We start from the raw sequence: 55777 nt of genomic DNA on the forward strand, positions 1-55777 counted from the left end.
AGAGCCGCGGCGTCGCCCGCCAGCTCAACGACGCGATCGGTGCCGCCCGCGCCCTGCTGAAGGTGTCGCTGACCGACTCGCGCCTACCGCTCGAACTGCCCCTCGCCCGCCACGCCATCAGCTCGGTGGGGGCGCTCAGCTTCCGCATCGGCGACGTGTCCAACCCCAAGCCGGCGCAGTCGGCGGGCAGCGAGGTCGACCTGTCCAGCTTCGCCGCCCTGACCACCCAGGTCGACGCCCCCGCGATGTCCGACATGATCAACGGCGCCCTCGCCGAGGGCCCCGTGTCGCTGCCCGACGCGGTGCAGATGCTCGACTCGGCCTACCTCGGCCACGTCATCGTGCTGTGGTCCTGGGCCTTGAAGCAGCCCGACGCAGCGCCAGCCCCCGAGTCGGCCACGGTGCGTTTCCAGTCCCTCGATGGGCGCGACCGAGAGATGGAGATCCCGTACTTGATGTTCACCGAACCGATTTCGAGCCTGCTGGGAGCAGCGCCGTGACCGAGCATGGGACCGACGAGCGCTCGCGCGAGGAGCATGGGACCGACTACGCCGGGTTCTCCGCGCTTCCGCAGGTCGACCAGGTCGCTCGAATCCCGCACCAGCGGCGACCCCGGTTCGACGGCGACGTCAGCGAGCTGCCCGACCGTGCCTGCTGGGCACTGCAACAGCTTCTGACCCGGCGCTACGTCAGCGCCGAGTCCGATCGCGATCTGTACAGCTGGGTCCTGGAGTACCGGACGCAGTTAACCGTGCGGTTGTCCGAACTCGACCTGCTCCTGCGCATCGTGGAGGACGTCTTCAATGATGGCGGGGTCGCCTTCGTCGAGCAGGCCCGCTACGACTCCGCCCGCGGGGCCAAGCTGTTGCGCCGTGAACCTCTGGGAACCTACGACTCGATCCTGGCGCTGCACCTGGCGCAGATAATGCGTGCCTCCGGCAACCACACCGTCCTCATCAGCCGCGACGAAGTGCACGCACTGTTCGCTGGGGTGCTCAACGAGATCGACCGCGACACCGTCACCTTCAGCGCCCGCATCGACGCCGCCATCGCGCGATTGACCGGGTTGGAGATTCTGCGCAAGAGCCGTGATGACGACGACAGCTATACGGTGAGCCCCGTCATCAATGCCGTCATGACGGCCTCGGTGATCACCGAGCTGCAAGGTCAGTTCGAGCTGCTGCTGAGCGGCGGCAGCGCGGGCCAGGACCTCGAAGAGGGGGAGCTCGATGCCTGAGCAGTTCCATCTGTCCCGCCTGCAGGTCATCAACTGGGGTGTGTTCGACGGTTACCACACCATCCCGTTCGGTCCTGGCGGCGCACTGATCGCCGGCGCGTCAGGCAGTGGTAAATCCTCACTGCTGGATGCCATTTCACTTGGATTCCTGCCGTTCAACCGGCGCAACTTCAATGCTTCCGGCGACCATTCGGCCGCCGGTTCCAGCGCGGGCCGGCGCACCGTCGACAAGTACGTCCGCGGCGCCTGGGGCCAGCGCAGTGACGGCAGCGCCAGCAAGGTGATGTACCTGCGTGGTGATGGCACCGCATGGTCTGCGATCGCGGTCACCTACCGAAGCAACACCGGACGTACCGTCACGGGCCTGGTGCTCAAATGGCTCACCGGCGATTCGCGATCGGACTCCTCGAGCAGGTTCGTCCTCGCCGACGGCGATCGCGACATCGAGGGCATCTGCAATCGGTGGGCAGGGGGCCGCTTCGACGCGGGAGTGTTCAAGGACGACGACTGGCGGTTCTCCACCAAGGTCGAATCGCAATACCTCGCCCAGCTGTACGCGACCATCGGCATCCGCGCCTCCGATGCCGCCCAGCAGTTGCTCGGCAAGGCGAAGTCTCTGAAGAGCGTTGGCGGACTGGAGCAGTTCGTCCGCGAGTTCATGCTCGACGAGCCCGGCAGCCTGGTGCGACTGCCCGAGGCGCTCAAGCAGATCGACCCGTTGGTCGAGGCCCGCGAATTGCTCGCCGTCGCCCAGCGCAAGCGCAAGATCCTCGGCGACATCGAAGACGTCCAGCATCGCTACGCCTCGGAATCCTCCGACCTGGGCATCATCGACCTCGTCGACCAGCCGATGGTGCGGGCGTACACCGATCATCTCCGATCGGCGCAATGCCCCGGCCACATCGCGTCACTCGACATCGCCATCGATCAACTGGGCAACGAGTACGAGGACGTCACCCGACAGCTCAATCTGGCCAGGGCAGAAGGTGATTCGCTCAACGCACAGATCAACGGCTCGAGTGCGAGCGTCGGGCCGTTGCAGTCCCAGGTGGCCGGAGCCGAGGCCCACGCCGAGGAAGTCTCGCGGCGGCGCGCGGCCTACGAGACACTCATCCGCGCGCAGGGCCTCGACGTCCCGGACACCGCCGACGAATTCTGGGTACTGCGCGACGAACTCACCACCGCGGCCACCGAGTCATTGGCCAAACTCGACCGTGGCCGGGAGGCGTCCACGGATGCCGAGTACGCCCAGAAGGTCGCGCGGATCGCCCGCGACGAAGCCGCCAACGAGCTGCGCCGCGTCGAACACGTCGGGTCGGCGCTGCCGGAGTTCGCCATCACGATGCGCGAAAACATCTGCAGCGCACTGCGCATCGACCAGCGGGACTTGCCCTACATCGCCGAACTGATGGATCTGCGGCCCGAGCAAGGCCGCTGGCGCGTCGCCGTGGAGAAGGTCCTGCGCGGCGTCGGACTGCGGCTGATGGTGCCCGACGCCCACTACGCCGCCGTGCTGCGCTTCGTCAACGACACGAACGTGGGTGGACGAATACAGCTGCACCACGTCCGGGCGAAGTTCGTCGGCGCCAATCCCGTCGAGGCCGAGCCGAACACGTTGGCGGGCAAGCTATTCGTCGTGGACCCGGCCCACCTCTGCGCCGCCGAGGCGGCCGACGTCATCACCGCGGCGGGCGATCACCTCTGCGTGGACACGCCCGAGGTCTTCCCCCGCTTCCGCCGCGCGGTCACCGACACCGGCCTCTACAAGGACTCCGACCGGTTGGCCATCAAGGACGACCGTCGTCCGCTCAAACAGGCGGATTACATCTATCAGGGTGACGTCGCCGCCAAGATCGACGCGCTGACCGTCGACCTGGCCACCGCCGACGCCGATCACGATCGGGCCCGGCGCGCCGCCGACGACATTGCTGCCGAACGTCAGCAGTGGCGGGACCGGGCCGCAGCGTGCAGGGCGATCTGCGAGCAGTTCCCGCAGTGGAACCAGATCGACGCCGAGACGGCCGACGGGCATGCCGACCGCCTGCGGGAGCAATACGAACTGCTGCTGGCCGACCATCCCGACATCGAGGCGCTCAACGCGCGCGCCGACGACTGCTGGGAGCAGATCCAGACCCTGATGACCCGTCGCGGCGCCATCCAGACCCGTCGCGACGACCTCGACGGCAGGCGGACCCGACTGCTGGAACTCCACGAACGACTGGCTCCTGCGTTCGTCTCGGAACCGTTGACCGAACTGCTCGACAGGTATGCCGGCCAGGTGCCGGTGACGTTGGAGCTCCTCGATCCCGAACCGCACCGGGAGGCGGTGTTCACCGCGATCCGCCGCGAGCGTGAGCAACTCCGCGAGAGCCGCAGACGTTCCTACGACGAACTGGCCCGCATCCTCAACACCTTCGATACCGCGTTCCCGGATGCCATCCCCAACGACAGCGACGTATTCGACGAACGCGTGCACGATTACGTGGCGTTGTGCCGGCACATCGACGAGCGTGAGCTGCCCGAGGCCTACGAGCGGATGATGCGGCTGGTCACCGAGCAGGCGCCGGACGCCATCCTGACCCTGCATCGCGTCGCCGAGCAGGAGGCCCGTCGGATCACTGAGCAGATCGAGCGGGTCAACACCGGTCTGGGTTCGGTCGAGTTCAACCGCGGCACCCGCCTGACGCTGCGGGCCACCCCGCGCAGTCTTACGGCGGTCACCGAGCTCACCGAGATCGTCAGGGCCATCTCGCGGCGCATCGCCGAGGTGGGGTTGGGCGACAAGCAGGCCATCCTGGACCAGTACGCCGACATCCTGCGGCTGCGCAACCGGCTGGCGTCCACCGCTCCGGAGGACAAGGCGTGGACCCGAGACGCACTCGACGTGCGCAACCGGTTCACCTTCGACTGCGCCGAATGGGACGTCGAGAGCGACGACCTCATTCGCACCCACAGCAACGCCGGCGACAACTCCGGCGGCGAGCAGGAGAAGTTGATGGCGTTCTGCCTGGCGGGTGCCCTCAGCTTCAACCTGGCGAGCCCCAACAGCCCGGACAACCAGCCGGTCTTCGCGCAGCTGATGCTCGACGAGGCGTTCTCGAAGTCCGACCCGCAGTTCGCCCAACAGGCACTTCAGGCGTTTCAGAAGTTCGGTTTCCAGCTCGTCATCGTCGCCACGGTGCAGAACGCCACCACCATTCAGCCCTACATCGACAGTGTGGTGATGGTCTCCAAGAAGGAGGCCACAGGTCGTGATGCCCGTCCGGTCGCGACGGTGGCGACCAAGACGATCTCGGACTTCACCGCTCTGCGCCAGGACATGTTGGCGTCGGCTGCCGCGGCTCGGATCCCGGCGACGGTGTGACAAGCGTCATGAGTTCGCCTGCACCAGGCATCAAAAGCGTTGCGAGGCTTGGTCTTCCTGCAGGGCGGGAGCTCAAGTTTTCGGGCGGCCGGTTTTACTCCGACACAGGCGGGGTAGCAGGAAGGCAGGCGGACGCGGCGGCCGGCCACCACGTCCGTCAAGGTCTCGGCGGTTCAGAACGGAGCCGCCGAGGCCGCTGGCCGTTCGCTGTCATCGTCGCCGGAGGTTTGGCATCTCCGTTGTGGGGAACGCTCTTCGCGTGTTGGAAACATCGAAGTTCGAGCTTGGCGAGCGCATGGCGGACCTGGCCCGCACAATGCGACGCGATCGCTCCCTGGAGTCGGTCCTCGACGAAGTGACGGCAGCGGCGGTGGAGCTGATCCCTGGAGTCGACACGGCCGGCATCTTGCTGATCAAGCGTGGGGGGTTCGAATCCCTCTCGACCACCTCGGATTTGCCACATCAGCTGGACATCCTCCAAATGACCTTCGACGAGGGGCCGTGCGTCCAAGCCGCGCTAGCGGACACCGTCGTCCGGACCAACGACTTCCGTGCCGAGGAACGGTGGCCGAAGTACTCACCCGCCGTCGTAGAGATCGGCGTCCTGAGCGGTCTGTCCTTCAAGCTGTATACCGCTGACCGAACGGCGGGCGCGCTCAATCTCTTCGGCTTTCAGCCGAACGACTGGGACGTCGACGCCGAATCGATCGGCAGCATCCTCGCCGCACATGCCGCAGCGGCAATCGTCGCGACCCAGGAAGAACGTCAACTCAACGCCGCCTTGTTGAGTCGCGACCAGATCGGACAGGCGAAGGGCATCGTGATGTCGCGCTTCGGCGTGGACAGCGTGCGGGCGTTCGAGATGCTGCGCCAGTTGAGTCAGGAATCGAACGTCAAGCTCGTCGACATCGCGCAGCGCGTGATCGACACGGTGTAGGTCGAGGATCGGGCCCGCCTCAACCTTCGAGACGGGCCCGCGATCGCCTGCTGATTCGAGTACGTCTACTCCGAGGGCGGCTCGAACAGCTGCAAGGCATTGCCCTCGGAATCCTTGAACGACGCGATCCGGCCCCATGGGTTGTCGCTGACCTCGCCGATGAACTCGACGCCCGCGTCCGTCAGCCGGACGATCTCGTCGTACAGGGTGATGTCGGGCTGCAACGTGAGCATCGCACCCCCGCCGCCGACGCCGTGGGTGGCTTCGCGCGCGTTCAGCCCGATGGACACCCCATTGGCGTTCAACTCAGACCAGTCGTCACCCTCGGTCTTCACCGACAGCCCCAGGGTCTCCCCGTAGAACTTGAGCGCGCGCTGCATGTCTTCGACCGGCATCCATACCGCCGCTACACCACTAGCCATTGTTTCCTCCGTAGATCGCCTGGTTCCCCTGCGATCCCTTACCCGGTGCCGGAGGCGTTACACCCGTTGAGCGGCACGGGTTTTAGGCGGGCGCCTTGGCCAGGAAGGTGTGCACGACGTTGCGCTGCCAGCCTGGCATGGTCTCGGCGGTGACCGCCGTGAAGCCGTTGGCGCCGAGCCGGTCGCGGAAGGCCGCGACACCGTCGAAGGAGTTGACGCTACTGCGCAGGTGGCGATACAGCCCAGCGTCGCCAGTGCGGACCCTCCCCATCGGGATGATCACCGCGAAGCACACGAAGTTCCACACCGCCCGCGCCACGGCCGAGTCCCGCACCGAGTACTCGTGGATCGCCAGCGTCCCACCGGGACGCAGCAGGGTGCCGAACTCGCGAAGCGTCGCATCGGGATCGGCGAGGTTGCGGAGCAGATACGCGGCGAAGATGCCGTCGAAGGGTCCGGTCACCCCCGCCTCGGCCAGATCCTCCACTCGGCTGTGCACGAACCGAACCGACGACGGCCAGTCCTTCGCCTTCGCTTGGGCGAGCATGCCCGCGGACGCGTCGAGCGCGACGATCTCCGCTTCGGGGGCGGCTGCGAGCAGGGCAGCCGTCGAGGCTCCGGTGCCGCAACCGGCGTCGAGCAGCCGCAACCCACGCCCCTGGTTCGGCAACCCCATGCGACGGGCCGAGATCCGGAGATGCTCGTGATAGCCGGGGTTCGCCCCGACGAGACCGTCGTAGGCCGACGCGCCGACGTCGAAGGCCGCAGGCACCTCGCGGCGCGGCAGCCCGGTGGGTCCGATCGTCATGAGGTTCGACCCGCACTTTCCTGCACGGCCTCGCGTCTACACACCAACTCGACCACGTACGGTCCTCCGTCTCCGTCTGACGTCTGATTCTGTTCGACTCTAGAGGGCGGTCCAGCCGCGACCGCGGTAGCCAGCCTAAGCTCGTCGAATGTCGCTTCTGCTCGGCCCCGTTCTGCGCCACGTCGGCGAAACCACCGCAACCATCTGGGTACAAACGGTTGCCGCCGCCACCGTGGAGGTGCTCGGCTGCACCGCCAAGACGTTCGAGGTACAGGGCTGCCACTACGCGCTGGTCCTGGTCGAGGGCCTGGAGAAGGGATCCACCACCGAGTACCGCGTGCGGGTCGACGACGCAGACGTGTGGCCGGAGCCGGAGACCGAGTTCCCGCCGAGTGTGATCAGGACGCGAGGGCGAGCCACGGTCGACGAACTGCGCATCATCTTTGGGTCGTGTCGCTACCCGAAGACCGGTGACCAGAAGCTCGACGACAAGATCGGCCTCGACGCGTTGGATTGTTATGCGTCGCGACTGCCCGACCTGCCGCACGATGAGTGGCCGGACGCCCTCATCCTGCTCGGTGACCAGGTCTACGCCGATGAGCTCACCCCCGAGGCCCGTCGGCATCTGGCCGGGCGGCGCTCGTCGGGCCAACGTCCACCGGACGAAGTCGTGTCCTTCACCGAATACGAAGGGCTGTACCGGCATACGTGGGGCGACCCCGAGATTCGATGGGTCCTGTCGACCATTCCCACCGCGATGATCTTCGACGACCACGACATCAGGGATGACTGGAACACCTCGGGAGCGTGGCGCAAGGAGGTCAACGAGAAGCCATGGTGGCGCGACCGCATCCGAGCCGGACTCGCGTCGTACTGGGTGTACCAGCATCTGGGCAATCTCAGTCCCGCCGAACTGGACGCCGACGAGGACTATCAGAAAGTGCTCGCAGCGCAGGGAGACGTATGGCCGCACCTGGTCGAGTTGGCCGACCGCGCCGACACCGAGGTCGATGACGACAAGGGACTTCGCTTTAGTTACCGATGGGACCTCGGCCGCAGCCGCCTCATCATGGTCGATTCGAGGAACGCCAGGATCCTGGACTCCGGCGACCGAAAGATGTTGGGCAACCGTGAGTTCGCGTGGTTGGCGGAGCAGGTCAACGACGGGCTCGGCGACGTCGACCATCTCATTCTCGGCTCGTCGCTGCCGTGGCTGCTGCCGCCGGTGATCGGTGACATGCAGATGGTCAACGAGATCGCCGCCAACCGCGGGGGGCTCCGCGGCCAGCTCGCCGAGAAGGTTCGTCAGACAGCAGATTTCGAGCACTGGGCGGCATTCGAGGACTCCTTCCTGAAGCTGAGCCAACTCATCGCCGACGTGGCGTCCCACGGAGAGGACGGGCCGGCGACCGTGTCCGTGCTCTCGGGGGACGTGCACCACAGCTATGTCGCCAGGGCCGACCTGCCCGGTGCGACGGCCCGCGTCCACCAACTGGTCTGCTCGCCGGTGCACAACTACGTACCGGCCTTCGTCAAGCCCGTCTTCAAGATGGGCTGGTCAAGCCGGGTGGCGAAGGTCACGCGACGGTGGGCGGCCAGGCGCGGGGCGGCTTCGTTGCCGCTGACGTGGAAGAACCTGAACGGTCCGATCTTCGGCAACACCATCGCCACGCTGCATACGACCGGCCGCACGGCCGAGACCTCGTTCGAACAGCCAAGGAGTGCCACCGAACTGGTCGAAGTGTCCCGCATCTCGCTGACCGGCTAGCCGAGCGGAGAGCACTCGGCACCGAACCGAGGACCATCGACCCTGGTCTCGGATTGCAGGACGATCGACGATGGGCGTCGTGACCACACCTCAGCCCCCAGCGTTCATCATCGAGTCGATGATGCCCGAGTACGACGTGGTGCTCAGTGAGCACTTCGTGGTCGCCGCCGATCCGACCACGACGTTCGCGGCGGCACGTGCGCTCGATCTCCTCACGGTGCACTCGCCGATACTCGACCTGTCCATGTGGCTGCGTGGCCTGCCTGCTCGGTTATCCGGTAAGACGCCGCCGCCGCCGCCCAAACTCGTCATGGACGCCGACATGGCGCTGCCCGGGTGGACGTTCCTCGGAGAACACCAGGACCGCGAAATAGCCTTCGGCGCAGTGGGAAGATTCTGGCAACCCAACATCGAATGGCGCGATGTCGCGGTCGACCAGTTCAAGGAATTCGACGAACCCGGCTGGGGCAAGATCGCCGCCAACTACTCATTCCTGCCCTACGGCCGGTCCGCGACCCTGGTCACCTACGAATGCCGCACGATGACGACCGATCCCGTGTCGAGGCGTCGATTCCTGCGTTACTGGTCCTTGATCCGCCCCTTCGTCGGTCACATCATGCGAGCCACGCTGCGACGGATTGGGGCCGACGCCACGGCGGCCTCGGCCGTCGGCGTCACCGAGGTGACCACGATCTAATGGGTTGTTGCTTGCCCTTCGACCAGGCCCAGGCCGCGATCCGCCACCCCCCGGACGTCTTGCGAAGTGCCACGGTGAAGCCTTGAAGGAATTGCGCCGCATCGTATTCGGGTGTCTCGTACGCGCGCCAACTCTCCCGCAACTACTCTGCCCACTACTGGTTACGCGCTCGACGGGCGAGGACCTCCACGGTAGAGGGGGAGCAGTTCCAATGAGACAGAGATATCTGAATGTGGGATTCGCCATCGCGGTGACGACTGCCAGCGTTCTCACTGCGTCACCCGCAGCCGCGGACTGCGCCGGCGCCGGCTACGCAACCGTGTGCGCACAGGGCGACGTCCGCGGCGGCGGTCCCACCCCCCCATCGGCTGCCTACCCTTCGTACTGCGCCGACCCCTGGTATTGCGACGACGACTGGGGCATGGACGTCATCTGGAACCCAGGAGTTGGGATCGGTGGACCCGGTGTCGGCTTGCCAGGCCGGCCCGGCGCTATCGGTCCCCGTCGCTGAGACTTTCCCCAGTGCCCTCACACTCATTCGATCAAGGAGCCTCGAACATGTTCATTCGTCACCTGATTGGCGCTGGCGTGATCGCCGGTGCGATGCTCACCGGAACATCCGCAATTGCCGCCGCCGATCCGCCGAACTGCACGGCGGCCGACCTTGCCGGCACCATGTCCGGCGTGAACGCGGCGACCGCGTCCTACCTGTTCACCCACCCGGAGGTGAACGACTTCTTCACCAGCCTCAAGGGCAAGCCCAAAGACGTCATGAACACCGATGTCGAGGCGTACTTCACGGCAAACCCCCAGATCAGCGATGAACTCAAGGCGGTCAGGCAACCCGCAGCCGACTTCCGGGACCGCTGCAACGCCCCCATGCCCGACGGGCCCATGGGTTAGGACGCCCATCCAACGGGCAAGACCGCTCGCGTGGGGAAGGAATCAGCCGCGGTCGATGGTGACCTCGAAGCCATCGGACTGATCGCCGATGAAATCGGTGTGGGCGCCATCGAATCGACCGATCCTCACGATGCCGCTGTAGTAACCGACGTCGCCGTAGTAGAGGACGAGGTCTTGCGACGGGGCGTAATAGCCGAGGTCGCCCACCTGGGGGTCGGCGTCCTCGGGCACGCCGTCGGTGGTGAGGGGCTGCGGAAGCTTGGAGATCTTCTCGAGCTGGTTGAGATCGGTGAAGCTCAAGGTGATCGGCAACTGACCTGCCAGGTCGAGCGCAGTGGGATTGTCCGACAGCTGCGCCGTGATGGTCTGTCCCGCGATGGTGATTCGGATCGGCGTCATGCCGGCCTCCTGGGTCGGCCCGGTAGCAGCCGGGAGGATGGCGCTCGCAGCGGGTGACTCGACTGCGGCCGAGGTGGACGCGGTGTCGGGTCTCGAACACGCAGTGGCGACGACCAGAAGTGTCAACACGGTGGTGAGGCAAGGGTTGCGCATGGTGCTCGCCTTCGTCGACGCAGCCGGCTAGGTCGTGACGCGTGGGGTGGTGGCGCCATCCCACGACCCGAGCAGGGCGAGGGCGTGCGCCGTCGGGGACGAAGGCTCGGCGACGTAGATCGTCATCGTCAGACCCGGGTCGGAGATCATGTCGACACTCTCGTAAGCGAGTTCGAGGTTGCCGACGACGCTGTGATGGAAGTGCTTCGTACCCGCCCCGTGCAGCCGGACGTCGTGTGAACTCCAGCGGCGACGGAACTCCGTGCTGCGCGTCGACAGTTCGCCGACCAGATCGTGCAGGGCCTTGTCGTGGGGGTCGCGGCCGGCCTCGGTGCGAATGATCGACACGCAGGTGTCCGCGGCGGTGTCCCAGTCGGGGTAGAACCGCCGGGAGTCCTCGTCGAGGAATGTGTAGTGGGCGAAGTTGGGAGGATCGGCAGCAAATCGGCTGTCGTACACGGAGGCGTGCATGGCCCGGCCGAGCTGATTGCACGCCAGGAGATCCATTCGCGCGTTGCGAATGATTGCTGGCGGTTGAATGCCCTCGAGCACCCATTGCAACGCCGGCCGCGGCGTCCATCGTGCGCTGGGGCGCCGACGGGGACGCATGCCCGCGCTGGTGCCGTCTGCGGCATGCGCGAGGTGGAACAGGTGGGCTCGTTCGGCGTCGTCGAGTTGCAGCGCACGCGCGAGCGAATCGAGATCCGATGCCGAAACCCCGCCGATGGTGCCGCGTTCCAGCTTGGCGTAGTACTCCACGCTGACCTCAGCCAACGCAGCCACCTCGCTGCGACGCAATCCGGGAACGCGCCGCGTACCAGTGACGGGAAGGCCGGCCTCCTGAGGGGTGATCTTGGCTCGCCGCGATGTCAGGAACTCGCGGACTTCGGCACGGTTGTCCACGAACCCAACGGTACGACCACTTGGCCTGTCCAGGGATGCCCTATCAGTACACGTCACTTCAGTGCATCACTTCTCACACTGAAGGACGACTTACCTGGAGGCCGACTGACCGATCGTGTACTCGCCATGGGTGTACCGACAGTGACTCCCTGACGACGGTCGCCGCCGCTTGACTGTGTACATCAACCGCTGCGCGGCAACACAGTTCGCGCCACGAAGATGGAGACGACAGATGACGGATGTACGGACGTGCGAATCCGGCACGACGAGGCGGCGCGGGATGAGGCCCTTCCTTGGAGCGGCACTCGTGGCAGTTGGCGCATTGACCCTCAGCGGTTGTGCCTCCTCCGCGGGCGAGGGAACGCAGAGCGGTGCACAAGCCGCTGCCACCAACGAGGCGTGGGACAAGACATTCCCGCAGAGCGCTCTGGTGGACGTCGAACGGGTGAACTTCGGCAACCGTCTCGGCATCAACGTGGTCGGAGATCTCTACGTGCCCAAGGACATCGACAGGTCGGTGCGGCATCCGGCGATCACCGTGGGCCATCCGTCCGGGGGTGTGAAGGAGCAGTCCTCTGGCCTGTACGCCCAGCAGATGGCCGAGCGTGGTTTCGTCGCACTGGCCTACGACGCCTCCTACGGCGGAGAGAGTGGCGGATCACCGCGCAACATCGCCTCGCCCGAAGCGTTCACCGAAGACTTCAGCGCCGCCGTCGATCACCTCGGAACCAATCCGCTGGTCGATCGCGACCGAATCGGCGTGATCGGGGTGTGCGGAAGCGGCAGTTTCTCGCTGAGTGCCGCCGCCGTCGATCCGCGCATCCGTGCACTGGCCACGGTCAGCATGTACGACATGGGCCGTGCGATGCGCGAGGGTTTGAACAACGCCGTCCCCGAGGATCAGCGCAAGCAGGGTCTGCAACAGGTCGGCCAGGAACGGTGGGCCGAGCTCGACGGCGGCGAGCGGCGCATGGTGCCGGGTACTCCGTACGAACTGACCGCAGACTCAACCGCGGTGGAACGCGAGTTCTTCGACTACTACCGCACTCCTCGCGGTCAGCACCCGCGCTCGACGACGGAATTCAGCTTCACCAGCAACGCCGCGATGCAGGCCTACTACCCGCTCGCGCAGATCGCGGCGATCTCACCACGACCGCTGCTGTTCATTGCGGGCGAGAATGCCCACTCGCGGTACTTCAGTGAGGACGCCTTCAACCGTGCGGCCGAGCCCAAGGAGCTCGTCATCGTTCCGGGGGCCGGCCACGTGGACCTCTACGACCGGGTCGAGATGATTCCCTTCGACCAGCTGAACGAATTCTTCACGAAGAACCTCGCGTAGGGGTTCGCGTCGGACGGCAGGAGCGGGGTCAATCCCCCTCCTGCCGTTCGACATTCGACGGTCAGGCCAGGCCAGGCCATGCTAGCTCAGCGGAGCCGCGTCCTCTGGGCGCTCGGGGGTGCCCGACCCATGGCGGGTTCGCAGACGCCGATGCTCGACGAACTGCCAGGTCACCCCGGCAACGAGCGCCACCGCCGCGACCACGGCGCCAATGGTGGCCAATGGATCACGGCCGACCGCGAATCCGGCCAGGCTCAACGCCATGGCCACGAGGCCGATCGCGATGAGCCCGTAGCCCGGCCATCGAGCGGCGTCCTTCAGAGCCTCCCCGGCAACGGGTCCTGGTGTGGCCTTCGCGTCTCGCGCCACGTCGCTGTTTCCCATGATGGCTATTCGTCGCCGAACTGCCGTGGCGGCGTGCCAGGAGGGTGTGTTCTGCGCCACACGTGTACTGGCGGTACGCGTCACGGTGGGCACTCCCCCGGCCCGTCGAGGTCGACTTGACTGAGTGACAGCACCTTTTGCGACAACGACCCGAGACGGCATCGCAGCCCGTCGTCGCGCCCGCTCTCCGCCTCCTATGGGCGGACCACCGATTCAGGAGTCCCATGAGAACCTCGACGGCGCACGACCCCGCCCCATCCGTACGAACCGACCACGACCGCCTGCCGACGGCCGCATTGCTGGTAATGGCGCTGATGGGGTTCGTCCTCATCGCATCGGAAACCATGCCCGCGGGGTTGCTTCCGCAGATTGCGTCCGGCATGGGCGTCTCCGAAGCCACGGCGGGTCAGTTCGTCAGCGCCTACGCGCTGGGCACCGTGCTCGCGGCCATTCCGGCGACCGCTTTCACCAGGGGCCTTCGGCGCAAACCCGTTGCGCTCGTTGGCCTTCTCGGCATCCTGGCAGCCAATGCGATCACCACCGTCTCCTCCGACATCGTCCTGACCCTCGGGGTGCGCATGCTCGCGGGCGCATGCTCCGGTCTGCTCTGGGGCCTGCTCGCGGGCTACGCGCGACGCATCAGTCCACCCCAGCACGCCGGACGGGCGCTGGCCGTGGCGTCGATCGGCGTGCCGGCCGGTCTGGCGCTCGGGACGCCGTTCGGGTCATGGCTCGGATCCACGTTGGGATGGAGATACGCCTTCGTGGGACTGGCGATTCTGACGACCGTCACCATCCTGCTCACGCTCGTCGTCGTACCCGATGCACCCGGACAACGCGCCGCGTCACGGATCCCCGTGCTGAAGGTGTTCGCGATACCCGGCGTCGGCCTGATCCTGATCGTGATCCTCACGTGGATGTTGGCCCACAACACCTTCTACACCTACATCGCGTACTACCTGAGGTTCGCCGACGTCGGACTGTCGACACAAGCCGCGCTGGTCACCTTCGGCGTCGCCGCAATCGTCGGGGTCTGGATCACCGGCGCCCTGATCGACCGCGCGCTCCGCATCCTGGTGCTTGTCAGCATTGGGTCGTTCATCCTGGCCGGCGTCGTCTTCATCGTGGCGCATCAATCCCTCGCGGCGGTCATCGTCGCCATCGTGGTCTGGGGAGTGGCCTTCGGTGGGGCGGCCACGCAATTGCAGACGGCGATGGCCATCGCCAGCGGTGAAAACGCCGACGTCGCAAACTCATTGATCGGCGTGTCCTTCAACCTCGCCATCTTCGCCGGCGGCGTCTCGGGCGGCCTGCTGGTCACCCACTTCAGCGGAATCAGCCTGCCAGCGGTCATGGTCGCGCTCGCGTTCGGCGCCCTGATCTTCGCGCTCTGCGCGCGCCGGTCGGCGTTCCCGGCACGGACGGCCTGACGCAGCGACCCGCCGTGTCAGCCGAAGTACTGCTCGTCGGTGACGTGCTCCATCCAGTTGACCGGATCGTCGTCGCGCGCCGACACCGGCCTCACACTGACCGCTTCCGGGTGCGCTCAGCGACGTCGACGACCACTGATCCGCCAGCCGCGCAACGCAATACCGGTGACCGCAAACGGTCACGTGAGCTCGAACGTGTGGCCGGGCGTGTGAGCAGCGGCCGAATTGCTTGACTCGAGAACCGCCTTTGAGATGCGGCCTTCCTGGTGGTCACGGCTGGCGATCGCGCCCGTGGACGTCACAACTCGGAGTATCGCCCGATGACTACAATGGTCAGCATGGCGAACAGGACGAGGTTCACCCCGAATACCTGTTTGAACTCGCGCAGACTCCAGTGCGAGACAGCGGCACCCACCATGACGAGGGCCAAGCCCGTCGCTGCCAGCGGAGTGAGGACACGAGCGTTTTCAGTGAGCCAGGGCAGAATCAGACCGAGCGCGCCGACGATTTCCAGCACAGCCACAATTCTGATGATCCACAACGGAAATGGCGCGACGCCCGTTTGTCCGGTCTGCAGCATGCGCTGCTTTGTCATGAACGACTTCGCCGTTCCCGACATGACGAAAATTGCGGCCAGTATTGCCTGAAGCACCCACAGCGTGGTGTTCATCGTGTCTCCTCATCAAGGTCGGACATACTCGTGCCGTCGTGATCTGTCACGGATAGGACGGAGTAGGCCCGAGAAACGTGACAAACACGCGCTGGCCCGTACGCCGCGTGTCGTTTGCCATGAGCATGGGACCACTGTGACCTGATTTTGCCAGTGGGATGGGACCACCTGGATTGCCAGTTATGGGACCACCGGCGCGCCGCGTCGGTGGTCTCTTCGTTTGCCCGTTCGATCGCCGTGACAGTTCAAGTCACGGAGGCACGGGCATGGCTTTTCGGGAGGTCAGTGTGAACGAGATCAGGGAAGTGCTGCGGGTGTGGCTCGGGGTGGTGGGGTTACCGGCGCCGGGGTACCGCAGGATCGCCGCGCATTGCGGTGTGGACCGCAAAACGGTGCGCCGCTACGTGGAGGCCGCCCAGGCAGCGGGGCTGCGCCGAGACGACGATGTCAGCGCGCTCGATGACGGGTTGATCGGTGCGGTCGCCGAAGCGGTCCGCCCGGTGCGCCCCGATGGTCACGGCGCGGCCTGGGATCGGCTGCTCGAATTCGAGGAGCAGATCACCGCGTGGGTGGCCGGCGAGGGCGAGGCGCGGCCGTTGACGATCACCAAGATCGCGACGCTGTTGGACCGCCGAGGGTGTGTGGTTCCGTATCGGACGTTGAACCGATTCGCCAGTGAACGTTGCGGTTTCGGACGTAAGGACACCACGGTGCGAGTCGCCGACGGCGACCCGGGGGTGGAATGCCAGATCGATTTCGGCTACCTGGGGATGCTCACCGACACCGGTGATGGTCGTCGCCGCAAGGTGCACGCGTTGATCTTCACCGCCGTCTACAGCCGGCACATGTTCGTGTGGTTGTCGTATTCGCAGACCTTGGCGGCGGTGATCGCTGGCGCTCAGGCGGCGTGGGAGTTCTTCGGCGGCGTCTTCGCGGTGCTGATCCCGGATAACTTGAAACCGGTGATCGCCGCTGCCGATGCGGTCAACCCCCGGTTCACCGCGGGCTGGCTCGATTACGCCGGTCATGGCGGGTTCCTCACCGACCCGGCCCGGGTGCGCTCGCCCAAGGACAAGCCGCGGGTCGAACGCACGGTGCAGTATGTGCGTGGAAACTTCTGGGACGGTGAAACATTCACCAGTCTCGAGCAGGCGCAGCAGGCGGCGACCGCGTGGTGTGAGCGGACGGCCGGTATGCGCATCCACGGCACCACCTGCGCACGGCCGGTGGAGGTGTTCACCGCCGAAGAACAGCGACTCCTGCTGCCGGTGCCGGGGGCCTACGACGTGCCGGTGTTCAAGGCGGTCAAGGTGCACCGCGACTTCCACGCCGAGGTCGGCAAAGCCCTGTACTCGTTGCCCGAGCAGTGGATCGGCACCACGGTGGACGTGCGCGCCGATAGCGAGCTGGTGAAGTTCTATCACCGCGGCACGCTGGTGAAGGTCCATCCCCGCCAACCGGCAGGTGGGCGCAGCACCGACCGCAATGATCTGCCTGAGCACAAGGCCAGCTATGCGCTGCGGGACTTGGCGGCGTTGATCGCGGCGTGTGCCAGCCACGGGCCGAATGTCGGGATCTACGCCGAACGCATCCTCGATGACCCGCTGCCCTGGACCCGGATGCGGACCGTCTACCGGCTCCAGGGTCTGGTGCGCCGTTACGGCGCTGAGCGCGTCGATCGAGCATGTTCACTCGCGTTGGACCTCGACGTCGTCTCGGTCAACAAGATCGCTTCCATGCTGGAACGCGCCACCGAAACCACCACTCCGGCATTGCCCCGGGCGGTCGGGCAGTCAGCTACCCGGTTCTCGCGTGATCCATCCGAATTCACCAACACCCCAGCATCATTGACCGTCGTGGCCGATGCGCAACCCGAGGAGACCCGCTGACATGACCACGACCAACCGCGCAGCCGCCGACCCGGTCGGCGCTGATCTGCTCCGACTGCTCAAAGCACTCAAACTCGGCGCGTTGGCCGACACCCTGCCCGAACGTGCCGCCCTGGCCCGCCAACACAAACTCAGCCACATCGGGTTCCTCGAAACTCTGCTGGCTGATGAGGTATCCCGACGCGAATCCCGCTCAGCCGCCTTACGGGCGACCAAAGCCGGACTCGACCCGAGCATGCGTTTCGACACCTGGACCGCACAAGAGGACCTCCGCTATGACCGCACCCTGCTCGGGGATCTGACCTCGCTGCGGTTCCTCGACGCCGGCCAGTCCGCGATCGTCCTCGGGCCCGTCGGAGTAGGCAAGACGCATTTGGCAACAGCGTTGGGGCACATGGCTATTCGCCGACGGCACACCGTCATATTCGGTCGCGCCGACAAACTGTTCACCCGGCTACGCGCAGCCCGACTCGACCACACCGTCGACACCGAGATCCGCCGCCTGGCCGCGATTGACGTCCTCATCATCGACGACTTCGCGCTGCGCTCGCTCGATGCCACCGAAACCAGCGACTTCTACGAAATCGTCGTCGAACGTCACCGCACCAAGACCACCATCGTGACCTCCAACCGGGAACCCGCCGAATGGCTGACCATGACCGCCGACACGCTATTGGCTCAATCAGCCATCGACCGACTGACCGCGGCGGCCCACACCCTGGTCATCGAAGGACCGTCCTACCGCCAACGCGCCCGGCCCGGCCAGCTTGACCCAGACCACCCCGCCGAGCATCCTCAATAACGCGCCACGGTGGTCCCATCCTCCTGGCAATCAGGTGGTCCCATCACCCTGGCAAGCGACAGCCGCGATCGATGGTTCGGTCGGCACTACGAGGTGGACACCATGGCTGAGTGATTTCGTAACGGGCAACGGCGTCGTAAGCACGGCGATCGGCCTCTTGACTTCTGCGGCGGTATCGCCTAAGAACCGGGAAAATCGCACACCAACACAACCGCCGACAACTGAGAACGACTCCGCAGCAATCTATTTCGGGTATGGGCTGCAATGGCTCTAGGCCGCTCCGCAGTCACCATTCGCAGTGACTATGGCCCAGTGGCTGAGCGGCTCTACCTCCTTGGCGCCCTCGGCCGTCCCATGTCGATGGTCGTTTCAAAGTCGACCACACGAATTCCGGGTCGTGCTGACCTCGTGGTCTTGGTGCTATCGAGATCCTGCTCTGGAATGCCGCGCATACCAAAGCAACTGCTCGCCCAGCACCCCCAATGCCGTCGAGGATGTTCAGCCGTGAGCGGTCCGCATGTGGACCATCAAGTCATCGTCGACACCGGTGTGCGTGACCAGAGCGCCGAGAAGACCGGCAGAAGAAGGAAGCCCACGCCCACTGACCGGACCACCGCCTGCATCAGAACGGTGTTATACCCCCCAGAACGACTCCACCTCGGCCACCGAGTGCAGGTCCGGGATCCGGCGGAGCACAATGGCCATCGGCGCCCAGAACAGCGTGAGCAAGATGCCGCTCGGCGAGCCCAATCGCTGGGGGTGGATATTCACGACTGCGCCCTTTCGGTTGTGGTGGCGTCAGGATGCGCGTCGGCAAGGAACTGGGCAACCGCAGCGGAGTCGGCGTGAAACATCTGCGATCGCACCACCTTCCCGCCGTAGACCTGATAGATGCTCACCTCCGGGGCATCCAGACGCGTCCCTCTTCTGGGGTTCACAGCGCGGTGGCGGAATAGCACGCACACCCGGCCGGAGTCGTCACCCCAGAACTGGGGATCCAGCTTGATCTCGGCCGAGCCCTGGAAGGGGTCCCACGCGGCAAGAAACGCTTGCGCGTGCGCCAGAGCACCGTCGTGGCCGCGCCAGGTGCCCCCGTAGGGCAGCACCGCCGCCTCACATATTTCGACGTCCGCGGCGTAACAGGCCAACACTGCCTCTGCATCACGTCGCTCGACGGCATCAAACAGCCGGCGAACCACCTTCACCGCACCGGTCACGAGAGGCCTCCTATGTGGGTTTGGGTCAGGACGCTTCGCAGCGCGGCGGGGATCGCCGATTCGAGCTGGGATCGCACCGACGTGGGGACGGGGCGACCCATGATCAGATGTCGGCGCATGGCGCCCATCGGCAAGTCCACGACCGCACACGTCGTCCACTCAACGGTCGTTCGGGTGGCCCGTCCGTAGAGGCGGCATGCCAGCGCGCCGAGCCCCGCTTTCAGCGGCTTGTTGATCTCGTTCAACTCTGTGACCATTTTTGCGTCGGCCGTCGTTGCGACGAGGTCCTCACCGCGTAATGACGCCAACAATCGCGCGTCGGGACGATTCCGGCGGGCGAAATCAAAGAGAGCAAAGCCAGCAGCGACCGCATCCTGCACAGGGTCTTCTTCGGCGCGCAACGCTTCGAGAAACTCGGCCTGCGAACGCCGCACGGCCCGTACCCACATCGCGGCTAACAGATCATCCACCGTGGGAAATCGATGATAGATCGATCCCTTTGGCGCGCCGCTGGCCGAAACGATTCGATCAATCCTGACCGACCGCGCACCGCCGGTCAGCACCATCTCCCGCGCGACGTCGAGTAGACCATCGGTGGAGTGAAGCGCAGGCCTCGGCATGGGATAGATAATAGACGAAACGGTCTAATATGACCATGGGCGGAGTAGTCGAACACCGAGAACGTCACGCCACCCGTCACATTCGGCCGGGGTAGACCAGTCCGACTACCAGCGCGGCGACCGCCAGAGAAAAGAATGTGAACCAGTTGATCCAGCTCGGGAGTCGGGTGTCGCGTGCCCGGATGTGCGCGCCTGCTGCGCACAGAAAGTACAAGACAAGGCCGCATGCTGCGGCGGTCCCGAGCGCTGGCACGGCGAAGCCGGTGATCAGCCCGAGTGAGCCTGCGGCCAGCAGAAAGCCCAGCGGGACCTGCCATGTCACGGGCACGCCAAGCCGCTCGGCGGTCTCAGTTACCGATTTGTTGTGGGTGAAGTTCAAGACGGACGCGGCAGCGAAGGCAATCGCGGCCACGCCAGTGACTGCAATGTAGGCAGCGAACATGGGAGTCCTATCGGGCAGGCTGGTTTGGCTACATTGCTGACAAATATCGCTTGACATCAAGTAACTTAACGCCACGCTACCGAGTGGTTCCTTGATGTCAAGCTAAACTTCTGGACGTGGACAGTGACTCAGTCGACCGCATCGTGCAGGCTTGGCAGAGTGCTGACCCGCGGCTGGATTCCAGCTCGATTGAGGTCACTGGCCGCCTCCTTCTGTGCGCGAGCTACTACGAACGTGCCGTCATCGCGGCCCTCGAGCCGTTCGTGAGTGTGGTCACCTGACTTGGCCCCACTTCGGTCGTCGTTCTTCACGAATTTTGGCCCCGGCGGGGTGGTGAGCATTCCGGCTGGGTGGGGCGCGGTGTGTCGTCACCAATGTTGGCCCCACCCTCGTTCAGATCGTTCTTGTCGCCCGTCTTTCCTGACGGTCGTCAGGGAGGTCGGTCAGGATGCGGTCACGCGTGGAACTGTTCGAGCAGATCAGAAGAGACCGGCGGCTCGAGGACTTGTCGGTCCGTGAGTTGGCGAATCGTCATGGCACACATCGCCGGACGGTCCGTCAAGCTCTTGAGGATGCGGTTCCGCCGCCGCGCAAGGTCTATCCGGCGCGGCCCCGCCCGGCGGTCGAGGAGTGGGTCGCGGTGATCGACGCCTGGCTGCTGGCCGATGTCGATGCTCCGCGCAAGCAACGGCACACCGCGCGGCGGATCTGGCAGCGCTTGGTCGCCGAGCATCAGGCCACCTGCTCGGAGGTCACGGTGTCGCGTCATGTCGCAAGACGGCGTGTCGAGCTCGGGTTGGAGACCCGGGAGGTGTCGATCCCGCAGGCGCATCTGGCTGGCGCTGAGGCCGAGGTCGACTTCGGCGAGTTCTACGCCACCGTCGCCGGGCTGGTGGTGAAGTGTTGGATGTTCGTGATGCGACTGTCGCACTCGGGCAAAGCGTTTCACGTCGCGTTCGCCACCCAAGCTCAGGAAGCGTTCCTGGAGGGTCACGTGCTGGCCTTCGAGTACTTCGGTGGTGTGCCGGGGCGGATCCGGTATGACAACCTCAAACCCGCGGTGATCCGGGTCCTCAAGGGGCGCGACCGCACTGAGTCCGAACGGTTTACCGCACTACGCAGCCATTATGGGTTCGACTCGTTCTTCTGCCGCCCCGGGATCGACGGGGCGCATGAGAAGGGCGGCGTGGAGGGTGAGATTGGCCGTTTCCGGCGGCGTCACCTCGTCCCGGTCCCCAGGGTCGGCTCCCTGGCCGAGCTCAACGAGCTGATCGGCGCCGCCGACCTGGTCGACGACGACCGGGTGATCACCGGCCGCCCGGTTACCATCGGGGGCGCGTTCGTCATCGAGGCGCCCACGTTGATGGGATTGCCTGCTGAGGCGTTCGACTGCGCCCGGTTACTGCAGGCGCGGGTCGACAATAGGGCCAGAGTGTCTGTGCGGCAATGTTTTTACTCCGTCCCGGCCCGTTACGCCGGGCGACGCCTCCCGGTGCGGTTGGCGGCCCGGACCGTCGAGGTCTACGACGGGCCCCGACTGGTGGCCTCTCATGAACGTGCGGTCGGACGTTACGTCGAGGTGCTGTGCCTGGATCATTACCTCGAGGTCCTGAAGACCAAACCCGGGGCGCTACCCGGCGCGACGGCACTGGCCCAGGCCAAGGCCCGCGGGGTGTTCACGCAATCGCATCAAAGGTACTGGGATGCAGCCCGATCCGCTCGCGGCGACGCCAAGGGAACTCGCGCCCTGATCGCTGTCCTGCTGGCGCATCGCACCATGTCAGCCGCCGCACTCATCGCCGCGATGGATCGGGCGGTCACCTCGGGATGCCTGGACCCCGAGACGGTGATCATCGATGCCCGCCGCGACATGGCCCCGATGGCACCGGTCGCCGCGATCGGCGCGCTGGCCCGCTACGACCGACCGCCACCCTCGCTGGCCGATTACGACGATCTGCTCACCGGAAGCGACTCATGACCACCACGGCCACCAAGACGACGACCGTCGATGCCGCCGCCCAAGCCTCCATCGGAGCCGCCGCCCGGGAGTTGCACCTGCCGACAGTGCGCACCGAAGCGACCCGCCTCGCTGAGATCGCCGACCGGGAACGCCACACCCACCTGCGCTACCTTTCCGAAGTGTTGGCCGCCGAGGTCGACGACCGCGCTGAGCGGCGCCGTGCCCGACGCATCAACGAGGCGAAGTTCCCGAGGCTGAAACGGTTGGCGGAGTTCAACATCGACGCCGTACCCGGCATCGCGCCCGCGACCCTCGGACACCTGGCCGCCGGGCACTACCTGGACGCCGGCGAACCGGTCGTCCTGCTCGGTGACTCCGGCACCGGCAAGTCCCACCTGCTCATCGGGTTGGGGTTGGCGGCGTGCGAACAAGGCCGCCGGGTCCGCTACGTCACCACCGCGCAGTTGGTCAACGAGCTCGTCGAGGCCGCCGACGAACGCGTTCTGTCTCGTGTCGTGGCCCGCTACGGCCGCCTCGATCTGCTCTGCCTCGACGAACTCGGATACGTCCAAATCGACCCTCGCGGAGCGGAATTGCTGTTTCAGATCATCACCGAACGAGAAGAACGGGCCTCGGTCGCGATCGCGACCAACCTCCCCTTCAGCGAGTGGGGCACCGTGTTTCCCGACCCGCGCTTAGTCGCCGCCATCGTCGACCGCGTCACCTTCAACGCCCACATCATCGAGACCGGCACCAAGTCCTACCGACTTCGCACCAGCAAGACGACCACCCGCGCCAAACGAACCACCTAAACGAGGTGGGGCCAAAATCCGTGACGACGATGGGGCCAAATCACTTGACGAAACGCACGTTCGGGCTGAGCGTCGCCGACTTCGACGTCTTGAACACGTTGCGCCGCGTCGGTGACCAGCACGGCAGCAAGCCCACGGAGATGGCCCGCGCTTCCCTAATCACCACCGGCGCGATGACCTCGCGACTCGACCGCCTCGAACGATCCGGGCTAATCCGCCGCTTGCCCGATCCGGCCGACCGGCGGGGGGTCCTCGTCCGCCTCACCCCGCAGGGCACCAGGGTCGCTAGGAAGGCGCTTCAGGAGCTGATAGCCGCTAACGACGTATTCCTGAAGCCTCTCAACGGAGCGCATCGGGAGTCGATCGCCTCAGCGCTGAAAGTGCTGCTCCTGCACCACGAACCTCAATGAACGCCCGCGCGCCACATGCCGATGCGTTCATCCGAGCCAGCTCCCATCCGCACTAACTGACGGGCAATCGACCTGCCGATCATGGCTCTGGAGGATGAGACGAACACGGCGCCGGACCGGCCCATCAACCAGAAGGGCACCGCATGACCAACTTCGACGATCTGGCGCAGCACTACATCGGCGCCTGGAACGAAACCGACGCTGCCGCCCGCCCGGGCCGCTGTAGACGCGCTGTACAGCGCGGACGCCCGCTATAGCGACCCGATGGCCGTCACCGAGGGCAGGGAGGCGATCGCCTCCGCCATTGAGGCGGTACAGGGCCAGTTCCCCGGATTCGTGTTTTGCCTAGCTGGCCCGGTCGACGGACACCACGACCAGGCGCGATTCAGCTGGGTACTTGTTCCGGCCGGCCAGGAAGCGCCCATCGTAGGGTTCGACGTCGCCGTCACCGACACAGCTGGCCAGATCCACACCGTGCTCGGGTTCCTGGACAAGGTTCCCGCCGACGCCTGACCCTGCGCCGTCACCGTCCGGTGCGAGGCCGGCTGAGTAAGCACTGTCCTGCCTCGCACCGGCGCGTTTCCCGTCTCTTCCCAAAGGAGTGCAGATCATCGCTACCCCCGAAGAGGCAGCCAGCAGGTGGACCGAACAACCCGGCTTCCGGCCCGGAGTGGTTGGCTCTAGCGCCCTACGCGGTTGCAAGGGGCCTCACGGTCGACACGGCAAGCCCGCAAGCCCGTAGCAGACCCAGAGTTGTTGTCATGACCTGTGGATCGAGGCGGGTGATGAACCTACATGCCGAAGTGCGTGCGACGCACCGCCGCAACGGCCTCGGGAAGTCCGCTCACTTCGACTCGCGCGGCTGACTGACGCCCAAAGATGTACAGGAGGGTTTCGCCCGGCGGACCGCTGAGCATAGCCATCGGCTCGACCGGTCGAACCGTCACCCGCTCGTCGGTTCCGGCCCACTCGATCTCGAGCCCAGAAGCGCGGAGCCGCCGACTCAGGTAGTGGCTCCCGCGGCGCACATTTCGCCACAAGGCAGCATCCATTGCCGGCGTGAGGCTGCGGGGCCCATGCCCATTCGCTCTGCGAACGTCCTCGTGGTGAACGAAGAACTCATTCAGATTCGGGTATGAGCGGACCCATCCAATGCGGAAAAACCCGACGGGCGGGCCCTCCCGGATCCGCGCGACGAGCCACGCGAAGTCCTTCCTGTCGGCCAGCCTGACCCTGCGCCCCTCGGCGAATCGTTGGAAGGCACGAGGTAGAGCGATGCAAGGGCCGGCAACGAGATCGCGTTCTCGCAGCACGATGTGGGCGGCGAGATCGCGAGCAGTCCAGCCATCGAGCAGTGTGGGAGCGGAAGGACCGAGCGCGTCGAGGAGATCGCAAAGTTCAAGGCGCTCTCGGTTGTCCAGCGAAACATCAGCCATGAGATCGGCCCCCCAGCAGCCGAGCAAGGTTGTCACGGATGACGATACTGCCTCGGGATCGGGGTACCAGCAGCATTGCCGATGCGGTGAAGCCACGCTGCCGTCTCTTCACCAGTACGCGGTGGCGCTGTTCGTAGCGGGCCACTGCGGAGGGCAGGTCGGCGGGCGCGCGGGCGAGCTCCTCGGCGAGGGTGTGGGCTCCAGCGATGGCTAGGGTAGATCCGTCGCCGAACAGCGACAGGCTCGAAGCCGCGTCGCCGAGCAATGTCACGTGACCGGTCGACCAGTGCGGCAATCGAACTCGGCTGACCGAGTCGAAGTACAGGTCGTCCGCCGCCTGCAACTGGTCGAGGTATCTGCTGAAACAGCCGAGCCGTCCGGCGAACGCTTGGGTGACCATTCGGGTGTGCGAGGCAAGGTCGGAACGATCGAGTCCAGGCACGGCGGGATGCCGGAACATGAACGCGGCCCCTGGGGTTCCAGATGCCGGATGGACGACGAACGCACGGCCTGGGGTATTGACCATCACCACCTGGTGTTCGTCGCGGATCGGCCGGTCCACCTCTACGGTCGCCACGTACATGCCCATGTGCCGGATGAAGTCCGCCTCGGGTCCGAAGGTAAGTCGGCGCACCGTCGAATGCAGCCCGTCGGCGCCGACCACCAGGTCGAACCGCTCGGGCTCGGCGTGCTGGAAGCCGACCTGAACCCCGTCGCCGGTCTGCGTCAGCTCGGTGATCGTGTCGCCCCAGCGGATTTCGGTGTTAGCGCCAGCGGCCGACAGCAGAATCGCGGCCAGGTCGGCGCGCGCGATCTCCACCTCGCGATCCCCGGCAGAACCCTGAAAGGTCCTCATGTTGAACCCGCCTCGCTCGCGCCCGTCGGCATCGACGAAAGCGAGCCGGTTCACCTGCGTAGCCGCGGCACGTAGCTCCGGCATGATCCCCATTTGCTCGACCACGTCGGCTGCTGGTCCTTTGACGTCGACCGGATGACCACTCGAACGCTGCCCGGCGGCGTGCTCGACCAACGTGACCGTGAACGCTTTCCGTGCAAGCCAATACGCCAGAGTGGATCCCGCTATGCCGGCACCCGAGATCAACACGCTGGCACCCACGGCTGCATCCCTCCGATCGAGTGGACGAATTTCGTCCGCTTAGTTACGTTACGGTAAGCGGAAGAAATTCGTCCACCTATCCCGGAAAGGTGCGGGCGTTGACCAGTCCGTTGCGATCCGACGCGCGCAGCAACCGCGATCAGATCTTGGCCGCGGCCGAGATCGTGTTTCGCGAGCAGGGCGTCGACGTGCCGATGAAGATGATCGCTGATCGCGCGGGCGTCGGTGTCGGCACCCTGTACCGTCGGTTCCCGAATCGCACCGCGCTGATCGGCGCTGCGGGGCACGAGTATCTCAGGGGCCTGGCGAATCTGGCCGAGACAACCCGCGACGAGGCAGGCGGTGCCTGGCCCGGCCTGTGCCGCTTGCTGCGGGAATGCGCCGAATTGCGTTTGGGTGCACTGGCATCCGCGCTAGAACCAACCCTACATGCAGGCACCCTTAGCCACCCGAACCTCACCGGAGTCCGGACCACGGTGGCCGACCGGGTTGTCGCCCTGACCGCGCAGGCCCAGGCTGACGGCGACCTGCGCCCAGACGTCACCCCGCAGGACGTGGCCAACCTGATGACACTGCAGATCTACGTGCGTCCGGGCGAGTCCTATGCCGAGGCCGCCCGGCGCACGATGGACATCGTGCTGGACGGTCTGAGCCCCCGCCGGAGATCGCCTTAAGCAATTCCTGCCCGTGCCCAACGCACCACCGGGACCAAGCGCTCACTGTGGCTCAGGTTGGCGTGGCCCGAATACCGTTCGTCTGGCTAGCCCCGGTCTGTGGCCCTATTTGGGCCCTATGACACCGTGCGATGAATATCCGATTGGACGGCGCTTCGGCCAAAACCGCCCATGAGCTGCGGCTTCCCTGGTGGTCCCGGCTGGTATCGAACCAGCGACCTTCCGCGTGTGAGGCGGACGCTCTCCCACTGAGCTACGAGACCGAGGAGGCACCGGTCAATGACCGATGGACGACGAACATTATCACGCACGGGCTTGGCCCCGAGAATCCCGACTGCGTCCATCGGAGAACACCCCGGCGGTATGGTCCCGCCCATGACGTCGCGACGCGGCCTGCTCTCGCTGGTGGCGGCTGCGGCAATGCTGTGCGCCTGCGGCGGGCAAGGCGCCGAGTCAGCGTCTGCGACGGGCTCGCCGACCCGCTCGACGAAGATGGTGCAGCGAACGCCCGACAAGGCGGCGGCAACGACTAAACCGGAGGCCCTCGCCGACTTGGTGAGTTTCACGTCGCCCAGCGGCAATGTCGGCTGCTACCTCGACCCGACGACGGTGCGGTGCGACATCAGCGAACGCGACTGGTCACCGCCACCGCGCCCGCCGACTGCGAATTCGACTATGGGCAGGGAATCGCCCTCGCGGCTGGCGAGATGCCAGCCTTCGTCTTCGCGGGTGACACCGCACTCGTGGGTGGTGCGCCGCTCCCCTACGGTCAGTCGGTCACTGCGGGTTCGCTGCGGTGCGATAGCGCAGAGTCGGGGATCACCTGCATCGACTCGGCGGCGAACCACGGATTCTCGATCGCCCGGGAACGCTACGGAATGTTCTGACGCCCTTGGCATTCCGTGGATGTCAGGTTCGATATCCGACGACACACTCGCGAAGTGAGCGTCTCACGGGCCGAGGCCAGGTCTGAGGACGGCTCGCCCGCCCCCGGTGAGCGGCCGAAGCGGGCGCTGCCGCACACGCCCCAGCGGTCCGCGTCGTCGAGATTTGTGTGGCCGCGCGTCGATGCACTATCGTCGTGCTTCGCGATGGGCGAAGAACTCGCTCGTGGCGTGCGGACGTGGCGCAGTTGGTAGCGCACAACCTTGCCAAGGTTGGGGTCGCGGGTTCGAATCCCGTCGTCCGCTCGATGGTGCAGACGCATCAACCCAGCGGTGGAGTGGCCGAGTGGTGAGGCAACGGCCTGCAAAGCCGTGCACACGGGTTCGATTCCCGTCTCCACCTCCGAGATGGATCCCGCGCGATTAGCTCAGCGGGAGAGCGCTTCCCTGACACGGAAGAGGTCACTGGTTCAATCCCAGTATCGCGCACCAGTTAGACAGCAGGTCAGGCCCGGTTTTACCGGGCCTATCTTGTCTCCGTGAACTAGACGTGAACTGACGAGCGAACGTCGTCACGACACACCTCTCCGATTCGGGTGGGTTGGCCTGTCCGGTCAGTACGCTGACTCGTCGATGCAGACGCCAGATGCGGGTCAACCATGAAGTACGCCGACCTCTACTTCGGCCTCAGCGACTCTCGTAACGAGGCTATCGAGAGCCACGACGCGTTCCTGCGGAGCTATGTCGATCTAGAAGGCGCAGTCGAATCCGTCCTGAACGGGAAGAAGTTCCTTGTGCTAGGCCCGAAGGGCACGGGCAAGACCGCCCTCGCGTGGTATCTGAAAGAGACCGAATTCCAGGGCACTCACCTCGCGACCGTTCGCGACGCCTCGGACCTCCCCCTTGCAGAAGTGCCGCGCCTCCAGACTGGACAGGTCGAGGGTCCGGAGAGAACTGTCGTGGCCTGGAAATTCATACTGCTGTGTAACTACCTAGAGCTACTCTTGCGCGATCAAAGTTGTTCATTGCAACATGACAGCGAAGTTACTCGCGTCACGAAACTGCTCAAAGAGTTTGGATTTATGGGTGACGCATCAGGCAGGGCTCTCATTAAGGCGTCAACGACAACAGTTACTATTCCGATCCCCAAGCTGGGCGACATTACAAACGGGAAAGTAAATCGACTCTCAATATTTACAACTTGATACCATATATGGAGAATTGGGCATCAGAGGCCACTGCTGGCGTTCGACACGTGCTTCTAATTGATTGTCTCGATTCGATATTCCTTAACGACACGAAGTACAACGAGAGTCTTTATTCCCTCGTCCAAGCCGCTTACGGACTCAACCAGAAGTTGAAAGAGCATGTTGCTACCGGCAGTATCGTCTTGCTATTAAGGAACGACGTATTCGCACGGATCTCCCTCTCGCTGCCTGACTCGCAAAAAATGCGGGACGACCTCTCCTTTGATCTCGACTGGCGGGTGATGTCGGGGCAGGCTGGTGTCAGGGCACCGTTGTTGCAACTCGCCAATCGGAAGGCTGGCCAGGCCCTAGGCCTACCAGCAGTTGACGTTCTGAGCTACTTCCCGAGCCACATCAACTTGGGCGGCAGAGGTGGCCCCGTAAGGCGGATGCAGACCTTCCGGTACTTGATGCTTCTGACACGCCATACCCCACGAGACCCACTGCGTCTCTTTGACGAAATCCGAAAGGTCGAAGCCTCGGGAATTTATCCCGAGAGTGCGGGCAAGCTGTCGGATCAAGTGATCCTGGAAGGCGTACTTCAGTACTCGATGAAGTATTTTGTAGGCGCGATACGTAACGAGTTCGCGGGCTACAAAGGCGGACCCGAAAGCGCTGAGATCGCGATCTCTGCGTTAAAATCAATCGGTAAACAAACATTTGACCGAAATGAATTTGCGGTGGCTGTAAGCGAAGTCGCCGATGCTGACGTGGGAAAGCGAGAGCCCGACCGACTGCTTACCCTTCTTTTCTATGCTGGCGCAATTGGCAATATCGTTATGGGAGGCCACGAGACATATATGCAGTTCTATCACCGGCGAGATGAGGCCGAGATCTATCTAAAGGGGCAATTCGCCCTACATAACGCCTTGATCCATGCTTGGGGCATAAATCGCGGCCATTGATGAGTCGACTGCGCAACGCTCCTCAGTTCTTCAGCATCCGGCCGCCTCCAGCGCATCGAGGTACGGGCCTTGTTGAGCGTCTCTCGGGATGACGACCATGGGGTGTCGCGCCGTCGTTGATCTTGCCGATGTGCTGGTCGGCGTCGGCGTGGGTTTGATCTTGGTGGTCTGCACCGTCAGTGTGTCGAGGAACTGATGGGTGCACGGCGCCCCCGTTGATTTCTTGGCCGAGACGTCGGGGGCACCGTGCGTAGTGCGGAAGGCACTGATGGTCACCGTAGAGGTCGATCCCGAGCGCGTCGAGTTTCGGTTGGCTGGGGGTGATTGTCGTGTCCGTCGTGCCCCGACGGGGTGTTGGTCCGGTGGGGTTTCGCTCGGGTTCGCCGTGTCGTCGGGTCGGCCGAGCCGGTGCGGCCGCGCCGGTCTCGGTGCCGGTCGTGCGCGGCGACTCATGTGTTGTTGCCGGTGACCTTGTTGCTGCGCAGGGCCTATGTCGCGGAGCTGATCTGGGCGGCAGTGGTGGCCAAGGCGGCCGGTGGGGGGCACCACCTGGTCGGGCATCGACTGGGGATTCCCGGATCCACGGTCCGCGGCTGGCTATGGCGGATCACCGGCCGCGCCGAGGTGGTGCGGCACTGGTTCGTCTCGATCGCGGTCACCGCGGGTGTCGATGTGTCGGTACCGAGGGCGACTGGATCGCGGTGCGAGGATGTGATCGCCGCCGTCGGCGTGGCCACCGAGGCGCTGGCGGCGCGGTTCGGTGAGGGGCCGGTGATCAGTGCGGTGACGGCGGTCCAGGTCGCTGTCGTCGGTAGCGGTGCCCGGCTGCTGTCACCGGGTTGGCCGCCGGCGCCTGCACCGGTGGGTGCAACACGAACTGACCCTGACATTGGCGGGGAGGGTCGGTAAAGGTCGCGGGGATGACTGTCCAGCAATAGATCTGGATGGCATCGCCAAGATGAGGGAGCCATTCCGTTGCCTACTGAGGATGAGAAACGACGCGAGCGAAGTCATGCGGTGGGGTTGTTCCGGTACCAGTTGATCTGCCCGGCATTGGATGCGGGTTTGTCGACGAAGGCCCGCGGCCGGATCGTCCGCGAGATCGCCGCCCGTGAGCACACCAACCCGTTCGGGACGCCGGTGCGCTATTCCCGCGACACCCTGGACCGCTGGATCCGCCGCTACCGCGCCGGCGGGTTCGTCGAGCTGATCCCTTCGCCGCGGTCCTCGGCGCCGCGCACCGATGTCGCGACGTTGGATTCGGCGCCCGACGCGGCGCGTTCTACCTCTACGAGAACCGGCAAGCAGCGTGATACACCCGTCGACCAAAACTCGGATCGGGTATGTCCGCGTGAGTACGGTGACTCAGACCCTGGATCAGCAGGAGCAGGCGCTGGAAGCGTTGGGGTCTCCAAGACGTTCTCCGACACCGTGTCCGGGGGGAGGGACGATCGCCCCGGGCTGGCTGACTTGATGACCTACGTTCGTGAGGGCGACATCCGTGGCGCCCCGGTTGTCGCCCTTACCATCAATTCGGGCTGCAAGATGACCTCGCGCGGCCCGGCGGATGCGTTCTCGATTCGGGCAATGGCGCGGTCGACCGCCAATTCGGCCATCAGCGTGGTGTCCTGCGCCACCGTGGTCAGTCGAGTGTGCGGAAGTTTCGACAGCGCGCTGTTGTCCCAGCCGATAACCGAGACATCTTGGGGCACACGGTATCCCGCGTGTACCAGTGACTCGATGACGGACACCGCCAACTCGTCGTTGAAGGTGATGACCGCCGTGGGAAGGTCCGGTTCATCCAAGAGGGTTCTCGCGGCGAAGTAGCCGTCCATCTGGGTCTCTCCTCCCGCGATCACTCGGGCCTCGTCCCGATGGCCAGCCTCCTTCATGGCGGTGGCGTATCCGGTCCGTCGCGCTCGCGCGACCTCTCCTTCGCCGCCATCGATGTGCACGATGCGCCGATGACCGCGTGCCACGAGGTGGTCGACGGCTTGCTTCATCCCCGTGTTCTCATCGGTACGGACTACGTCAACCGTTTCGTCGTCGACGCTCCACCCGATGGCAACCATGGGTAGCTTCCCGGCAAGGGCTGGCGCTGGAGTCGGGGGGTCGAGCATGATGACCGCGTCCGGCCGGAATCCCCGTAGGGCCTCCACCGCGCGAAGCTCGTTACGGCTTTCGGTGATGGCACTCAGGACCAGCTCGTAACCGTGGGAACTCGCGGCGACGTAGAGCCCGTCGAGAACTTGCATGTTGAATTGAATGTTCCCGCTTACCATGCCGAACATGGCACCGAGCAGCCGCGACCTGCCTTGGTCCATCGGTGTGTGATCCGGATTCGACGCGACCACGGTGCCCACGCCGCGCGATCGGAACAACAGCCCCTTGTCGACGACGAGTTGTACGGCTCGACGGACGGTAGGACGGGATAGCGTCAGGCGCTTTCCCATCGCGAGTTCGTTCTCGAAACGGTCGCCTGGGTCCAGTTCGCCGTTGCGGATCGCAGCCTCGATTGCCTGCGCCAGCTGGTAGTACAGGGGAACGGGACTTGACCTGTCGAGCTGCACCGCTACCGGCACGTCGCCTCCGATCTGCTGAACGTCACCCGAAGTGTGTTGTAACGCTACCAAGGTGATGATTGTAATAATGTACTTACATGTATACGGACAAAGCCTGCTGATCCGATTGGCACATTGTGGCGCCCAAGATGACGAGCCACGTCGTGGCAGCCGCAGAGCGTGGCGTGACGCCGTAGCAAAGTACCGGCCAGAGCCGTCTTTGGCGCGGTGAAGCGATCGCTGGCTCGACCTCGAAGCGGTGCGCGGAGCGGAGACCGTCACGCCTCTACGCGATGTACTAACAACTTTCCATCTATTCCTGCGCGTTTGCCCGAACTGTCGTAATGTGCTGACATTCGCACGATCGCGATCGTGCGGCGGAGGACGCGGACCCGAAGGGCGGTTGGTGGTGATTGACGTGCCTGTGGACGTACCCCTTAAGACGACGTTCGGCGGCGACGACAGGGGAAACTCCATCGAGTTGCGCGGCGTCGAGAAGCGCTACGGTCCCTCCGTTGCGTTGCAGCCAATCGACCTCGACATCCTGGATGGAGAGTTCTTCTGCCTGCTCGGTCCCTCCGGATGCGGAAAGACCACGACGCTCAACATCATCGGCGGCTTTCTGGAGCCGACTGCCGGTACGGTGCGCATCGCCGGTGTCGATGTCACGAAGATCCCGCCGAACCGGCGACCGGTCAACACGGTCTTTCAGTCGTACGCGTTGTTTCCCCACTTGGACGTCGTCGACAACGTGTCGTTCGGGCTGCGGATGGCCCGTGTCGAGAAGCGTGAACGCTATAAGCGGGCGAGCGAAGCTCTCGAGTTGGTGGGTCTTGGTGCGTTCTCCAAACGCCAGGTCGGCGAACTATCGGGTGGGCAGGCCCAGCGTGTGGCCATTGCTCGCGCTCTCGTCAACAAGCCGAAGGTGTTACTCCTCGACGAGCCACTTGGCGCATTGGACCTGAAGCTGCGCAAACGCCTGCAGACCGAACTCGCCCTGATCCAACGGCACGTGGGGACCACGTTCGTCTTCGTCACCCACGACCAGGAGGAGGCGATGACCCTCGCCGATCGCATCCTCATCCTCAACGAAGGTCGCATCGAGCAGGTGGGAACGCCCGAAGAAATCTATCGTCGACCGGCAAGCTTGTTCGCAGCCGACTTCATCGGCGAGTCCAACATCTTGAGAGGCACTAGGGACGGCGACACCTTCGTCCTGGAAAATGCTGCCAGAGTGCCGATTTCAACGCGGGCGCCCGGCGATGTCAGCTCATTGTTGATCCGTCCCGAGGCAATGCGGATCGGAAGAGACGGATTCATCGATGCGCAAGTGCTCTCGCGTGGATACCTCGGTTCGACCACGCGCATCGTGCTTCAACTGGAGAATTCGGAGATCCAGGTGGTGTCGTCACTGAACGACGGCGATTTGCACGATTTAGCCGAAATCGGTCTTGAAACAGGGGACTTCGTGAAGCTCTCCTGGCCGACGGAAGCTGCCCATCCAATGGTAGAGACCCACGAAGAGTCAGGAAGTCGCTATGCCCGGAACCTCTGATGTGAAGCTAGATCGCCGCTCCTTCGTCCGCGGAGCGTTGATGCTGGGTGCGGCCAGTCCGCTTCTGTTGTCCGCGTGCGCTTCGGGGAGCAACTCATCCGGTGGCGGAGCCGACGACGGCGGCACCCTCAACTGGCTGACTTGGTCGGATCACTACTCCACCGATCAGCTCGCCAAGGTCGCCGACACGACGAAGATCACTGGTAAACCAAAGCTGTTCTCCGACAACGCTGATGCGTTCCTCCAGCTCAAACAGGCCGGAGCACAGTTCGACCTCGTTTCGGGCGACGCCCTGTGGGTGAAGAAGTACATGGAGAGCGGCTTGATCGAACCGTTCGACCTGGCTTCGATCTCGTCGAGTTCCGAGCTGTACTCGATGGCCAAGAACTTCGAGTTCATGAACGACCCCAAGGGTGCACTGGGGTATCCGTTCTCGTGGTCAACCGTGCAGATCTACTTCAACCCGGACAAGGTGAAGACCCCGCCCACTTCCTGGGAGTCGCTGACCGATCCAATGTACAAGGGCCTGGTCGTCGCCGAGAACATCCCGACGGACCTGATGGCCATCGCAGGCATCGCGACCGGTTCCAAGACTCCGTATGCGCAGACACCCGACCAGATCTCATCATCATCGAACTTCCTCGGAGCTCTCAAGCCCAACATCGTCAAGCTCGCTTCGCAGAACAACGAGATCGTGACCATGATGGCAAGTGGGGAAGCCGCTTTGTGCATCTCGAACCTCGGCACCGATGTCCGGGTCAAGGACGCCGGCGGCCCCGAGCTCAAATCGGCCTACCCGCCCGAGGGCACGATCGGATTCATCGATGCGGAGATGATCAGCGCTCAGGGCTCGAACAAGCCGCTCGTCAAGCCTTTCCTGGACGCGATGCAGAAGTCCGAGTGGATCGTGGCGAACTTCACCACGAATTGGCGTCCCTTGTTCAATGAGACGGCAGCCAAGGCTCTGATGGCAGATCCGAAGACTGCCGACAACGCCAAGAGGCTCTTCATGAACGATCCCGAGAAGGCGTTGGCAATGACGCTGAAGGGCCCGGCTCAGGACCAGCAGGCATACACCGAGGCGTTCAACCAGGTCTTCGGGGCGTGACATGACCGTTGCCTCCAGTGTCCGCGATGCGGGCGGGGGGCCGGATGAGACCGAACGCCAACGTACTCGCGGAAAGGAACAGCGTCGAGACTGGCGCCAGTACGTTGGCTTCGCACCGGCCGCAGCACTTTTCGGAGTGTTCTTCATCGCACCGCTTTGTTTGATCGTCGTATACTCGTTCTGGCAGACGAAGGACTATGAGCTGGTTCCTGCGTTCACCAAGAGCAACTACGAGTCGATCCTCACGACGAATACGTACATCAGGACGTTCGTCAAGACGGTCGTGATGGCGCTCCTGGCCACGATCAGCGCGCTGGCTCTGGCATTCCCATTCTGCTACTGGCTGGTTCGCTACGTGCCAAAGCGGTTGCAGCGGGTTGGCATTCTGTTCGTCGTCCTCCCCTTTTGGACCAGCTACCTGTTGCGGGTTTACGCATGGGTGGCGATCTTGGGCGACCATGGCGCCATCAACTCGTTGCTCAAGGCGCTCGGCTTCACCCACGAACCCATTCGACTCTTCCTGTACGACAACCCAGGCGTCTTCATCGTCCTGGTCTACTTGTACTTTCCGTTCGCGGCGCTGACGTTGTATGCATCGCTCGAGCGGTTCGATTGGCGGCTGCTCCACGCCGCCGTCGATTTGGGCGCGACACCGATCCGGGCGATCGCCAACACGCTCCTGCCGCAGATGCGTCTGGCTTTCGTGACGGCCGGAATCTTCGTGTTCATCCCGATTCTGGGCGAGTACCTGGCGCCTGCCGCGATCGGAGGTACCAACGGGATTCTGATGGGGAACCTCGTCGCCAACTTCTTCGCCGGCTACCTACTGCCGCTCGGATCGGCGGCCAGCGTGCTGATCGCACTAGTCATCTTGATCGTGCTCATCGTATTCCGTCGTAGTCTCGACACGAAGGACATCTATGCCTGACGATCTTCAGGCAGTCAACCCCCGGGCCCGTCTATTCCGAATCATTCTGTCGTTCTACGGTCTTGGCATCTACATCTTCTTGTTCGCTCCAATCGCGGTACTGATCCTGTTGTCGTTCAACGCTTCTGCCGTTGTGGGTTTTCCGATGGCAGGGTTTACGACGGACTGGTACTCCCGGCTGGCCCAGGACAACATCATTCTCGATGCGCTCGAGAAGTCGTTGTTCGTCGCCTTCTGGGTGACCGTACTCGCCACCCTGATCGGAACCGCTGCGGCCTTTCCGTTGGTGCGCGCCAATATAAGGAACCGCGGCGGGGTGCGGGTCTTCATCACGTTGCCGATCTTGATGCCGGGTCTGCTCATCGGAGTCGCGATCTTGGTGCTGGTGACCAATGTGCTCCACATCCAGCCGTCGCTGCGAGTGGCAATCATCGGGCAGACCGTGCTGTCGACCCCGTTCGTCATCCTGGTGGTGTCGTCCCGGCTCGAAGCCTTGGACCGCAACCTCGAGCGCGCGGCGGCCGATCTCGGTGCACGGTCGCTGCAGCGGCTCCTCTTCGTGGTGCTCCCCCTCATCTACCCCGGCATCATCGCGGGAGCACTGATCGCCCTCACACTCTCCCTGGACGAGTTCGTCGTCACGAACTTCATCATCGGCGCGGATCAGACGCTGCCGATCTACATCTACAACCAGCTCAAATTCGGCATCACGCCGGAAGTCAACGCTCTCGCCACGTTGATGCTGGTCGGCACGCTGGCCGTGGCGGGCGTGACATTCGGAGCATTGCGACTGGTCAAGGTGCTCACCTCGTTCAACAGGAGAACTCCCGAACTGGAGGAACCCGCTCGTGCGGCAGTGTGATGTCTCAGTAGTGCTCGAGGCCTTCCTCCGCGACTCGTTCGACGAGACGCTGGCCTGGTTGAGTTCCGAAGTTCCGGAGGTTACCGCTGTCGAGGTCGGCGCGGGCGGCTATGCACCTCATCCCCACCTCGACCCGGACGATTTGCTCGCCAACGCGCCGGCTCGCAAGGCGTGGTTGGGCATCCTCGACGGCTACGGCATCAAGCTCGACGCGTTGAACGTATGGGGTAACCCGCTGCATCCCGACGAGGCGATTGCCGTCGACCACGATGCGGCGCTGCGACGCGCGGTACGGCTGGCAGGAGAGCTGGGCACGGACACCGTCGTGGCGATGTCCGGTGCCGCCGCGGGCGCCCTGGGCGACAAAGCCGCGGTATTCGGCGCAGGCGGGTGGCTTCCGTATCTCGAGGGTGTGCACGACCATCAGTGGAACGACTCCGTGGTCCCGTACTGGTCTGAGCTATCGGATTTTGCCGCCAAGGAGAACCCCGCCGTCAAGATCTGCATCGAGTTACACCCAGGGACCACCGTCTACAACGTCGAAACCTTCGAGAAGTTCATCACGCTGGGCGAGAACCTCTACGCCAACCTCGATCCCAGTCACTTCTTCTGGATGCAGATGGACGCGGACCGTGTCGTCGAGCGAATCATGCCGCGCATCGGCCACGTTCACGTGAAGGACGTGACGTTCAACGAGGATGCACTCGGCCTCAACGGCCTGCTCGACCACCGTTGGCCGGCGTCACCAGAGAAGATGCCGTGGAACTTCTCGGTTCCCGGCCACGGCAAGGATGCTGCGTGGTGGCACCAGTTCATCGCCCGCTTCGAGGGCTCCGCGGTCCGAGCGTTCTCCATCGAGCACGAGGATCCGTTCGTCGACGCCAAGACCGGAATCAAGGAGAGCGCGGTTCTCATCAGGTCCGCGCTGGCCGGTTCCCACCAAGCGCCACAACCTAGTACAGGAGGTAGACGTCAATGACAGACCGACTCAGGGTAGGTGTCGTCGGTGCTGGAGTGATCGCACGAGTCATGCATCTGAACTATCTGCGTGAACTCTCCGATCGCTACGAAGTCGTGGCACTATGCGACATCTCGGAGGAAAACGCCGGGAACAACGCAGAGCGCTACCACATTCCGAAGACATTCACCGACTGGCGGCTGATGCTCGAAGACGCCGACATCGATGCCGTCTTCATTCTGACGTCGGGAAGTCACGCGCCCATCGCCGTCGCGGCAGCCAAGGCGGGTAAGCACATCCTGGTAGAGAAGCCGATGTGCTTCTCGGTCGCGGAAGGGATGGAAATGAAGGCCGCCGCCGACGAGGCGGGTGTGACGTTGATGGTTGCGTACCCCAAGCGTTACGACCCGGCGTACGAGCGATTCCGTCAGCTCGCGATGAACGTCGTCGAGCCGCGCCTCCTACGCGTCACCACCTTCGAGTCGCCGTTCCTGCCATACATCGGCCACTACGCTCTCGCGCCGGTCGCGCCGATCCCGGACGATGCGATCGCGAACTTCACCGCCGAGACGCAGGCCAGCATCACCCGAGCAATCGGCGAGGCCAATCCCTTCCTACGCGAGGAGTATCACCTCGTCTTGCTGGACACGCTCGTCCACGAATTGAACACGGTCCGCGGGGTTCTCGGCGAGCCGACGAGTCTCGAATACGTGGACATGCAGAGCGGTCAACTGACCGTCATCCTCAAGTTCGGTGAACTGTCGGTGGCGATCAACTGGATGGACCTACCCGGTATCACCCGTTATGGCATGGAATTCGCGCTGTACGGCCCCCAGCAGCGAGTGACACTGACCTTTCCTTCGCCGTTCCTTCGCAGCGCTCCTGCGACGGTCGAGATCATCGAGGGTGACGAAGGTACGACCAAGTCGCGCAGCATCAGTGAGATCACGTCGTACGAGAGCGCGTTCAAACTGGAGCTGGAGGCATTTCACCGCTGCGTGGTGTCCGGTGACGCGCCCGCCACGAGTGCGGAAGACGCCATCCACGATCTCGCGCTGTGCGAGGCCATCATTCGGTTCGTCGAACACCGACAGCCGATCACCGACCCGAGCGCCATTCCCGCGCTGGCGTCTGCCAACTAGAAAGAGTACGAAGATGAGCAACGACAGCAAGATCATCGTCGCCAATGCACCCGTCAGTTATGGCGCCTTCGAAGTGACCATCGGGATCGACCCGAACGTTCCCGACGGGGACGACATCATGGACCAGGTCAGCGCCGCCGGGTACGCGGGAATCGACCTCGGGCCGGTCGGTTACCTCGGCGCCGCCGACGACCTCAGTGCCAAGCTCGCCAAGCGTGGACTCGGCCTGGCGGGTGCCTACCTCGAATTGCCCTATGCGGATCCGGAGATGCTGGAGAAGACGCTTCCCGAACTCGACGCAATGCTGGACATCTTCGACTCGATCAAACCGCTCGGGCTTGGCCCTGACCCCCGCCCCACTCTTGCAGACCTGGGTGTCGGCGACGGCGCCGACGTCCGGCGGAACAACCCCGGGCTGGGAGCCCGCAACCCGTCGAGCGGATACACCGAAGAGCAGTGGGTGGAGTTCGCGAAGGGTATGGCCGTGGTGGTGGACCGGTGCCGGTCGCGCGGATACCAGCCGGTCTTCCACAATGAGACGGGCACCTTCGTCGAGGCGCCTGCCGAGGTCGAGAGGATGCTGGAGGTCTCCGAAATCGGCCTGTGCATGGACGCGGGCCACTTCCTGCTCGGCGGCGGGGATCCCGTTGAGTACGTGAAGAAGTGGGGCAATCGCATCGACCACGTCCACATCAAGACCGCGGACCTACCGCGGTTCCAGGAGGTGGTGGATCAAGGCTTGCCGACGAACGCGATCTGGGAGCGGGAGGTCTTCCCCAGACTGGGTGAAGGCGCGCTCGACGTCGATGCGTTCCTGGCGGCGCTGCGCGACATCGACTACGCCGGTTGGCTCGTCGTCGAGCAGGACATCTTCCCGACCACCGCGGAACGCTTCGCGCGCGCAGCGGCCGATCAGCGGGCAAACCGGGAATTCCTCAAGGCGCGTGGCTTATGAGTGCGCCCTTCCAATTAGGCCTCGTCGGTGGCGGGCGGATGGGACGTACCCACATGCGGGCCTTGATGGACTCGACGGAAGTGACCGTCGCCGCGGTTACCGAGCCGGTCGAGGCCGCGGCGGCGCAGCTTCGCGAACAGGGAATCGCGGTGTATCCGACTGCCGAGGAGATGTTCGACGCATCGGAGCTCGACGGTGTGCTGATCGCCGTGCCGACACCTCAACACATCGACACAACCCGCATGTCCCTGGCCGCCGGACTACCGGTGTTGTGCGAGAAGCCATTCGGCTTAGTGCCCGAGGAAGCCAGGGCCGCAGGCGAACTCGCCAGCGAACGTGGGCTGGCGTTGCAGATAGCCTACTGGCGCCGGTTCGTACCGCAGCTGGCGTCACTTCGCAGTGATGTGGCCGAGGGCAAGTACGGCGACGTGCACTTCTTGGTGTGCTCACAATGGGACGAGGCGCCGCCGCCGTTGCGCTTCCGCCACGATAGCGGCGGTATCTACGTCGACATGGGAGTGCACGAAATCGACCAGACCCTCTGGCTGCTCGGCCAGGAATTCGGCCAAGTCAAGACGCAGGTGTTTCCGACGACGGAAGACCCAGGGGCTCAGAATGACGTGGACAGTGCGCAAGCGCTGGTGATGCTTTCGGGCGGGACGTCAGCGGTGATATCGCTAGGCCGATTCTACGAAGGAGGCGACATCGTGAGCGTAGAACTCTACGGATCACGTGGTCATACCCGATTCGACGTGGTGTCGCCCGAGACCGGGGAACGACCACAACTGCACGCCTTGAAGCTCCAAGCCGAGGCGTTCGCTCGGCATGCCCGTGGTGCTGCGCAAGAAGGGACGACGGCAGAGGAAGCAGCTCGCGTGCTCGAAAGGGCCCACGGCCTGACCGAAGCTGCAGGCATCGCCGTACTAGGGGCCGCGGCCGGGTAGTCACGTGCCCGTCCACGAAACGACGATCGTGACGTCGTGTCGAACAAACATTGCGAGGCAAGCTCGATGATTGAACCTAGTGAGGACGTCGGCCATGGCAAGAGCTACTACGCCCCACCGCTGCGCGCGGCGATTGTTGGTACGGGAGGGATTTCCCGTATCCACGGATGGCGTTTGCAGGACCTTGGATCGTCGGTAGTGGGCGTCTGCGGACGCAACATCACCAACGCCCGCTCAGTTGCGGACGACTTCGATCAGTCCCGAGATGGCACGTCGCGGGTGGGTGCCTTCGATGACCTCACGGCGATGCTCGACGAGACGAGGCCCGACGTGCTGCACGTCTGCAGCCCGCATGGACTGCACGCGGCACACGCCATCGCAGCGGTTAATCGCGGTATCAACGTGATCATCGAAAAGCCGATGGCGACCGGGGCGGAAGACGCCCGCGCGTTGATCGCGGCCGCCGACGCCGCAGGCGTGACGGCCGCAGTCTGTCTGACCAAGCGTTCCTATCCGATGGTCGCCGACATGCGTGCGCGGATCCTGGCCGGCGAATTGGGGGAGGTGAACGCCGTCCGCGGCGGATTCCTGTCCTGGGACTCGAATCACGATGAATGGAGCTGGAGTTTTGATTCGTCGATAGCCGGAACGTCCTATGCCACCGCCGATCTCGGCGTGCACTGGTTGGATCTCGCCGAATACGTCACCGGCAGGCGGATCACCGAGGTCGACGCTCGGTTCTCCACGCTGCGGCCCATCCGCAACCGCGGCGGCGAACCGATCAAAGTCAAAGCCGAAGACTATGTTCGTCTCTTCCTCGAGTTCAGCGGCGGCCTCGTTGGATCGGCGACATTTTCCGGTGTGACGGCCGGGGAGCCAAACGGCTGCTCACTCGACGTCGACGGCACCGACGGTGGTTTCTACTGGAAGGTCGACCGCCCGAATGAACTCGTTCATCGGCGTACCGACGGATCGGTCGGCACCATCATTCGGAATTCGGACGTGCTTTCACCTGCCGCAGCGCGACTCTCCTTCTCGCCTGCCGGCCACGCCGAGGGCTTCGGCGATGCCTTCCGAAACCTGTTCCGCGACGTCTACTCGGCCATCGGTGGGGCCGACGTCGGCTATCCGACACTTGCCGACGGGCATCGCATGGTTGCCCTCGTCGACGCAATCCAACTCAGCGCCCAGACCCGAAGCACCGTCGGCATCGGCTAGACGGCCATGTCGTCGATTCGACGAGCTGTGCGGCGATGTCTGCGTCGGCGTTTCGCCCGCTGCGCGGTCGCGACGACTAATTTGTCGGGTCACGGGGTATGAATCGCCCTGGTCCTGGTGGAGACTCTCGCTATTGGATTTCGACCAGGGGTTGGTCGGTCCGTTTCGTAGCGTAGAAGATGGCCTCGAACTCGGCGGGCGGTACGTCGTTCAGGTATCCGTGCAGGCGGCTGGTGTTGTGCCAGTGCACCCACCCGAGGGTGGCCAGCTCGACGTGCTCGACGCTCTTCCACGGCCCCGGGCGGGCCGGCCCGTAGATCAGTTCGGACTTGTAGTAGCCGTTCACGGTCTCGGCCAGTGCGTTGTCATAGCTGTCCCCGACGGTCCCGATGGAGGGCACCGCACCGATCTCGGCGAGCCGCTCACCGTACCGAATGGACGTGAACTGCGACCCGGCATCGGAGTGACATCGCAAGCCGCCCAACATGTTTCCACGTGACCACCGGGACATCTCGATCGCATCGAGCACCATCGTGGTCCGCATGTGAGATGCGACTCGCCACCCGACGATCATCCGCGAGTAGGCATCGACGATGAAGCAGACATAGGCCACCCCGGCCCAGGTCGGCACGAACGTCAGATCGGTCACCCACAGCTGATTCGGCCCGTTCGCGGTGAAGTCGCGCTTGACCAGATCGGGATGCCGCGCGGCGGCAGGATCGGGTTTGGTGGTCCGCACCCGCTTGCCGCGGCGGACTCCTTCGATGCCGGCGGCCCGCATCAGTCGGGCGACCTGATCGCGGCCGACGTCGTGCCCGTCACGGCGGGCGGCCTTCCAGAGCTTGCGGGCGCCGTAGACCCGGTAGTTGTCCTCCCATAGCGCCATCAGGGCTGGGCCCATGACGGCGTCGCGTTGGGCCCGCGCGCAGGGCGTGCGGGCCTTGTGCGCGTAGTAGGTGCTCGGGGCCACCTGCACCCCTGCTGATCGCAGGACGGTGCAGATGGGCTCGACCCCGAAGTCGACGCGATTCGCGTCGATGAAGGTGACTACTTCTTGTGTTGGCGGTCGAGCTCCGCCCCGAAGAAACTCGCTGCCCTCTTCAGAATCTCGTTGGCCCGCTTGAGTTCTCGGTTCTCTTGTTCGAGATCCTTGATCCGTTGCGACTCAACGGTGGACACCCCCGGGGCGTGGCCATCGTCGATGTCGGCCTGACGCACCCAGGACCGCACCGACTCGATCCCGTAGCCGAGCTGGCGAGCCACCCGCTGGACCGTCCCGTGATCGGTCCCCAACTCCGCGCGCAACGCCCGGACCATCCGCACCGCGGACGCCTTCTCCTCAGCGCTGTACCTACGTGTCGCGGCTTCCCGGGTGACTGTTCCTTCGGCATGACTCCATCCTCGTTTCCAAGGTCAGGAGCCTCCAGCATTTCCAGGCGATTCAGTAATGGCACTGCTAGGGCGGTTTGCAGTCGACTACAAGCCTCCCTAGCCCTTGATGGTTCCGACCCGCGTGCCACCAAGGGCGTCTCACTTCTCGGCGTCCGTCTGGCGATTCGCTCTTCTGGTCATCGCGGACGAAATAGCTGATCAAATGTGTAAATCCGTTCGCGGGATTCAGGCACTGGTTGACCGTCATGCGCCGCGGGTTTGACTTCGACGGGCCAGGAATGCTGATGAAACCCTGTGAAGCCCGACGGCAGCGTTTCGAAAACAACCACGAGGGCATACCACTGCCACGTTCGGACAATGGTTCGGACACACGAATGAGGAGTTGATTCCATGAGCGGTCTCGACAAGGCCAAGAACAAGATTGACGACCTGGGCGGCCACGCCAAGGAAGCCACGGGCAAGGCCTCCGGTGACAAGAGCACCGAGAACGAGGGCAAGGCCGATCAGGCCAAGGCGAACCTCAAGGACGCTGGCGAAAAGATCAAGGACGTCTTCAAGTAAGCACGCCTTCACGTCGGATATCGGCCTGCTGCCCCGTCGGGGTGGTAGGCCGATCTTCGTGACACCCCCGGTTGGCCGAAAAGACCCGACAATGCCCTGACGAACTGGTAAATTTGCCGACAGCGAACTATTCAGGGGACGACGTGACGGGTTTACTGCTATACGGCTACGTGGCTGGCTGGATCGTGACGTCCGTTCTCGTGGCCGTGTTCGCATGGCGCCTCCGGGACGAGACCGCCCCACCTCCGCACCCACGGTTGCTGGCCCTCCTCGCGGGAGCGGCCTGGCCCGTACTCATCGTGGCGATCGCCGAAGCTGGTGCGGTCGCAATCACCGCCGAGGTCCTGCACGATGATCAGCAACCGCTTCCCGTCGACGCTTGACGCCGACCCTCGACTATTTGCAAAGACCGTCTAAGCTGTTGCCTGTGTGGAAGAAGAAGGTAGCAGCGTCGGCGGCCCTCGTCGTCGCCGTCGTCGGCGGGACGCCCGCTATGGCCGGCGCCGATCCTGGCACGCCAGCCCCGACTCCCCCTGCTGCTCCGAAGACCACGATCGACGCCGACGGCACCTACGCCGTCGGAACCGAGATCGTTCCTGGCGTGTACAGCACCGCCGGACCCATCGGCGAGGGCGCCTGCTTCTGGAGGCGCATCGGCAATCCCGACGGCGCCACCCTGGACAACGCGCTCACCAAGAAGCCGCAGACCGTGCAGATCGATCCGACCGATGCGTCCTTCAAGACCAACGGCTGCCAGCCCTGGCAACTGACCGACGGCGCAGCGCCGCCGCCCCCTTCGGGACTGGCGCCGGCGCTGGCGGGTCTGCAACTGCAGGCCTGGATGGCCCAGCTCAATGCCAGGGCAGCGGCGTCCGGCCAAGCTCCCCCGCCCTGACGCGGGTGACGGGATCCGGCCACACCGGGATCTCTTCGTCTGACACCATCGACGGTATGGCCGACCGCATCGAAGTACAGCGCACCATCGCCGCATCACCCACCGACGTCTTCGCCGTTCTCTGCGATCCCCAGGGTCACGTCGCGATCGACGCGTCGGGGATGCTGCAGAGCGCCGACGGCGAGACGGTCACCGCAGTGGGCGACAGCTTCGTCGTCCACATGGATCGCGAGTCGCTCAACGACTTTCCGATGGGCAAGTACGACGTCACCGTGAACATCACAGAGTTCGAGAAGGACGCGCTGATCGCGTGGACCATCCTGGGCCAAATCCGACCGCAGATCGGCCATGTCTACGGGTACCGCCTGGCGCAGGACGGTGACGCCACCGTCGTCACGTCGTTCTACGACTGGTCCGACATCGATCAGCAGTGGCGCGACGCCAACATCTTCCCCGTGATCTCCGAGAGCGCACTCCGCGCCACGCTCGGCATCCTCGACCGCACCGTGCGCCGGGGCTATCCACGAGGCTGAGGTCCCGTCGTCAACCAGTGGTTGACGCACGCGGCCCGTCAACCTAACGTTGACGCATGAGCCAGCCCCTCAAGATCGCCCACCCCGTCCGACTCGACGACCTCATCGACGCCATCAAGAACGTCCACGACGAACCGCTCGTCCAACTCGAGGACGCCGTCCTCACCGCGGAGTCACTCGGCGAGATCTCCGACCACCTCATCGGCCACTTCGTCGACCAGGCCCGCCGCTCCGGAGCGTCATGGACCGAGATCGGCAAGTGCATGGGCGTGACGAAGCAGGCCGCTCAGAAGCGCTTCGTCCCCAGGCCAGAGGCCAACCCGCTGGCAGCTGGCGACGGTTTCAGCAGGTTCACCCCGCGGGCCCGCAACGTCGTCGTCGAATCTCAGAACGCGGCACACTCCGCGGGAAACGACGAGATCACCCCGGCGCATCTTCTGCTCGCGTTGTTCGTCGACCCCGCATCGTTGGCCGCCCGCCTTCTCGCCGGGCACGACATCGGAGCCGACGATGCTGCGGAGGTCGTGGCACTTCCGCCCCGGGTCGCCGACGTGCCCGCTTTGATACCCTTCAACGGCCCAGCCAAGAAGGTGCTCGAGCTGACCTTTCGCGAGGCAGTTCGCATGGGGCACAACTACATTGGTACCGAGCACGTCCTGCTGGCGCTACTCGAGGCCGAAGGTGACGACGGACCGCTGCGCCGCCTGGGCCTCGACAAGGACGGCATCGAAGCCGAGATCACCGACGTGCTCCGCTCCCTGACCGACCAATGAGGGAATGAAACGGGCTCCGGTGCGGTAGGAGAATCTATGAAGATCGACGATTCCGCCCGTGCACTCATCGGTTCCGGGGCCAATGCCACCCTCGTCACTCTCAACCCCGACGGCAGTCCCCAGGTCTCGGTGGTCTGGGTTGCCCTGCAGTCCACGCCGGAGGGCGACGAACTCGTCAGCGCCCATCTCAGCGAGTACAAGAAGACCCGCAACATCCGCCGCGACGGACGGGTTGCCGTCACCATCCTCGGCGCCAGGGTGCCCGGTCAGCAGACGCCGTACCTGTCGATCAGCGGCACGGCGCGCATCGTCGAGGGCGGCGCGCCGGAGCTCCTCACCGAGTTGGCCGAGGTGATGCTCGGCTCGAGTGAACACTTCCCGCCGGCCAACGCTCCCGCAGGTTTGCTGACCAGGATTCGGATCGACTCCGTCGGAGGCGTCGGACCCTGGGCGTCCTGACCCTCGATCGTCCCCTCGGCAACCTGTGGTGTGCGATCATGCGAGGCATGCGTCGCTGGTTCGTGATGGTCGTTGCCGGAATCGCGGTGCTGGCGGGGGTCCTGGCCGCACCCGCCCCGAGGGCGTCCGCGGTGTCGCCGATCGGCAGGCTGGGTGAGGTGTTGCACGTCGATTACATGAGCATCGTGGCCGACGTCGCGGTCACCAGCGTGGATCTGGTCGACGTGCCACCGGGATTCGGCTATCCCCCACGCGGCCCGCGCTATCAGGTCTACCGCGCGAACGTGACCGTCCACGTCATCAAGGCGCCCAATCCGTTCATTACTTCGATCGTCTTCGACTTCAACGGGGTGACCCCCATCGCCGACGCCTACAAGGTGCGAAACACCGACGCACCCGACGACCTTCGCGCCGTTCTGCAGAACGCACCTCCGGGTTCGACGGTCAGCGGCGGCGTGTACTGGGACGTCTACCGCGACCTCGTCACCAATGTCGTGCTCCTCGACAAGGTCACCGGTACCCACCTCGCTCAGTGGAACCTGTACTGACACCTGCATGCCCGTCTCGGTGACCACGGCCGTCGAAGCCGACCTTCCCGAACTCGCCACCATCGCCGCCCGCACCTTCCCGCTGGCCTGTCCCCCGTCGGTAGCGCCCGCAGACGTCGCCGCGTTCATCGCCGAGAATCTGTCGGAGATCCGCTTTCGCGAGTACCTCGCCGATCCCGACCGGGTGGTGCTGACAGCGCGCGACGGTCCAATCCTGGGCTACGCCATGCTGATTCGGGGCGTCGCCGACGACGCCGACGTGCAACGGGCGGTGCCGATGCGTCCCGCGGTCGAACTGTCCAAGATGTACCTGATGCCCGACGCACACGGGGCAGGCGTGGCGGCCGCCATGATGGCCGCGGCACTCGACGCGTCCCGCGCACTCGGGGCGGCCTGCGTGTGGCTGGGCGTCAATCAGGAGAACCGACGTGCCCAGCGCTTCTACGCCAAAGAGGGGTTCACCACCAGCGGCACCAAGACGTTCCGGCTCGGCGGACACATCGAGAACGACTACGTGATGGTGCGCCCGTCGTAGCGACTCAGTGTCCGCCAGCGGCGGTCAGGGCCAGCAATCGCGACGTCGCGCGAAGGTACTTCTTGCGGAACCCGCCCGCCAGCATCTCCTCGCTGAACACGGTGTCCAGCTTGGTGCCCGAGGCCACCACCGGTATGCCTGCGTCGTACAGGCGGTCGGTCAGCGACACCAGCCGCAGTGCCACACTTTGATCGTCGAGCGGATGCACGCCGGTGATGAAGACCTCGGTGATACCCTCGATCAGCGCGTGATACCTCGACGGATGCATGGTCGCCAGGTGTGCGCACAGCGCGTCGAAATCGTCGAGCGTCGCACCCGCCACATCGGCAGCCTCGGCCCGTACCTCGGCATCCGACGGCGGCACCGGCGCCGGGGGCAGATCACGATGACGATAGTCCGGCCCCTCGATCCGCACGGTGGTGAAAATGCTTGCCAGCGTGTTGATTTCACGCAGAAAGTCCTGTGCCGCAAAGCGGCCCTCGCCGAGCTGTTCGGGCAGGGTGTTCGAGGTCGCCGCAATGGACACACCCCGCTCCACCAGAGCCGACAGCAGCCGCGAGATCAGGGTCGTGTTGCCCGGGTCGTCGAGCTCGAACTCGTCGATGCACACCACCACGTAATCCGACAGCAGCTCGATGCACTCGACGAAACCGAACACACCGGCCAGCTGGGTCAGCTCACCGAACGTCGCGAAGGCGGTGGGGCCTGCGTCGGCCGCAGCCAGCGCGTAGTAGCTCGACGCCAGGAGGTGCGTCTTGCCGACGCCGAAGCCACCGTCGAGATACACCCCCACACCGGGTAACACCTCACGCCTGCCGAACAGCTTCTTCTTGCCCGCCCTCTGCTGCACGGCCTGGTCGCAGAACGCCTGGCACGCCTGGACGGCAGCGGTTTGCGACGGTTCGCTCGGGTCGGGTCGGTAGGTGTCGAAGCTGACCTCGGCGAAGGTGGGTGGCGGCACCAATCCCGCGATCAGCCGCTCGGGCGTCACGCTCGGATGCCGATCGGTCAGATGCACTGCACCGCTGGCCCCAGACATGAAGGCACTGTATCGACGTGCTGCAATGGTCAACGTGTCCGATCCCCTCGCTGCGACAGAGCTCACAGAGCTGGGCCCGTTAGGCGACCGGTTCGACACCGACGACGCGCGGCTGGCCGCGTTCTACTCCTATCCCGATCAGCTCGACCGCTGCTGGGTGCGGGCCAACATGATCGCGAGCCTGGACGGCGCCGCCACCGATGACGGCAGGTCCGGCGGTCTGGCCGGCGCCTGCGACCGAATCCTGTTCGCCCGCATGCGCCAAGAGGCCGACGTCGTTCTGGTCGGGGCGTCCACCGTGCGCATCGAGAACTATTCCGGCGCGAAGATGTCCGCCGTCGAACGCCAGGAACGGCAACGCCGCGGACAGGCCGAGCTGCCGCCGATCGCCGTGGTCACCCACAGCGCCGATTTCGAACACGACGCCAAGATCTTCACCCGCACCGAGATCCCGCCGCTGATCATGACCTCCCGGGATTCCGTCGCGGAGGCCCGCAGACGCTTCGGCTCGGTCGCGGAGGTCCTCGATGCCTCCGGCGACCAGACCGATAGCGTCGACCTCGCGGTGGTGCTGAGGCTCCTCGCCGAACGGGGGCTGCTGCGGGTCCTCTCCGAAGGCGGACCGTCCCTGATCAACCTGCTCCTCGAAGACGGCCTCCTCGACGAGCTCTGCGTCACGATCGCCCCGATGCTCGTCGGCGGGTCCGCCCGCCGCATCTCCACCGGTTCGGGCGAGGCCCATACCCGCATGCGGCGAAGCCACCTGCTGAGCGACGACGAGGGCTACCTCTACACGCGCTACGTCAAGGACGAGTGACCCCGCGGGTGATCGCTAATGTGGTGACCATGCGTCGGCATCCCCAGCTGCTCAGGGCCTTCTGTCTGCCCGTCCTCGCGGCTGTCGTGCTCGCCGGCTGCGCGCCGGGCCTCGCCGCCAACCCCCGTTTCGCCACGGATACGGGCGCCGGGCCGCAGGGCGCGCCGGAATCCACACCCGTCGCCTCGGGACCACCACCCATCGAAGCGCCTAAGAACGACCTGCAGTGGCGGGACTGCACGGCTCGGGTATTCAGCGAGGCCACCGTCACCGCCGTCCCCGGCGTGACCCTCGATTGCGCCAGCTACGACGCCGACCTCGACTCGATCAATGGCGCCACGGGAACCATCAGCATCGGCGTGATCCGCGCGAAGTCCGTCGCCACGCCCGCGGACGCCGGCCCCCTGGTGATGACGACGGGAACGGACCTGCCGTCCTCCGCCCAGCTGCCGGTGTGGCTCTCCCGCGGTGGCGCCGACGTGCTCAAGACAAACCCGGTGGTCGCCGTCGACCGTCGCGGCATGGGAACGTCGAGCGACCTGGACTGCCGTGACCTGTTCAGCCGCCAGGAGATGCTCGACCAGGCCCAGTTCGAATCCGGTGACGACCCGGTCGCCAACCTCAGCGCCATCGTCCAGACGGCAACGACCAGCTGCACCGACAGCATCGCTCCCGGCGACTCCTCCTACGACAACGCGCACGCCGCCGAGGACATCGAACGGTTGCGCAGCACGTGGGAGTCCCCGACGATCGCCCTGCTCGGTGTCGGCAACGGCGCTCAGGTCGCGCTGGCGTACGCCGGCGCGCACCCGAACAAGGTCTCCCGCCTCGTGCTCGACTCACCCCTGCCGCTCGGCATTTCCGCCGAGGCGCGAGCCGAACAGAAGGTCAAGGGCCAGCAAGCCGCGTTGGCTGCCTTCGCCACGCAGTGCGTCGCCTCGAACTGCGCGCTCGGGCCCGATCCGCGCGGCGCGATCAACGCCATGCTGACCAGCGCCCGACAGGGCACCGGTCCGGGTGGCCTCTCGGTAGCGGCCCTCGCAGATGCCATCACCACCGCGCTGGCGTTCCCCCGAGGCGACTTCGTGAGTTCGACCGCCGCCTTGGCGAGCACGCTGGCGGCCGCCCGCGGCGGTGACGTCACCCAGCTCCTCGCCCTCGTCACCGAAGCGGAGACATTGCGCGAGACGGACGGTCAGTTCGTCAACACCTGCAGCGATGCGCTCAACCGGCCGACACCCGACCGGGTGCGCGAACTCGTCGTCCAGTGGGGAAAGCTCTACCCCGAGTTCGGCACCGTCGGCGCCCTCGACCTGGTGAACTGCCTCGCCTGGCCTAGCGGATCGACACCACCCGACCCGCAGAACCTGAAGGTTCCCGTGCTGCTGCTCGGCGTCCAGAACGACCCGATCGTCGGCAACGAGGGCGTGGCCGCCGTGGCGGCGACCATCATCAACTCCGGTGCCGCGAACCGGCGCGTGATGTGGCAGGGCGTCGGCCACGGCGCCAGCATCTACTCGCCGTGCGCGATCCCGCCCGTGCTGTCCTACCTGAGCACGGGCAAGGTACCCGAGACCGACACGTACTGCCCCGCCTAACTTGCCGCCCATGACGTCCGGTGTACGGTGCGCTGGTGGCGGTACCTGACACCCTGTTTCGCGCCTTCCGGCCCCGCACCTCCGCGCCGACTGCGGCGACCGTCTTGCGCTCGGTGCTCTGGCCCGTGGCGATCATGTCGATCATCCATCGCAGCTACGTGCTGGCGACCAATGGCTACATCACCGACGACTTCGGACCGGTCTACCGGGCGGTCGTCAACTTCAAACTCGGCCTCGACATCTACAACGAACACTTCGACCAGGTGGATCCGCACTACCTGTATCCGCCCGGCGGAACGCTGCTCCTCGCGCCGTTCGGCTATCTGCCCGTCGATGCCTCCCGGTACTGGTTCATCACCTTCAACACCATCGCGATTCTGCTGGCCGCCTACTTCCTGCTGCGGCTGTTCCACTTCACCCTGGCGTCGGTCGCCGCGCCCGCACTGCTCCTCGCGATGTTCTGCACCGAGAGCGTCACCAACACGCTCGTCTTCACCAACATCAACGGCTGCATCCTGCTGTGCGAGGTGTTGTTTCTGCGCTGGCTCCTGGACGGCAAGGTCAACCACGAGTGGCTGGCGGGCATCGCAGTCGGCCTGACGCTGGTGGTCAAGCCGTCCCTCGCTCCGCTGTTGCTGCTCCCGCTGTTGAACCGGCAGTGGCGAGCCCTGATCCCCGCCTTCGGTGTCCCACTGCTGTTCAACGCCGCGGCATGGCCGTTGGTCAGCGATCCCATGGGTTTCGTGCGCAACACGGTGCCCTACATCTTCTCCGTCCGGGATTACTTCAACAGCTCCATCCAGGGCAACGGCGTCTACTACGGGCTGCCGACCTGGCTGATCCTGCTGCTGCGGGTCGGCTTCCTGGCGCTGGCGATCGCCAGCCTGTGGCTGCTGTACCGCTACTACCGCACCCGCGACCCGCTGTTCTGGATGGTGACGTCGTCGGGCGTGCTGCTTATCGCGACGTTCCTGGTGACCTCACTGGGCCAGGGCTACTACTCGATGATGCTGTTCCCGTTCCTGATGTCGGTGGTGCTGCCAAACTCCGTCATCCGCAATTGGCCGGCCTGGTTGGCGATCTACGGATTCATGACGATGGACCGCTGGCTGTTGAGCCACTGGCTGACGACCGGTCGCTACTTCGAGTACATGAAGATCACCTATGGGTGGTCGCTGATGCTCGTAGTCGTATTCTGCGTGCTGTACTTCCGCTTTCTGGATGCGAAGGCGGACGGACGCCTCGACGAGGGCATCGACCCGCCATGGATGACGAAGGGTCTCCGCCGCGCTAGCGTTGAGGTATGACCGCTCCGAAAGTTCAGCTGACCAACGACGAGTGGCGCCAGAAGTTGACGCCGCAAGAGTTCGCGGTGCTGCGTCAGGCAGGCACCGAGCGTCCGTTCGTCGGTGAGTACACCGACACGAAGACCGAAGGCATCTACCAGTGCCGCGCGTGCGGAGCCGAACTGTTCCGGAGTACCGAGAAGTTCGAATCCCATTGCGGCTGGCCATCTTTCTTCGACCCGGCCGACTCCGATGCCGTGATCCTCAAGACCGACGACTCGGGTGGCATGCACCGCGTCGAGGTGTTGTGCGCCAACTGCCACAGTCACCTCGGTCACGTCTTCGAGGGCGAGGGCTACCCCACGCCGACGGATCAGCGCTACTGCATCAACTCGATCTCGCTGACACTGGTGCCCGCAACGTAGGCCTGCGGAGCATTTCACGAAGCCCGTCGGCGGTGAGCGGGTGGCTGAAGTAGAAGCCCTGCGCCACGTCGCATCCGTAGTCGCGGAGCATCGTCGTCGTCGCTTCGTTCTCCACGCCTTCGGCGACGATCGTCATACCCAACTGGTGTCCCAGATTCACCACTGAGCGGACGACGGCCGCTGCTCTCGGGTCGACCACGATCGGTGCGATGAACTGCCGGTCGAGCTTCACCTCGTCGATCGGCAGTTTGCACAGGTACCCCAGCGCCGAGTACCCACTGCCGAAATCGTCGATGGCGACCCGTATTCCGGACGCCCGCAGGGAGTCGAGCACCTGCCGCGTGCGTTCGACGTTGTCCAGCAAGAGGTCTTCGGTGATCTCGATCGTCAGTAGGTCCGGACTGAGCCCATGCTCGTCGAGTAAGCGCAGGGTGCGGTCCGGCAAGGTCAGGTCGCAAAGCGACGGCGCGAACATGTTGACGGCCACGGGGACTCGGAAGCCGTCGGCCTGCCAGCCGACCGTATCGTCGAGGGCCCGCGCCATCACGAGGTCGGTCAACGACTTCATCAGCCCGTGTTCGCGGACCAGTGGCAAGAACTGATCCGGCGCGAGCAGCCCGCACTCCGGGTGCGGCCAGCGGACCAGCGCTTCGGCGCCGACGAATGCGCCGTCGCGGAGCGCGAACTTGGGCTGATAGAGAAGGCTTAGTTCGGCATGGTCGATCGCGTGGCGGAGTTGGCCCAGGAGCCTCACGGTGCTCGTGCCGGTGTTGCCCGCACCGACCCATTCGGTGTCGCCGTGTGGGACCAGGTGCATCTCGGGATCGAAGGTGTGGACCCCACCCGTGCGCGAGCGCTTCGCGGAATACATCGCCACGTCGGCGTGCTTCAACAGCGCTGAGGCCGAGATCTCCGTGTCGTCGGCGACCGCGAGGCCGATACTGGGCCGGAGCAACAGATCGTGTCCGTCGATGAGGAACAGCTCGTCGAAGGACGCCATCAACCTGTGCGCTACCCGCCGGGACTGTTCGATCTTGCCCTCTAGCAGCACGGCGAACTCGTCACCGCCCACCCGCGCGACGGTGTCGCCGGTGCGGACGCATCCCACGATTCGTTCGGCGACGAGCACCAGCAGCTGGTCCCCGGCGGGATGCCCGAGGTTGTCGTTGACCAGCTTGAAGTCGTCCAGATCCAGCGAGAGCACGGCGACCGCTCGGCCCTCCCGGACGTGAAACTGCATGGCGTGCGAAAGGCGGTCGTTGAACAACGCCCGATTCGCCAACCCGGTCAGAGGGTCGCGCATGGCCTGTTCGGCGACGACGACGAGGAGTCGGCGGTTCTCCGCGACGACGAAGAACTGCCGCAACAGCACGGCCACGACGAGCACGATCGTCGAGAAGAAGAGCGCGGCCATTTCCGGTTGCCGAAGGTTCGTCGGTGCGCAGACCACACCGGCGATCGCGATCGGCGCGTACGGCAGGTAGGTGGCCCATCGCGGTGGCACGCGGACCGTCGACGACTCGGTCACGGGTTCTCCGATCGCGCAGAGCGCCGCCGCACCAATCGCCAGAAGTCCCACGAGATAGCCGATGTCGACGACGCGGCCGATCTGCTCCTCGTAGAGGTCACGCGCCGACAGGTAGACGAACAGGCTGTCCGCGAGCGCCATGACGATCACGCCGAGGGTCAGCACGGTCAGCGTCCGGCGCTGTCCGGAGCGGGCCCGCGCGAGCACCAGCACTGCCATCGTGATCACGATGACGTCGGCGATCGGGTACGCGAGCGACAGCCCGAAGGCGAACGCGGTGGTTCCGCCCGCCGCGTAGACGTCCCGAAGCACCACCACCCAGGAGATCTGGAACATGGCGGTGGCGGAGATCAGACCGTCCAGCAACATCCGGGCGCGGGAGTGTCCGGCGTGGCCGACGGGATACACGGCCAATCCGACGCAGACGCCGACCGGGAACATCAGGTAGCCGACGTCCGCCAGGGATGGGAACGGCGGATCGTCCGCGACGAGTTCGAGGTAACCCCACACGAGCGAACCGAGGAGCCACCCCGCCAGACCGATGCCGATGCAGCCCCAGGTGAGGCGCCTGCGACCGGTGGCGCCGCGTGCCGCGAGGCCCGCGCAGACCGTGGCGAAAGCCCCCAGGACCACACAGCCGAGGTTGGTCACGATGTCCAAGGTCGGGTCCCCACCCCACCCGGCGATGAACCACGCGGAGAATGCCACGGCGACGACGGTGGCGGTAGCCACCACCCACCAATTCTTCCCCATCGGGCGATGTTAGCAATCGGGGAAAGGGTACGAAACGGGATCGACCGTTTTCTTAACCAGCCGACAATGACGTGACTCGCCTACCGCCGCCCCGAAACCAGCAAATATTCGAGCCCGGCGTCACGGAAGGCGTGCGACGAGTTCCTCGACAGCTACCCGCGGTCCGGTGAAGAACGGCGTCTCCTCGCGCACGTGCCGCCGGGCATCCGTATAGCGCAGCTTCCACATGAGCTCCACGATGCGACCGAGGTCGGGGCCCTCGAATGCCAGGATCCACTCGTAGTCGCCGAGCGCGAACGCAGGCACGGTGTTGGCGCGCACGTCCGGGTATTCCCGGCCTGCCATGCCGTGCTCGACCAGCATCTTGCGGCGCTCGTCGTCGGGCAGCAGATACCAGTCCAACGAACGGACGAAGGGATACACGCAGACGTAGTCGCCGGGGTCCTCGCCGGCGATGAACGCTGGGACGTGACTCTTGTTGAACTCCGCAGGACGGTGGAGTGCCACCACGCTCCACACCGGGTCACTGACCACGCCCAGGCTGGTGCGGCGGAACGCCCGGTACGTGGCCTGCA

59 protein-coding genes, 4 tRNA genes, 3 pseudogenes and 1 other annotated feature (2 of these 67 only partly in view) are annotated in these 55777 nt (G+C 64.8%); of the genes and pseudogenes, 46 read left to right on the forward strand and 20 right to left on the reverse strand.

Features of this window, described 5'->3' with window-relative positions:
* From QUE68_RS16960 to QUE68_RS16975, 4 genes are all read left to right on the forward strand, one after another.
* Nucleotides 1-500, forward strand: the 3' portion of a protein-coding gene (locus QUE68_RS16960) for a DUF3375 domain-containing protein (RefSeq protein ID WP_454786528.1). It extends 958 nt beyond the left edge of the window; the window shows 500 of its 1458 coding nt (coding positions 959-1458); the start codon falls outside the window, past its left edge; it ends in the stop codon at nucleotides 498-500.
* Complete coding sequence (locus tag QUE68_RS16965) at nucleotides 497-1237, forward strand: DUF4194 domain-containing protein (protein ID WP_286274171.1); 741 nt, start codon at nucleotides 497-499, stop codon at nucleotides 1235-1237. The genes QUE68_RS16960 and QUE68_RS16965 overlap by 4 nt, the downstream gene beginning before the upstream one ends.
* Complete coding sequence (locus QUE68_RS16970; protein WP_286274172.1) at nucleotides 1230-4601, forward strand: ATP-binding protein; 3372 nt, start codon at nucleotides 1230-1232, stop codon at nucleotides 4599-4601. Before QUE68_RS16965 ends, QUE68_RS16970 begins: the two co-directional genes overlap by 8 nt.
* 295 nt (nucleotides 4602-4896) lie before the next feature.
* On the forward strand, nucleotides 4897-5538 hold the full coding sequence (locus QUE68_RS16975; RefSeq protein WP_284236210.1) for a GAF and ANTAR domain-containing protein: 642 nt from the start codon (nucleotides 4897-4899) through the stop codon (nucleotides 5536-5538).
* A 65-nt stretch (nucleotides 5539-5603) separates the two neighbouring features.
* Here the strand turns inward: QUE68_RS16975 and QUE68_RS16980 are convergent, their stop codons facing one another.
* Nucleotides 5604-5960 carry a VOC family protein gene (locus tag QUE68_RS16980; RefSeq protein ID WP_284227254.1) on the reverse strand — a complete coding sequence of 119 codons (357 nt, stop codon included), beginning with the start codon at nucleotides 5958-5960 and terminating at the stop codon, nucleotides 5604-5606.
* Between the two features lie 82 nt (nucleotides 5961-6042).
* On the reverse strand, nucleotides 6043-6768 hold the full coding sequence (locus QUE68_RS16985) for a class I SAM-dependent methyltransferase (RefSeq protein WP_284227255.1): 726 nt from the start codon (nucleotides 6766-6768) through the stop codon (nucleotides 6043-6045).
* A gap of 148 nt (nucleotides 6769-6916) precedes the next feature.
* Here QUE68_RS16985 and QUE68_RS16990 point away from each other — a divergent pair, with 148 nt between their 5' ends.
* From QUE68_RS16990 to QUE68_RS17005, 3 genes are all read left to right on the forward strand, one after another.
* Complete coding sequence (locus QUE68_RS16990) at nucleotides 6917-8536, forward strand: alkaline phosphatase D family protein (RefSeq protein ID WP_284235744.1); 1620 nt, start codon at nucleotides 6917-6919, stop codon at nucleotides 8534-8536.
* Nucleotides 8537-8615: 79 nt separating this feature from the next.
* On the forward strand, nucleotides 8616-9233 hold the full coding sequence (locus tag QUE68_RS16995) for a hypothetical protein (protein ID WP_284235743.1): 618 nt from the start codon (nucleotides 8616-8618) through the stop codon (nucleotides 9231-9233).
* 558 nt (nucleotides 9234-9791) lie between these two features.
* Nucleotides 9792-10136: a heme-binding protein gene (locus QUE68_RS17005; RefSeq protein WP_284235740.1), complete on the forward strand. Its 345-nt coding sequence runs from the start codon at nucleotides 9792-9794 to the stop codon at nucleotides 10134-10136.
* 42 nt (nucleotides 10137-10178) lie between these two features.
* Here the strand turns inward: QUE68_RS17005 and QUE68_RS17010 are convergent, their stop codons facing one another.
* A complete protein-coding gene (locus QUE68_RS17010) occupies nucleotides 10179-10535 on the reverse strand; it encodes a cyclophilin-like fold protein (protein ID WP_284235739.1) in 357 nt (118 codons plus the stop codon).
* A gap of 37 nt (nucleotides 10536-10572) precedes the next feature.
* Here QUE68_RS17010 and QUE68_RS17015 point away from each other — a divergent pair, with 37 nt between their 5' ends.
* On the forward strand, nucleotides 10573-10719 hold the full coding sequence (locus QUE68_RS17015; RefSeq protein WP_286274173.1) for a hypothetical protein: 147 nt from the start codon (nucleotides 10573-10575) through the stop codon (nucleotides 10717-10719).
* Here the strand turns inward: QUE68_RS17015 and QUE68_RS17020 are convergent.
* Complete coding sequence (locus QUE68_RS17020; protein WP_284235737.1) at nucleotides 10716-11591, reverse strand: helix-turn-helix transcriptional regulator; 876 nt, start codon at nucleotides 11589-11591, stop codon at nucleotides 10716-10718. The genes QUE68_RS17015 and QUE68_RS17020 overlap by 4 nt on opposite strands.
* A gap of 307 nt (nucleotides 11592-11898) precedes the next feature.
* Between QUE68_RS17020 and QUE68_RS17025 the strand changes: the two genes are divergently transcribed.
* Nucleotides 11899-12930, forward strand: coding sequence for an alpha/beta hydrolase (locus QUE68_RS17025; protein ID WP_286274174.1), 1032 nt, complete (start codon nucleotides 11899-11901; stop codon nucleotides 12928-12930).
* A gap of 81 nt (nucleotides 12931-13011) precedes the next feature.
* Here the strand turns inward: QUE68_RS17025 and QUE68_RS17030 are convergent, their stop codons facing one another.
* Nucleotides 13012-13314, reverse strand: a complete 303-nt coding sequence (locus tag QUE68_RS17030; RefSeq protein ID WP_284227263.1) for a hypothetical protein — start codon at nucleotides 13312-13314, stop codon at nucleotides 13012-13014.
* Nucleotides 13315-13538: 224 nt separating this feature from the next.
* Between QUE68_RS17030 and QUE68_RS17035 the strand changes: the two genes are divergently transcribed.
* Entirely contained in the window at nucleotides 13539-14744 is a 1206-nt protein-coding gene (locus QUE68_RS17035; RefSeq protein ID WP_286274175.1) for an MFS transporter, read from the forward strand.
* A gap of 298 nt (nucleotides 14745-15042) precedes the next feature.
* Here QUE68_RS17035 and QUE68_RS17040 read toward each other — a convergent pair whose 3' ends face one another.
* Nucleotides 15043-15414 (reverse strand): DoxX family protein, encoded by a 372-nt coding sequence (locus QUE68_RS17040; RefSeq protein WP_284227268.1) that lies wholly within the window; start codon nucleotides 15412-15414, stop codon nucleotides 15043-15045.
* 266 nt (nucleotides 15415-15680) lie between these two features.
* Between QUE68_RS17040 and istA (QUE68_RS17045) the strand changes: the two genes are divergently transcribed.
* Nucleotides 15681-17303 carry an IS21 family transposase gene (gene istA, locus QUE68_RS17045; RefSeq protein WP_284226301.1) on the forward strand — a complete coding sequence of 541 codons (1623 nt, stop codon included), beginning with the start codon at nucleotides 15681-15683 and terminating at the stop codon, nucleotides 17301-17303.
* Nucleotide 17304: 1 nt separating this feature from the next.
* Entirely contained in the window at nucleotides 17305-18105 is an 801-nt protein-coding gene (istB, locus tag QUE68_RS17050; protein ID WP_284226300.1) for an IS21-like element helper ATPase IstB, read from the forward strand.
* A 633-nt stretch (nucleotides 18106-18738) separates the two neighbouring features.
* On the opposite strand, the gene QUE68_RS17055 is transcribed toward istB (QUE68_RS17050), so the two are convergent.
* The 4 genes from QUE68_RS17055 to QUE68_RS17070 form a co-directional block, all read right to left on the reverse strand.
* Nucleotides 18739-18876, reverse strand: a complete 138-nt coding sequence (locus QUE68_RS17055) for a hypothetical protein (RefSeq protein ID WP_284227270.1) — start codon at nucleotides 18874-18876, stop codon at nucleotides 18739-18741.
* Nucleotides 18873-19322: a nuclear transport factor 2 family protein gene (locus tag QUE68_RS17060; protein WP_286274176.1), complete on the reverse strand. Its 450-nt coding sequence runs from the start codon at nucleotides 19320-19322 to the stop codon at nucleotides 18873-18875. The genes QUE68_RS17055 and QUE68_RS17060 overlap by 4 nt, the downstream gene beginning before the upstream one ends.
* Complete coding sequence (locus QUE68_RS17065) at nucleotides 19319-19942, reverse strand: TetR/AcrR family transcriptional regulator (protein ID WP_286274177.1); 624 nt, start codon at nucleotides 19940-19942, stop codon at nucleotides 19319-19321. Before QUE68_RS17065 ends, QUE68_RS17060 begins: the two co-directional genes overlap by 4 nt.
* Before the next feature lie 76 nt (nucleotides 19943-20018).
* Nucleotides 20019-20384, reverse strand: a complete 366-nt coding sequence (locus tag QUE68_RS17070) for a DoxX family protein (RefSeq protein WP_284227274.1) — start codon at nucleotides 20382-20384, stop codon at nucleotides 20019-20021.
* A gap of 116 nt (nucleotides 20385-20500) precedes the next feature.
* On the opposite strand from QUE68_RS17070, the gene QUE68_RS17075 reads away from it, so the two are divergent.
* From QUE68_RS17075 to QUE68_RS17090, 4 genes are all read left to right on the forward strand, one after another.
* On the forward strand, nucleotides 20501-20665 hold the full coding sequence (locus QUE68_RS17075) for a hypothetical protein (protein ID WP_286274178.1): 165 nt from the start codon (nucleotides 20501-20503) through the stop codon (nucleotides 20663-20665).
* A 167-nt stretch (nucleotides 20666-20832) separates the two neighbouring features.
* Entirely contained in the window at nucleotides 20833-22362 is a 1530-nt protein-coding gene (gene istA / locus QUE68_RS17080) for an IS21 family transposase (protein WP_286274179.1), read from the forward strand.
* The gene (gene istB / locus QUE68_RS17085; RefSeq protein WP_286274180.1) at nucleotides 22359-23156 is read left to right on the forward strand and encodes an IS21-like element helper ATPase IstB; all 798 of its coding nucleotides are present in this window, start codon (nucleotides 22359-22361) and stop codon (nucleotides 23154-23156) included. Before istA (QUE68_RS17080) ends, istB (QUE68_RS17085) begins: the two co-directional genes overlap by 4 nt.
* 44 nt (nucleotides 23157-23200) lie before the next feature.
* Nucleotides 23201-23566 carry a MarR family winged helix-turn-helix transcriptional regulator gene (locus tag QUE68_RS17090; RefSeq protein ID WP_286274181.1) on the forward strand — a complete coding sequence of 122 codons (366 nt, stop codon included), beginning with the start codon at nucleotides 23201-23203 and terminating at the stop codon, nucleotides 23564-23566.
* Here the strand turns inward: QUE68_RS17090 and QUE68_RS17095 are convergent.
* Nucleotides 23560-23739 carry a hypothetical protein gene (locus QUE68_RS17095; protein ID WP_286275990.1) on the reverse strand — a complete coding sequence of 60 codons (180 nt, stop codon included), beginning with the start codon at nucleotides 23737-23739 and terminating at the stop codon, nucleotides 23560-23562. The genes QUE68_RS17090 and QUE68_RS17095 overlap by 7 nt on opposite strands.
* Before the next feature lie 91 nt (nucleotides 23740-23830).
* Between QUE68_RS17095 and QUE68_RS17100 the strand changes: the two genes are divergently transcribed.
* Entirely contained in the window at nucleotides 23831-24079 is a 249-nt protein-coding gene (locus QUE68_RS17100; protein ID WP_353507010.1) for a hypothetical protein, read from the forward strand.
* Between the two features lie 278 nt (nucleotides 24080-24357).
* Here the strand turns inward: QUE68_RS17100 and QUE68_RS17105 are convergent, their stop codons facing one another.
* Nucleotides 24358-25002 carry a TIGR03085 family metal-binding protein gene (locus QUE68_RS17105; RefSeq protein ID WP_284231007.1) on the reverse strand — a complete coding sequence of 215 codons (645 nt, stop codon included), beginning with the start codon at nucleotides 25000-25002 and terminating at the stop codon, nucleotides 24358-24360.
* Nucleotides 24995-26119 (reverse strand): FAD-dependent monooxygenase, encoded by a 1125-nt coding sequence (locus tag QUE68_RS17110; RefSeq protein WP_286274182.1) that lies wholly within the window; start codon nucleotides 26117-26119, stop codon nucleotides 24995-24997. Before QUE68_RS17110 ends, QUE68_RS17105 begins: the two co-directional genes overlap by 8 nt.
* Before the next feature lie 98 nt (nucleotides 26120-26217).
* Between QUE68_RS17110 and QUE68_RS17115 the strand changes: the two genes are divergently transcribed.
* Nucleotides 26218-26793, forward strand: a complete 576-nt coding sequence (locus QUE68_RS17115; protein ID WP_286274183.1) for a TetR/AcrR family transcriptional regulator — start codon at nucleotides 26218-26220, stop codon at nucleotides 26791-26793.
* 188 nt (nucleotides 26794-26981) lie between these two features.
* Here the strand turns inward: QUE68_RS17115 and QUE68_RS17120 are convergent.
* A tRNA-Val gene (locus QUE68_RS17120) sits at nucleotides 26982-27056 on the reverse strand.
* Between the two features lie 351 nt (nucleotides 27057-27407).
* Here QUE68_RS17120 and QUE68_RS17125 point away from each other — a divergent pair.
* The 5 genes and pseudogenes from QUE68_RS17125 to QUE68_RS29650 all read left to right on the forward strand — a co-directional run bounded on the left by QUE68_RS17125 (nucleotide 27408) and on the right by QUE68_RS29650 (nucleotide 29829).
* A complete protein-coding gene (locus tag QUE68_RS17125) occupies nucleotides 27408-27680 on the forward strand; it encodes a DUF6636 domain-containing protein (protein ID WP_286274184.1) in 273 nt (90 codons plus the stop codon).
* A 230-nt stretch (nucleotides 27681-27910) separates the two neighbouring features.
* A tRNA-Gly gene (locus tag QUE68_RS17130) sits at nucleotides 27911-27983 on the forward strand.
* A 26-nt stretch (nucleotides 27984-28009) separates the two neighbouring features.
* A tRNA-Cys gene (locus QUE68_RS17135) sits at nucleotides 28010-28080 on the forward strand.
* Between the two features lie 14 nt (nucleotides 28081-28094).
* Nucleotides 28095-28169 (forward strand) — tRNA-Val (locus QUE68_RS17140).
* Between the two features lie 167 nt (nucleotides 28170-28336).
* Nucleotides 28337-29829 (forward strand): annotated as a pseudogene (locus QUE68_RS29650) (P-loop ATPase, Sll1717 family).
* Between the two features lie 30 nt (nucleotides 29830-29859).
* On the opposite strand, the gene QUE68_RS17155 reads toward QUE68_RS29650, so the two are convergent.
* Entirely contained in the window at nucleotides 29860-30105 is a 246-nt protein-coding gene (locus tag QUE68_RS17155; protein WP_284227282.1) for a hypothetical protein, read from the reverse strand.
* 189 nt (nucleotides 30106-30294) lie between these two features.
* On the opposite strand from QUE68_RS17155, the gene QUE68_RS17160 reads away from it, so the two are divergent.
* Together QUE68_RS17160 and QUE68_RS17165 are read left to right on the forward strand one after the other, a co-directional pair.
* Entirely contained in the window at nucleotides 30295-30738 is a 444-nt protein-coding gene (locus QUE68_RS17160; RefSeq protein WP_349816668.1) for a hypothetical protein, read from the forward strand.
* 66 nt (nucleotides 30739-30804) lie between these two features.
* Nucleotides 30805-31137, forward strand: a pseudogene (locus QUE68_RS17165) (helix-turn-helix domain-containing protein); the annotation flags it as partial.
* A gap of 170 nt (nucleotides 31138-31307) precedes the next feature.
* Here the strand turns inward: QUE68_RS17165 and QUE68_RS17170 are convergent.
* Nucleotides 31308-32672 (reverse strand): GntR family transcriptional regulator, encoded by a 1365-nt coding sequence (locus QUE68_RS17170; RefSeq protein ID WP_284227284.1) that lies wholly within the window; start codon nucleotides 32670-32672, stop codon nucleotides 31308-31310.
* 124 nt (nucleotides 32673-32796) lie between these two features.
* Between QUE68_RS17170 and QUE68_RS17175 the strand changes: the two genes are divergently transcribed.
* The 9 genes from QUE68_RS17175 to QUE68_RS17215 all read left to right on the forward strand — a co-directional run bounded on the left by QUE68_RS17175 (nucleotide 32797) and on the right by QUE68_RS17215 (nucleotide 42060).
* Nucleotides 32797-33945 (forward strand): ABC transporter ATP-binding protein, encoded by a 1149-nt coding sequence (locus QUE68_RS17175; protein WP_284227285.1) that lies wholly within the window; start codon nucleotides 32797-32799, stop codon nucleotides 33943-33945.
* Between the two features lies 1 nt (nucleotide 33946).
* Entirely contained in the window at nucleotides 33947-35053 is a 1107-nt protein-coding gene (locus QUE68_RS17180; protein WP_284227286.1) for an ABC transporter substrate-binding protein, read from the forward strand.
* 160 nt (nucleotides 35054-35213) lie between these two features.
* Complete coding sequence (locus QUE68_RS17185; RefSeq protein WP_284227288.1) at nucleotides 35214-35981, forward strand: ABC transporter permease; 768 nt, start codon at nucleotides 35214-35216, stop codon at nucleotides 35979-35981.
* A complete protein-coding gene (locus QUE68_RS17190; protein ID WP_286274185.1) occupies nucleotides 35974-36843 on the forward strand; it encodes an ABC transporter permease in 870 nt (289 codons plus the stop codon). The genes QUE68_RS17185 and QUE68_RS17190 overlap by 8 nt, the downstream gene beginning before the upstream one ends.
* Nucleotides 36830-37822 (forward strand): sugar phosphate isomerase/epimerase family protein, encoded by a 993-nt coding sequence (locus QUE68_RS17195; RefSeq protein WP_286274186.1) that lies wholly within the window; start codon nucleotides 36830-36832, stop codon nucleotides 37820-37822. The genes QUE68_RS17190 and QUE68_RS17195 overlap by 14 nt, the downstream gene beginning before the upstream one ends.
* Nucleotides 37823-37857: 35 nt before the next feature.
* On the forward strand, nucleotides 37858-38943 hold the full coding sequence (locus QUE68_RS17200; protein WP_286274187.1) for a Gfo/Idh/MocA family protein: 1086 nt from the start codon (nucleotides 37858-37860) through the stop codon (nucleotides 38941-38943).
* Nucleotides 38944-38956: 13 nt separating this feature from the next.
* Nucleotides 38957-39898 carry a sugar phosphate isomerase/epimerase family protein gene (locus QUE68_RS17205; RefSeq protein WP_284227293.1) on the forward strand — a complete coding sequence of 314 codons (942 nt, stop codon included), beginning with the start codon at nucleotides 38957-38959 and terminating at the stop codon, nucleotides 39896-39898.
* A 38-nt stretch (nucleotides 39899-39936) separates the two neighbouring features.
* Complete coding sequence (locus tag QUE68_RS17210) at nucleotides 39937-40842, forward strand: Gfo/Idh/MocA family protein (RefSeq protein WP_286274188.1); 906 nt, start codon at nucleotides 39937-39939, stop codon at nucleotides 40840-40842.
* A 66-nt stretch (nucleotides 40843-40908) separates the two neighbouring features.
* Nucleotides 40909-42060: a Gfo/Idh/MocA family protein gene (locus QUE68_RS17215; protein WP_284227296.1), complete on the forward strand. Its 1152-nt coding sequence runs from the start codon at nucleotides 40909-40911 to the stop codon at nucleotides 42058-42060.
* Nucleotides 42061-42190: 130 nt separating this feature from the next.
* Here the strand turns inward: QUE68_RS17215 and QUE68_RS17220 are convergent.
* Nucleotides 42191-43451: pseudogene (locus QUE68_RS17220) on the reverse strand (IS3 family transposase).
* Nucleotides 43022-43153 (reverse strand) — a sequence feature (AL1L pseudoknot). It overlaps the preceding pseudogene by 132 nt.
* A 391-nt stretch (nucleotides 43452-43842) precedes the next feature.
* Between QUE68_RS17220 and QUE68_RS17225 the strand changes: the two are divergent.
* From QUE68_RS17225 to QUE68_RS17260, 8 genes are all read left to right on the forward strand, one after another.
* Nucleotides 43843-44013 carry a CsbD family protein gene (locus QUE68_RS17225; protein ID WP_284227297.1) on the forward strand — a complete coding sequence of 57 codons (171 nt, stop codon included), beginning with the start codon at nucleotides 43843-43845 and terminating at the stop codon, nucleotides 44011-44013.
* Nucleotides 44014-44156: 143 nt separating this feature from the next.
* A complete protein-coding gene (locus QUE68_RS17230; protein WP_284227298.1) occupies nucleotides 44157-44396 on the forward strand; it encodes a hypothetical protein in 240 nt (79 codons plus the stop codon).
* Between the two features lie 110 nt (nucleotides 44397-44506).
* The gene (locus tag QUE68_RS17235) at nucleotides 44507-44908 is read left to right on the forward strand and encodes a hypothetical protein (protein WP_284231011.1); all 402 of its coding nucleotides are present in this window, start codon (nucleotides 44507-44509) and stop codon (nucleotides 44906-44908) included.
* A gap of 56 nt (nucleotides 44909-44964) precedes the next feature.
* Nucleotides 44965-45441 carry an SRPBCC family protein gene (locus QUE68_RS17240; protein ID WP_284227299.1) on the forward strand — a complete coding sequence of 159 codons (477 nt, stop codon included), beginning with the start codon at nucleotides 44965-44967 and terminating at the stop codon, nucleotides 45439-45441.
* A 56-nt stretch (nucleotides 45442-45497) separates the two neighbouring features.
* Entirely contained in the window at nucleotides 45498-46214 is a 717-nt protein-coding gene (locus tag QUE68_RS17245; protein ID WP_284227300.1) for a Clp protease N-terminal domain-containing protein, read from the forward strand.
* Nucleotides 46215-46250: 36 nt separating this feature from the next.
* Complete coding sequence (locus QUE68_RS17250) at nucleotides 46251-46673, forward strand: PPOX class F420-dependent oxidoreductase (RefSeq protein WP_284227301.1); 423 nt, start codon at nucleotides 46251-46253, stop codon at nucleotides 46671-46673.
* Nucleotides 46674-46720: 47 nt separating this feature from the next.
* Nucleotides 46721-47221, forward strand: coding sequence for a DUF1942 domain-containing protein (locus QUE68_RS17255; protein ID WP_284227304.1), 501 nt, complete (start codon nucleotides 46721-46723; stop codon nucleotides 47219-47221).
* 7 nt (nucleotides 47222-47228) lie between these two features.
* Nucleotides 47229-47756 (forward strand): GNAT family N-acetyltransferase, encoded by a 528-nt coding sequence (locus QUE68_RS17260; RefSeq protein ID WP_284227306.1) that lies wholly within the window; start codon nucleotides 47229-47231, stop codon nucleotides 47754-47756.
* Between the two features lie 4 nt (nucleotides 47757-47760).
* Here the strand turns inward: QUE68_RS17260 and zapE are convergent, their stop codons facing one another.
* The gene (gene zapE, locus QUE68_RS17265; RefSeq protein WP_284235703.1) at nucleotides 47761-48795 is read right to left on the reverse strand and encodes a cell division protein ZapE; all 1035 of its coding nucleotides are present in this window, start codon (nucleotides 48793-48795) and stop codon (nucleotides 47761-47763) included.
* 25 nt (nucleotides 48796-48820) lie between these two features.
* On the opposite strand from zapE, the gene QUE68_RS17270 reads away from it, so the two are divergent.
* The 4 genes from QUE68_RS17270 to msrB are packed head-to-tail and all read left to right on the forward strand — an operon-like array spanning nucleotide 48821 to nucleotide 52921.
* The gene (locus tag QUE68_RS17270; protein ID WP_284235702.1) at nucleotides 48821-49612 is read left to right on the forward strand and encodes a pyrimidine reductase family protein; all 792 of its coding nucleotides are present in this window, start codon (nucleotides 48821-48823) and stop codon (nucleotides 49610-49612) included.
* Nucleotides 49613-49641: 29 nt separating this feature from the next.
* Nucleotides 49642-51210: an alpha/beta hydrolase gene (locus tag QUE68_RS17275; protein ID WP_284227312.1), complete on the forward strand. Its 1569-nt coding sequence runs from the start codon at nucleotides 49642-49644 to the stop codon at nucleotides 51208-51210.
* A 20-nt stretch (nucleotides 51211-51230) separates the two neighbouring features.
* Nucleotides 51231-52517 carry an arabinofuranan 3-O-arabinosyltransferase gene (aftC, locus tag QUE68_RS17280; RefSeq protein ID WP_284227313.1) on the forward strand — a complete coding sequence of 429 codons (1287 nt, stop codon included), beginning with the start codon at nucleotides 51231-51233 and terminating at the stop codon, nucleotides 52515-52517.
* On the forward strand, nucleotides 52514-52921 hold the full coding sequence (gene msrB, locus QUE68_RS17285) for a peptide-methionine (R)-S-oxide reductase MsrB (protein ID WP_284227314.1): 408 nt from the start codon (nucleotides 52514-52516) through the stop codon (nucleotides 52919-52921). The genes aftC and msrB overlap by 4 nt, the downstream gene beginning before the upstream one ends.
* Here msrB and QUE68_RS17290 read toward each other — a convergent pair.
* Together QUE68_RS17290 and hemQ are read right to left on the reverse strand one after the other, a co-directional pair.
* The gene (locus QUE68_RS17290) at nucleotides 52884-55202 is read right to left on the reverse strand and encodes a putative bifunctional diguanylate cyclase/phosphodiesterase (protein ID WP_284235701.1); all 2319 of its coding nucleotides are present in this window, start codon (nucleotides 55200-55202) and stop codon (nucleotides 52884-52886) included. The genes msrB and QUE68_RS17290 overlap by 38 nt on opposite strands.
* 120 nt (nucleotides 55203-55322) lie before the next feature.
* Nucleotides 55323-55777, reverse strand: partial view of a hydrogen peroxide-dependent heme synthase gene (hemQ, locus tag QUE68_RS17295; RefSeq protein ID WP_284235700.1) — the 3' portion only. It continues 238 nt past the right edge of the window; 455 of the gene's 693 nt are visible here — the last part of the coding sequence; its start codon lies off the right edge, out of view; it ends in the stop codon at nucleotides 55323-55325.

Source organism: Mycolicibacterium sp. TUM20985, from assembly GCF_030295745.1.
Lineage (GTDB): Bacteria > Actinomycetota > Actinomycetes > Mycobacteriales > Mycobacteriaceae > Mycobacterium.

Coding starts and splice junctions, on each gene's coding strand:
- istB (WP_284226300.1), top strand. CDS start 17,305: ATGACCACGACCAACCGCGCAGCCGCCGACCCGGTCGGCGCTGATCTG.
- QUE68_RS17190 (WP_286274185.1), top strand. CDS start 35,974: ATGCCTGACGATCTTCAGGCAGTCAACCCCCGGGCCCGTCTATTCCGA.
- QUE68_RS16975 (WP_284236210.1), top strand. CDS start 4,897: ATGGCGGACCTGGCCCGCACAATGCGACGCGATCGCTCCCTGGAGTCG.
- QUE68_RS17250 (WP_284227301.1), top strand. CDS start 46,251: ATGAAGATCGACGATTCCGCCCGTGCACTCATCGGTTCCGGGGCCAAT.
- QUE68_RS17215 (WP_284227296.1), top strand. CDS start 40,909: ATGATTGAACCTAGTGAGGACGTCGGCCATGGCAAGAGCTACTACGCC.
- QUE68_RS17240 (WP_284227299.1), top strand. CDS start 44,965: ATGGCCGACCGCATCGAAGTACAGCGCACCATCGCCGCATCACCCACC.
- QUE68_RS17255 (WP_284227304.1), top strand. CDS start 46,721: ATGCGTCGCTGGTTCGTGATGGTCGTTGCCGGAATCGCGGTGCTGGCG.
- QUE68_RS17065 (WP_286274177.1), bottom strand. CDS start 19,942: ATGCCGAGGCCTGCGCTTCACTCCACCGATGGTCTACTCGACGTCGCG.
- QUE68_RS17210 (WP_286274188.1), top strand. CDS start 39,937: ATGGGACGTACCCACATGCGGGCCTTGATGGACTCGACGGAAGTGACC.
- QUE68_RS17035 (WP_286274175.1), top strand. CDS start 13,539: ATGAGAACCTCGACGGCGCACGACCCCGCCCCATCCGTACGAACCGAC.
- QUE68_RS17015 (WP_286274173.1), top strand. CDS start 10,573: ATGGCGCTCGCAGCGGGTGACTCGACTGCGGCCGAGGTGGACGCGGTG.
- QUE68_RS17105 (WP_284231007.1), bottom strand. CDS start 25,002: ATGGCTGATGTTTCGCTGGACAACCGAGAGCGCCTTGAACTTTGCGAT.
- QUE68_RS17030 (WP_284227263.1), bottom strand. CDS start 13,314: ATGGGAAACAGCGACGTGGCGCGAGACGCGAAGGCCACACCAGGACCC.
- QUE68_RS17235 (WP_284231011.1), top strand. CDS start 44,507: ATGGCCGGCGCCGATCCTGGCACGCCAGCCCCGACTCCCCCTGCTGCT.
- istB (WP_286274180.1), top strand. CDS start 22,359: ATGACCACCACGGCCACCAAGACGACGACCGTCGATGCCGCCGCCCAA.
- msrB (WP_284227314.1), top strand. CDS start 52,514: ATGACCGCTCCGAAAGTTCAGCTGACCAACGACGAGTGGCGCCAGAAG.
- QUE68_RS16990 (WP_284235744.1), top strand. CDS start 6,917: ATGTCGCTTCTGCTCGGCCCCGTTCTGCGCCACGTCGGCGAAACCACC.
- QUE68_RS17100 (WP_353507010.1), top strand. CDS start 23,831: ATGGCCGTCACCGAGGGCAGGGAGGCGATCGCCTCCGCCATTGAGGCG.
- QUE68_RS17225 (WP_284227297.1), top strand. CDS start 43,843: ATGAGCGGTCTCGACAAGGCCAAGAACAAGATTGACGACCTGGGCGGC.
- istA (WP_286274179.1), top strand. CDS start 20,833: ATGCGGTCACGCGTGGAACTGTTCGAGCAGATCAGAAGAGACCGGCGG.
- QUE68_RS17010 (WP_284235739.1), bottom strand. CDS start 10,535: ATGACGCCGATCCGAATCACCATCGCGGGACAGACCATCACGGCGCAG.
- QUE68_RS16985 (WP_284227255.1), bottom strand. CDS start 6,768: ATGACGATCGGACCCACCGGGCTGCCGCGCCGCGAGGTGCCTGCGGCC.
- QUE68_RS17205 (WP_284227293.1), top strand. CDS start 38,957: ATGAGCAACGACAGCAAGATCATCGTCGCCAATGCACCCGTCAGTTAT.
- QUE68_RS17040 (WP_284227268.1), bottom strand. CDS start 15,414: ATGAACACCACGCTGTGGGTGCTTCAGGCAATACTGGCCGCAATTTTC.
- QUE68_RS17070 (WP_284227274.1), bottom strand. CDS start 20,384: ATGTTCGCTGCCTACATTGCAGTCACTGGCGTGGCCGCGATTGCCTTC.
- QUE68_RS17260 (WP_284227306.1), top strand. CDS start 47,229: ATGCCCGTCTCGGTGACCACGGCCGTCGAAGCCGACCTTCCCGAACTC.
- QUE68_RS16980 (WP_284227254.1), bottom strand. CDS start 5,960: ATGGCTAGTGGTGTAGCGGCGGTATGGATGCCGGTCGAAGACATGCAG.
- istA (WP_284226301.1), top strand. CDS start 15,681: ATGGCTTTTCGGGAGGTCAGTGTGAACGAGATCAGGGAAGTGCTGCGG.
- QUE68_RS16970 (WP_286274172.1), top strand. CDS start 1,230: ATGCCTGAGCAGTTCCATCTGTCCCGCCTGCAGGTCATCAACTGGGGT.
- QUE68_RS17290 (WP_284235701.1), bottom strand. CDS start 55,202: ATGGGGAAGAATTGGTGGGTGGTGGCTACCGCCACCGTCGTCGCCGTG.
- QUE68_RS17270 (WP_284235702.1), top strand. CDS start 48,821: ATGGTCAACGTGTCCGATCCCCTCGCTGCGACAGAGCTCACAGAGCTG.
- zapE (WP_284235703.1), bottom strand. CDS start 48,795: ATGTCTGGGGCCAGCGGTGCAGTGCATCTGACCGATCGGCATCCGAGC.
- QUE68_RS17245 (WP_284227300.1), top strand. CDS start 45,498: ATGAGCCAGCCCCTCAAGATCGCCCACCCCGTCCGACTCGACGACCTC.
- QUE68_RS17005 (WP_284235740.1), top strand. CDS start 9,792: ATGTTCATTCGTCACCTGATTGGCGCTGGCGTGATCGCCGGTGCGATG.
- QUE68_RS17275 (WP_284227312.1), top strand. CDS start 49,642: ATGCGTCGGCATCCCCAGCTGCTCAGGGCCTTCTGTCTGCCCGTCCTC.